This window comes from Streptomyces sp. NPDC046727, from assembly GCF_040645635.1.
GTDB lineage: Bacteria > Actinomycetota > Actinomycetes > Streptomycetales > Streptomycetaceae > Streptomyces.
Genome location: NZ_JBEYYR010000021.1, coordinates 56,139 through 111,848, shown reverse-complemented (window position 1 = coordinate 111,848; position 55,710 = coordinate 56,139). Strand labels below are relative to the sequence as shown.

Annotated in this window: 51 protein-coding genes and 2 pseudogenes (2 of these 53 running past the window's edge); 27 read left to right on the top strand and 26 right to left on the bottom strand. The window is 71.1% G+C overall.

Features of this window, described 5'->3' with window-relative positions:
• Window positions 1-256: the 3' end of a restriction endonuclease gene (locus tag ABZ937_RS25030; protein WP_361695445.1), read on the top strand. 266 nt of this gene lie to the left of the window's left edge; the window shows 256 of its 522 coding nt (coding positions 267-522); the start codon falls outside the window, past its left edge; it ends in the stop codon at window positions 254-256.
• On the opposite strand, the gene ABZ937_RS25025 is transcribed toward ABZ937_RS25030, so the two are convergent.
• From ABZ937_RS25025 to ABZ937_RS25015, 3 genes are read right to left on the bottom strand one after another with little or no spacing between them, the layout of a single operon-like run.
• Window positions 246-401, bottom strand: a complete 156-nt coding sequence (locus ABZ937_RS25025) for an Rmf/CrpP fold protein (RefSeq protein ID WP_361695443.1) — start codon at window positions 399-401, stop codon at window positions 246-248. The genes ABZ937_RS25030 and ABZ937_RS25025 overlap by 11 nt on opposite strands.
• A gap of 9 nt (window positions 402-410) precedes the next feature.
• Window positions 411-779, bottom strand: a complete 369-nt coding sequence (locus tag ABZ937_RS25020; protein WP_361695441.1) for a hypothetical protein — start codon at window positions 777-779, stop codon at window positions 411-413.
• Window positions 706-2,637, bottom strand: a complete 1,932-nt coding sequence (locus ABZ937_RS25015) for a phage minor capsid protein (protein WP_361695439.1) — start codon at window positions 2,635-2,637, stop codon at window positions 706-708. Before ABZ937_RS25015 ends, ABZ937_RS25020 begins: the two co-directional genes overlap by 74 nt.
• Window positions 2,638-2,714: 77 nt before the next feature.
• On the opposite strand from ABZ937_RS25015, the gene ABZ937_RS25010 reads away from it, so the two are divergent.
• The gene (locus tag ABZ937_RS25010; RefSeq protein ID WP_361695437.1) at window positions 2,715-3,524 is read left to right on the top strand and encodes a Shedu anti-phage system protein SduA domain-containing protein; all 810 of its coding nucleotides are present in this window, start codon (window positions 2,715-2,717) and stop codon (window positions 3,522-3,524) included.
• A gap of 5 nt (window positions 3,525-3,529) precedes the next feature.
• Here the strand turns inward: ABZ937_RS25010 and ABZ937_RS25005 are convergent, their stop codons facing one another.
• Complete coding sequence (locus tag ABZ937_RS25005) at window positions 3,530-3,778, bottom strand: hypothetical protein (protein WP_361695435.1); 249 nt, start codon at window positions 3,776-3,778, stop codon at window positions 3,530-3,532.
• Between the two features lie 263 nt (window positions 3,779-4,041).
• Window positions 4,042-4,413 carry an HNH endonuclease signature motif containing protein gene (locus tag ABZ937_RS25000; protein WP_361695433.1) on the bottom strand — a complete coding sequence of 124 codons (372 nt, stop codon included), beginning with the start codon at window positions 4,411-4,413 and terminating at the stop codon, window positions 4,042-4,044.
• A gap of 301 nt (window positions 4,414-4,714) precedes the next feature.
• Between ABZ937_RS25000 and ABZ937_RS24995 the strand changes: the two are divergent.
• Both ABZ937_RS24995 and ABZ937_RS24990 read left to right on the top strand, forming a co-directional pair.
• Window positions 4,715-5,104, top strand: a pseudogene (locus ABZ937_RS24995) (MFS transporter); the annotation flags it as partial.
• 57 nt (window positions 5,105-5,161) lie between these two features.
• Window positions 5,162-5,560 carry a hypothetical protein gene (locus ABZ937_RS24990; RefSeq protein WP_361695508.1) on the top strand — a complete coding sequence of 133 codons (399 nt, stop codon included), beginning with the start codon at window positions 5,162-5,164 and terminating at the stop codon, window positions 5,558-5,560.
• 18 nt (window positions 5,561-5,578) lie between these two features.
• Here ABZ937_RS24990 and ABZ937_RS24985 read toward each other — a convergent pair whose 3' ends face one another.
• From ABZ937_RS24985 to ABZ937_RS24975, 3 genes are all read right to left on the bottom strand, one after another.
• A complete protein-coding gene (locus tag ABZ937_RS24985; protein WP_361695431.1) occupies window positions 5,579-6,226 on the bottom strand; it encodes an SMI1/KNR4 family protein in 648 nt (215 codons plus the stop codon).
• Between the two features lie 144 nt (window positions 6,227-6,370).
• Entirely contained in the window at window positions 6,371-7,576 is a 1,206-nt protein-coding gene (locus ABZ937_RS24980) for a prolyl oligopeptidase family serine peptidase (RefSeq protein WP_361695429.1), read from the bottom strand.
• Complete coding sequence (locus tag ABZ937_RS24975) at window positions 7,477-8,265, bottom strand: hypothetical protein (protein WP_361695427.1); 789 nt, start codon at window positions 8,263-8,265, stop codon at window positions 7,477-7,479. The genes ABZ937_RS24980 and ABZ937_RS24975 overlap by 100 nt, the downstream gene beginning before the upstream one ends.
• Before the next feature lie 325 nt (window positions 8,266-8,590).
• Between ABZ937_RS24975 and ABZ937_RS24970 the strand changes: the two genes are divergently transcribed.
• From ABZ937_RS24970 to ABZ937_RS24955, 4 genes are all read left to right on the top strand, one after another.
• The gene (locus ABZ937_RS24970) at window positions 8,591-9,508 is read left to right on the top strand and encodes an NADP-dependent oxidoreductase (RefSeq protein WP_361695425.1); all 918 of its coding nucleotides are present in this window, start codon (window positions 8,591-8,593) and stop codon (window positions 9,506-9,508) included.
• Window positions 9,509-9,692: 184 nt separating this feature from the next.
• Complete coding sequence (locus ABZ937_RS24965) at window positions 9,693-10,808, top strand: Gfo/Idh/MocA family oxidoreductase (RefSeq protein ID WP_361695423.1); 1,116 nt, start codon at window positions 9,693-9,695, stop codon at window positions 10,806-10,808.
• Entirely contained in the window at window positions 10,805-11,734 is a 930-nt protein-coding gene (locus ABZ937_RS24960) for a PmoA family protein (RefSeq protein WP_361695421.1), read from the top strand. Before ABZ937_RS24965 ends, ABZ937_RS24960 begins: the two co-directional genes overlap by 4 nt.
• The gene (locus ABZ937_RS24955; protein ID WP_361695419.1) at window positions 11,728-12,489 is read left to right on the top strand and encodes a cupin; all 762 of its coding nucleotides are present in this window, start codon (window positions 11,728-11,730) and stop codon (window positions 12,487-12,489) included. The genes ABZ937_RS24960 and ABZ937_RS24955 overlap by 7 nt, the downstream gene beginning before the upstream one ends.
• A gap of 60 nt (window positions 12,490-12,549) precedes the next feature.
• Here the strand turns inward: ABZ937_RS24955 and ABZ937_RS24950 are convergent, their stop codons facing one another.
• The 3 genes from ABZ937_RS24950 to ABZ937_RS24940 all read right to left on the bottom strand — a co-directional run bounded on the left by ABZ937_RS24950 (window position 12,550) and on the right by ABZ937_RS24940 (window position 16,571).
• On the bottom strand, window positions 12,550-14,478 hold the full coding sequence (locus ABZ937_RS24950) for a cellulase family glycosylhydrolase (RefSeq protein WP_361695417.1): 1,929 nt from the start codon (window positions 14,476-14,478) through the stop codon (window positions 12,550-12,552).
• A 120-nt stretch (window positions 14,479-14,598) separates the two neighbouring features.
• Complete coding sequence (locus tag ABZ937_RS24945) at window positions 14,599-15,741, bottom strand: glycoside hydrolase family 19 protein (RefSeq protein WP_361695415.1); 1,143 nt, start codon at window positions 15,739-15,741, stop codon at window positions 14,599-14,601.
• 44 nt (window positions 15,742-15,785) lie between these two features.
• The gene (locus tag ABZ937_RS24940) at window positions 15,786-16,571 is read right to left on the bottom strand and encodes a lectin (RefSeq protein WP_361695506.1); all 786 of its coding nucleotides are present in this window, start codon (window positions 16,569-16,571) and stop codon (window positions 15,786-15,788) included.
• Window positions 16,572-16,985: 414 nt separating this feature from the next.
• Here ABZ937_RS24940 and ABZ937_RS24935 point away from each other — a divergent pair, with 414 nt between their 5' ends.
• Window positions 16,986-18,209, top strand: a complete 1,224-nt coding sequence (locus ABZ937_RS24935) for an alginate lyase family protein (RefSeq protein ID WP_361695413.1) — start codon at window positions 16,986-16,988, stop codon at window positions 18,207-18,209.
• A gap of 296 nt (window positions 18,210-18,505) precedes the next feature.
• On the opposite strand, the gene ABZ937_RS24930 is transcribed toward ABZ937_RS24935, so the two are convergent.
• The 3 genes from ABZ937_RS24930 to ABZ937_RS24920 form a co-directional block, all read right to left on the bottom strand.
• Window positions 18,506-19,012 carry an N-acetyltransferase gene (locus ABZ937_RS24930; RefSeq protein ID WP_361695411.1) on the bottom strand — a complete coding sequence of 169 codons (507 nt, stop codon included), beginning with the start codon at window positions 19,010-19,012 and terminating at the stop codon, window positions 18,506-18,508.
• A gap of 283 nt (window positions 19,013-19,295) precedes the next feature.
• Window positions 19,296-20,420, bottom strand: coding sequence for a DUF2235 domain-containing protein (locus ABZ937_RS24925; RefSeq protein WP_361695409.1), 1,125 nt, complete (start codon window positions 20,418-20,420; stop codon window positions 19,296-19,298).
• Window positions 20,421-20,429: 9 nt separating this feature from the next.
• Complete coding sequence (locus ABZ937_RS24920) at window positions 20,430-21,323, bottom strand: DUF6424 family protein (protein ID WP_361695407.1); 894 nt, start codon at window positions 21,321-21,323, stop codon at window positions 20,430-20,432.
• Between the two features lie 277 nt (window positions 21,324-21,600).
• Between ABZ937_RS24920 and htpG the strand changes: the two genes are divergently transcribed.
• From htpG to ABZ937_RS24900, 4 genes are all read left to right on the top strand, one after another.
• Window positions 21,601-23,511 carry a molecular chaperone HtpG gene (htpG, locus tag ABZ937_RS24915; protein WP_361695405.1) on the top strand — a complete coding sequence of 637 codons (1,911 nt, stop codon included), beginning with the start codon at window positions 21,601-21,603 and terminating at the stop codon, window positions 23,509-23,511.
• Between the two features lie 84 nt (window positions 23,512-23,595).
• Window positions 23,596-24,219: a TetR family transcriptional regulator C-terminal domain-containing protein gene (locus tag ABZ937_RS24910; RefSeq protein WP_361695403.1), complete on the top strand. Its 624-nt coding sequence runs from the start codon at window positions 23,596-23,598 to the stop codon at window positions 24,217-24,219.
• A gap of 240 nt (window positions 24,220-24,459) precedes the next feature.
• The gene (locus ABZ937_RS24905) at window positions 24,460-24,966 is read left to right on the top strand and encodes a hypothetical protein (RefSeq protein WP_361695401.1); all 507 of its coding nucleotides are present in this window, start codon (window positions 24,460-24,462) and stop codon (window positions 24,964-24,966) included.
• Between the two features lie 71 nt (window positions 24,967-25,037).
• Window positions 25,038-27,683 carry a glycosyl hydrolase family 28-related protein gene (locus tag ABZ937_RS24900; RefSeq protein WP_361695399.1) on the top strand — a complete coding sequence of 882 codons (2,646 nt, stop codon included), beginning with the start codon at window positions 25,038-25,040 and terminating at the stop codon, window positions 27,681-27,683.
• A gap of 31 nt (window positions 27,684-27,714) precedes the next feature.
• On the opposite strand, the gene ABZ937_RS24895 is transcribed toward ABZ937_RS24900, so the two are convergent.
• Complete coding sequence (locus ABZ937_RS24895; protein ID WP_361695397.1) at window positions 27,715-28,662, bottom strand: LysR family transcriptional regulator; 948 nt, start codon at window positions 28,660-28,662, stop codon at window positions 27,715-27,717.
• 71 nt (window positions 28,663-28,733) lie between these two features.
• On the opposite strand from ABZ937_RS24895, the gene ABZ937_RS24890 reads away from it, so the two are divergent.
• The 4 genes from ABZ937_RS24890 to ABZ937_RS24875 all read left to right on the top strand — a co-directional run bounded on the left by ABZ937_RS24890 (window position 28,734) and on the right by ABZ937_RS24875 (window position 34,080).
• A complete protein-coding gene (locus ABZ937_RS24890) occupies window positions 28,734-29,621 on the top strand; it encodes an SDR family NAD(P)-dependent oxidoreductase (protein ID WP_361695395.1) in 888 nt (295 codons plus the stop codon).
• 148 nt (window positions 29,622-29,769) lie between these two features.
• Complete coding sequence (locus ABZ937_RS24885; RefSeq protein WP_361695393.1) at window positions 29,770-30,957, top strand: S1 family peptidase; 1,188 nt, start codon at window positions 29,770-29,772, stop codon at window positions 30,955-30,957.
• A gap of 118 nt (window positions 30,958-31,075) precedes the next feature.
• Window positions 31,076-33,412, top strand: a complete 2,337-nt coding sequence (locus ABZ937_RS24880; RefSeq protein ID WP_361695391.1) for an AbfB domain-containing protein — start codon at window positions 31,076-31,078, stop codon at window positions 33,410-33,412.
• A gap of 164 nt (window positions 33,413-33,576) precedes the next feature.
• Window positions 33,577-34,080, top strand: coding sequence for a DUF2269 domain-containing protein (locus ABZ937_RS24875; RefSeq protein ID WP_361695389.1), 504 nt, complete (start codon window positions 33,577-33,579; stop codon window positions 34,078-34,080).
• 22 nt (window positions 34,081-34,102) lie between these two features.
• Here the strand turns inward: ABZ937_RS24875 and ABZ937_RS24870 are convergent, their stop codons facing one another.
• Both ABZ937_RS24870 and ABZ937_RS24865 read right to left on the bottom strand, forming a co-directional pair.
• Window positions 34,103-34,528 carry a pyridoxamine 5'-phosphate oxidase family protein gene (locus ABZ937_RS24870; RefSeq protein ID WP_361695387.1) on the bottom strand — a complete coding sequence of 142 codons (426 nt, stop codon included), beginning with the start codon at window positions 34,526-34,528 and terminating at the stop codon, window positions 34,103-34,105.
• 10 nt (window positions 34,529-34,538) lie between these two features.
• A complete protein-coding gene (locus ABZ937_RS24865) occupies window positions 34,539-34,754 on the bottom strand; it encodes a hypothetical protein (RefSeq protein ID WP_361695385.1) in 216 nt (71 codons plus the stop codon).
• A 281-nt stretch (window positions 34,755-35,035) separates the two neighbouring features.
• On the opposite strand from ABZ937_RS24865, the gene ABZ937_RS24860 reads away from it, so the two are divergent.
• On the top strand, window positions 35,036-36,196 hold the full coding sequence (locus ABZ937_RS24860) for a lactate 2-monooxygenase (RefSeq protein ID WP_361695383.1): 1,161 nt from the start codon (window positions 35,036-35,038) through the stop codon (window positions 36,194-36,196).
• Between the two features lie 51 nt (window positions 36,197-36,247).
• On the opposite strand, the gene ABZ937_RS24855 is transcribed toward ABZ937_RS24860, so the two are convergent.
• From ABZ937_RS24855 to ABZ937_RS24845, 3 genes are all read right to left on the bottom strand, one after another.
• The gene (locus tag ABZ937_RS24855) at window positions 36,248-37,768 is read right to left on the bottom strand and encodes an MFS transporter (protein WP_361695381.1); all 1,521 of its coding nucleotides are present in this window, start codon (window positions 37,766-37,768) and stop codon (window positions 36,248-36,250) included.
• A 272-nt stretch (window positions 37,769-38,040) separates the two neighbouring features.
• Entirely contained in the window at window positions 38,041-39,075 is a 1,035-nt protein-coding gene (locus ABZ937_RS24850) for a DUF6745 domain-containing protein (protein WP_361695379.1), read from the bottom strand.
• 17 nt (window positions 39,076-39,092) lie between these two features.
• Window positions 39,093-39,419: a hypothetical protein gene (locus ABZ937_RS24845; protein WP_361695377.1), complete on the bottom strand. Its 327-nt coding sequence runs from the start codon at window positions 39,417-39,419 to the stop codon at window positions 39,093-39,095.
• 167 nt (window positions 39,420-39,586) lie between these two features.
• Here ABZ937_RS24845 and ABZ937_RS24840 point away from each other — a divergent pair, with 167 nt between their 5' ends.
• The 5 genes from ABZ937_RS24840 to ABZ937_RS24820 are packed head-to-tail and all read left to right on the top strand — an operon-like array spanning window position 39,587 to window position 44,857.
• Window positions 39,587-40,543: an STM4015 family protein gene (locus ABZ937_RS24840; RefSeq protein ID WP_361695375.1), complete on the top strand. Its 957-nt coding sequence runs from the start codon at window positions 39,587-39,589 to the stop codon at window positions 40,541-40,543.
• Complete coding sequence (locus tag ABZ937_RS24835; protein ID WP_361695373.1) at window positions 40,544-41,719, top strand: STM4014 family protein; 1,176 nt, start codon at window positions 40,544-40,546, stop codon at window positions 41,717-41,719. It abuts the gene before it with no gap.
• A 46-nt stretch (window positions 41,720-41,765) separates the two neighbouring features.
• A complete protein-coding gene (locus ABZ937_RS24830; RefSeq protein ID WP_361695371.1) occupies window positions 41,766-42,623 on the top strand; it encodes an STM4013/SEN3800 family hydrolase in 858 nt (285 codons plus the stop codon).
• Window positions 42,620-43,972, top strand: coding sequence for an STM4012 family radical SAM protein (locus ABZ937_RS24825; RefSeq protein WP_361695369.1), 1,353 nt, complete (start codon window positions 42,620-42,622; stop codon window positions 43,970-43,972). The genes ABZ937_RS24830 and ABZ937_RS24825 overlap by 4 nt, the downstream gene beginning before the upstream one ends.
• Before the next feature lie 9 nt (window positions 43,973-43,981).
• Window positions 43,982-44,857: an STM4011 family radical SAM protein gene (locus ABZ937_RS24820; RefSeq protein ID WP_361695367.1), complete on the top strand. Its 876-nt coding sequence runs from the start codon at window positions 43,982-43,984 to the stop codon at window positions 44,855-44,857.
• Between the two features lie 115 nt (window positions 44,858-44,972).
• Here the strand turns inward: ABZ937_RS24820 and snpA are convergent, their stop codons facing one another.
• Entirely contained in the window at window positions 44,973-45,662 is a 690-nt protein-coding gene (snpA, locus tag ABZ937_RS24815) for a snapalysin (protein WP_361695365.1), read from the bottom strand.
• A gap of 181 nt (window positions 45,663-45,843) precedes the next feature.
• On the opposite strand from snpA, the gene ABZ937_RS24810 reads away from it, so the two are divergent.
• The gene (locus ABZ937_RS24810) at window positions 45,844-46,839 is read left to right on the top strand and encodes a LysR family transcriptional regulator (protein WP_361695363.1); all 996 of its coding nucleotides are present in this window, start codon (window positions 45,844-45,846) and stop codon (window positions 46,837-46,839) included.
• Here ABZ937_RS24810 and ABZ937_RS24805 read toward each other — a convergent pair.
• Window positions 46,802-47,413, bottom strand: coding sequence for a TetR/AcrR family transcriptional regulator (locus ABZ937_RS24805; RefSeq protein WP_361695361.1), 612 nt, complete (start codon window positions 47,411-47,413; stop codon window positions 46,802-46,804). The two genes, ABZ937_RS24810 and ABZ937_RS24805, sit on opposite strands and share 38 nt — an antisense overlap.
• A gap of 72 nt (window positions 47,414-47,485) precedes the next feature.
• Here ABZ937_RS24805 and ABZ937_RS24800 point away from each other — a divergent pair, with 72 nt between their 5' ends.
• Window positions 47,486-49,105 (top strand): FAD-binding oxidoreductase, encoded by a 1,620-nt coding sequence (locus tag ABZ937_RS24800; RefSeq protein WP_361695359.1) that lies wholly within the window; start codon window positions 47,486-47,488, stop codon window positions 49,103-49,105.
• A 69-nt stretch (window positions 49,106-49,174) separates the two neighbouring features.
• A complete protein-coding gene (locus tag ABZ937_RS24795; RefSeq protein ID WP_361695357.1) occupies window positions 49,175-50,953 on the top strand; it encodes a serine/threonine-protein kinase in 1,779 nt (592 codons plus the stop codon).
• 39 nt (window positions 50,954-50,992) lie between these two features.
• Here the strand turns inward: ABZ937_RS24795 and ABZ937_RS24790 are convergent, their stop codons facing one another.
• The 3 genes and pseudogenes from ABZ937_RS24790 to ABZ937_RS24780 all read right to left on the bottom strand — a co-directional run.
• Window positions 50,993-51,859 (bottom strand): AraC family transcriptional regulator, encoded by an 867-nt coding sequence (locus tag ABZ937_RS24790; protein WP_361695355.1) that lies wholly within the window; start codon window positions 51,857-51,859, stop codon window positions 50,993-50,995.
• A 125-nt stretch (window positions 51,860-51,984) separates the two neighbouring features.
• Window positions 51,985-52,947 carry an alpha/beta hydrolase gene (locus ABZ937_RS24785; protein WP_361695353.1) on the bottom strand — a complete coding sequence of 321 codons (963 nt, stop codon included), beginning with the start codon at window positions 52,945-52,947 and terminating at the stop codon, window positions 51,985-51,987.
• A 63-nt stretch (window positions 52,948-53,010) separates the two neighbouring features.
• Window positions 53,011-53,739: pseudogene (locus ABZ937_RS24780) on the bottom strand (reductase); the annotation flags it as partial.
• A 349-nt stretch (window positions 53,740-54,088) separates the two neighbouring features.
• Here ABZ937_RS24780 and rox point away from each other — a divergent pair.
• Complete coding sequence (gene rox, locus ABZ937_RS24775) at window positions 54,089-55,516, top strand: rifampin monooxygenase (RefSeq protein ID WP_361695351.1); 1,428 nt, start codon at window positions 54,089-54,091, stop codon at window positions 55,514-55,516.
• 16 nt (window positions 55,517-55,532) lie between these two features.
• On the opposite strand, the gene ABZ937_RS24770 is transcribed toward rox, so the two are convergent.
• Window positions 55,533-55,710 carry the 3' portion of a helix-turn-helix transcriptional regulator gene (locus ABZ937_RS24770; RefSeq protein ID WP_361695349.1) on the bottom strand. It continues 614 nt past the right edge of the window, so only the last 178 of its 792 coding nucleotides appear in the window; the start codon falls outside the window, past its right edge; the stop codon is at window positions 55,533-55,535.

The following is a 55,710-nucleotide window of genomic DNA, read 5'->3' as shown; positions in this document are numbered from 1 at the left end:
AGACGTTGGCGCCGACCGGGGTGTGCTGTTCGCGAACCGCATACCGACAGAGGCGGCCATGAGCAGGATGCGGAACGCGGTCCAACCGCGCCTGGATGGTTACGTCCTTGAACTCGAACCGCGCCTTTCATGGGACGAGGCGCAAGAGATTGTGGAACGGCATGACTTCTACCACTTCGACGATGACCCCATCGATCCACGGGTCGAGGCCCTAGTGAAGGAAGCCATGGAGCGGCTCCGTGAACCTAGGTGGTGAGCTGGCGCGCCCTTGCGTAGCCGCGCACCCATGCCGAGCGGCGCAGGTCGCCGCGGGGGTAGGGGCACGAGCTCACGGGGGAAGCGGCGCGGCCGGCGTCGATACCGGCGCGCAGTGCGCGAACGAGGTCGCCTCGATGTCCCACAGCCACCCCCTAGAGCCGGTTGTTCTGGGTGTTGCGGGAGGCGTGGGCGGTCTCGGCGGAGGCGCTGCGCTGTCCGGCGACCATCTCCTCGTACTCCACGAACGTCATGCGCGGGTTGTCGGCCCAATACCGCTTGAGCTCCTCCGAGGCACGGGCGTAGGCGACGTGCGCGGGACCGCTGAACAACGTTCCCGGGTCAACGCCGGCGGCTCGGGCCTCGCGGGAGAGTAGATAGCCGTTGGTCGCGTCCTCGGCGTCCATGTACTGCGCCCATGTGTGTTCGCGGTACATCTCGCGGAGCTGCTCACGGGTGTACGCGGTGCGCTGCTGCATGTCGGCGTACTCGGGCTCGGCGATCCATCGCTCGGTGCCGGACATGCCGGCGTACCAGTCGACGGAAAGGGCCGTTCCACGCGTCTGGCTCGGCGGCCGGTTCGAGGACCTCGTCGACCGCGGCACGGTCGGCGAGCTGCCCCTCGACGGTGTGCGCGCCGGCCGCTTCGGGGAGCGGGGCGGGCGGGTATCGGGCGTCGAGCTCGTCGGCGATGCGCGCCGCATCATCGGGGGAGGCATAACGCACGGCCCAACCGAACACGTCGTCGCCGACGTTGGACAGGTCGCGGGCGAGGCGCCGGTCGGGGAGCACCTCGGCGAGTAGGCGGCGGCGGTGTATCTCGGCGCCGATCGCCGGCCGGTCGCCCGCAACGTGCCGGGCGCGGGCGGCGAGGTCCTGCTCGGACATGCCGACGAGGTCGCGTCGGGCCCCGGGCAGGGCGGCGTCGACGTCGCGCCGGTCGGCCTCGGCCATGACGCGCAGCATGTCGTCGTCGCCGAGGTGGGTAGAGACGCGGGCGAGCGCTTCGTCGCTGAACTCGGCGAAGTTGTCGACGAGCCGACCGTGCGGTCGGATGCGGTCGAGTAGGGCCTGCTCGTCGCGCCGGTCGCCCTCGCCGCGGATGCGGTCGAGGTCGCGCTCGTCGAGCACTCCGGGTCGGATCGCGGCGCCGAGCTGCTCGTCGGTCATCTCGGGCAGCGTGCGCTCGTCGCCCGAGCGGACGCGCGCGGACTCGAACGGGTCCGACCCCGGACCGGACGGCGAACCGATGCGCCCGGCGGTGCCGCCGGACGGGGGGAGGTTACCGGCGCCGAGCTGCTCGCGTTCGCGCCGGCGGATGAGCTCGGGGTGTTGGTGTAGGTGCTCGCGCTGCTTGGCCTGCCACTGGCGCACCTTGGCCTCGGCGGACCGATTGGCCTCGGGGGTCACGGCCGAGGCGGTGCGGTTCTTCCACTTGCGTATGCCGCGCTCGATCGCGCGTTGCTTCTGTGTGGCCTCGTATCCGTCGGGGTCCTCGGACGCCTCGACCGGTGCGCGGGTCACCCCGGGCAGGTACGCCGACAGGCTGTGTCGGCAATTGGGGTGTTGGAAACCGTGCTGCCGCGCCTCGTCGACGCTGCCGTCGATGTGCACGCGCACGGTGCGCTCGTCCTCGGTGGCGTGCTCAGTCTCGATGGTGCGCGCGCCGCCCGGGCCGTCGAGCGAGAGCACCTTGCCCTCGTACGGGGCGCAGATGGGGCACTCGTGCGGGGCGTTGCTGACGATAACGAGGTCGAGGCCGGCGGCGCGCAGCTTGTCGCCGTGCGCCTCAACCGCGGCGCGGCCGGTCGCCGTCCGCACGGCCATCTCGGCATAGCTCGTCATCTGCCACGTGCGCCCGCTCTTGTCGACGAACGTGCGCAGCCCACGGTCGGAGAACCGTTCCATGGCGCTCTGTGTAGCCTGCCTGCGGGTGGCGATGCCGAGGAGCGGCGTTGCCGACACTTCGGCGATCACCTGCCGGTACCCGTCCTCAACTCCCCGGAGAATCCCGCGGTGCGTCTCGGTGACGAGGTAGACCGATTCCTGCGCGAGCCGATCCACAGCACGCGTCGCCGGCGTCGTCTTGGCGATCCGGCGTACCTCGTCGTCGCCGAGGGCGCCGAGCTCAGCGAGGCCGGCGCGTGCACCAACGTTGTACGCCTCGGCGATCACGTCCCACACCTCAAGGTCGACCGCGGTCGCGAGCGAGTCGACGACGTGCTGCGCGGCCCGCCGTAGAGGCTGGATGTCGGCGAGCTTGGCCACCGCCCACCCTGGAGCCTCGAACCCGTCGGCGAGCTGCCGCGCCACGATCCCCAGCAGCCGCGCCTCGGCGTCCGCGTAGAGATCACGCACATCAGTGGAGAGGTCCTCGACCATCCCAGGATGGATCGGCATAACTGCCCCCCTCGCCCAAAACGGACCACTGCTCCGCAGCCGCCGCTAAGGTTGGCGAGGTGACGGATCCCCAGGTCACGCCGCGCGGCGATGACGATCTCGAAGCAGAAGTACATCGAGCCATGGAGCGCTATGGAGAGCGAGCCGGTGAGTACCTCACAAGGCAGCGCGCTGCGTCGACCTTCTCCTCGCATAGTTCCTACGGGCAGTACGTCCAGCAAGTAACTAAGGAACTACTTCGGAGCGGGCACGCAAAAACTTGCCTTCATGTTTCCAGCCCGACGCTGGCCGATATTGAGGCATACGAAGAGAAACTAAGGACTGCCACCGATGAGCGGCCCTTGCAAGAGTTTCTTCAAGAACATCCGCAAGTCCTCGCCTCGGGGTTTTCAATTCAGTGCCGGTGGATTATTCCTCAAACCAGGCTCAGTATCCATTATGTGACCGACTTTCTCACGGCACGCCTCGACAGTACTGGCCTAAAGTGGACGTTCATTGAACTCCAAAGCCCCAGAGAGGCGCTCTTTACCCAGAAGGGGCGTCCCAGCGAACATCTGGATGAAGGGATTCGACAGATACTCGACTGGCGGACATGGGTGGATGACCAGGGGCCGCATGCGCGTGACCCAAAGACAAGAGGCGGTCTGGGATTGGTAGACATTAGCTCCTATTCGCGAGGACTGATCATCATGGGGCGTCGCGAGAATGTGACAGACCTTGATCGCAAGCGCTTGAAGCTGATCATGTGGAACCATCAAATTGATGTCCGCTCCTATGATTCCATTGCTGCTGATGCCCGCGCATCTCTAGCAATTCTGAACGAGTTTCCAGAATGCGAGGACGGGTGCTCAACTGAAACAGCAGTCTGACAGAATCAAATCAAGCTACCTGCTTGCATGGGGTCGGGGACGGATTGCCCGGTCTCGACGAGGACGCGGTCGACCTCGGCCTGCACGGCGGTGTCGTCCCAATCAGGGTGCAGCGCGCGCACCTTCGTGTCGGTGCTCACGGCCTGCGCCTGCTGGAGAAGCGACAGGGTTTGCGCGACCGCTTCCGGATCCTCGCTCACGCCGTCGCCGAATGCGACGCGCGGCCGGTCGACGACAAGGCCCGGGGTGAACATCGCCCGGTCGAATTGCAGAGAACAGGAGATCGGCGCTCGTGGTGGCGATGTCGCCGGCGAGGGGGATGTGTAGGCGGGTGTCGCGCTTGCCGGGCTGAGGGTGGCGGTGACGGGACCACAGCCGGCGCCGGCCGTCCTCGCGTCGCTGCTGGTGCTGGTAGACCTCGGCGAGCTTCTTTCGGTCGCCGGAGTACCAAGCGTCGTCGACGTGCAGCTCGCGGTACAGCGGGGCGAGCTGGGGCGGCGGCCACGGGGCGTTGTTGTCAGGCAGCGGCACCGGTCACCCCCTGTCGGCTGCGGGCGCGGCTGCGCGCGTTTGCTCGGCACCTTCGGATGCACGCGACCTGTCGAGCGCGAGCGGCGGCGTGCGATTCACCGCGCAGGACGTTGACGCGCTGCGTCACGGCGTCGAGGTGGGCGGGGTTCACGCATCCGTGGTTGCGGCACAGATGGTCGATGACGAGGCCGGCGGGGATGGGGGCGACGAACGCCTCGTACGCGACGCGGTGTGCGTACTGCCGCTCGCCGTCAACGCTGATGCGGGCGTATCCGTTCGGCATGAGATAGCCGGTCCATTGCCAGCAACCGCCCGGGCCGGCCTCGGTGCTCGCGAGGAATCTGTCGGACCAGTGCACGGGCGCCCCCTCACATGGCAAGGCCCCGTCGCCAACAGGCGCACAGGGCGGGAGTTCGCTGCTCGCGCACCGAGAAGCCTCGGCGCGCGCTCTTGCCGCGGTACGCGCTCTTACGCGCGTACCTGCCGCCGCGCAAACCGGTGAGCGGGCGAGGACCCTCGCCCGGTCACCAGTAAGGACAAGAGAGCGAGGAACCTCGCTCTGAGCTGCGACAACGGTAGTCGTCATGTAGCCCCCTCGTGATCAAGACTATGTCTCGCGAGGGGCCTCGGCCATCGATTACCGGTACGTACTCGGCACTACGCTGCAGGTTCCGGTCGCCGTCCTGATGTCCCGCTACTCCCGGCGGACCGTGCTGGCTCTCGCCGGCGTGGTACTCAGCGCGTCCTACCTCGGCTTCCTCGCGGCCACCTCACTGGGGCACGGCTGGGGCGCCCCGGTCGTCGCCGCGGTGTCCGTGGTCTGCACCATCGGCGAGATCATCTACGCCGGCAGTGCCACCGCACTCGTCACCGTCCTCGCCCCGGCTCATGCCCTGGGGCGCACCCTCGCCCGCTTCGAGCTGTCCACCGGCTTCGGCCTCGCCGTCTCCCCGGCGGTCATCACCGCTCTCGCCCCCCACGGCCCGGCCGCCCTCTGGGGCAGCCTCGCCGCTGCGACCCTCCTGTCCGCCTCCGCCGTCACCCACTGACCGGGAAGCTGTTCGTCTGCCGATGAACCCTGTCTGCGCCGGTGGAAGTGCGGCATGATGATCGGGGTGAGCACCGAGACACTGGTCGACGTCTGGCAACGGCTTCTTGCCGACCCCCGCAAGTCGTGGGTGTTGTTCGAGCACGGCACCTGTGTCGTGCTGACCGCCCCCGAGGGAGACCTCGCGGAGCAGGCCACCGAGATCCTCAGGAAGTTCGGTCCTGCGCATGCGGGGTCATCAGCGGGAGACTTCGGAGTGATCGACGTCGACGCGGCCGACGGCTGGGTGGTCACCGGACACCACCAGGACGTCCTTACGTACGTCGCACCCGATGAGCCCCGTGATCACTCGGATCTCATGGTAGGGCTGTACGGACGCTCCAAGCGCCACCGGGACGGCAGCGAACTGCGCGTCGTCCACATCGAGGACAGGCGCGGTTCGGCAGATCCTGCCTGATTGACCGTCTCAGAGCGGTCACAGGACTTCATCCCAGACGTCGCCGCCGTCAGCCCAGGTCGCCAGCCACTTTCGTAGGGAGGCCGTCGCATGGCACAGGCCGTCGTGAGGACCTTCACCAAAGGTGCAGCCGTCGGCGTCGTAGAGAAGCACCGGGTTGTCGACCGCGGTCAATGAGACATGCCACTGCATCGTGCAGCCGCCGTAGGTGAGGAAGAGCCATGACGGCGGCATGCCTTCCGACAGGTTGCGTTCGTGGACGCTGACCGCGCACGGCCAGTCGCGCACATGTCTCGGCGCCCGGTTGCCGTCGGTCAGGGAGGCCAGCCCGCTATCGGGTCCGAATCCTCCGTCGGCGACCTCGGTGTAGACACGCCGGAGCAGTCCGGGAAGACGGCGCCCGATTCTGCGCTCTGCCGTCTCGACCTCAGACAGGGAGACCGGGGGAAACATCGGCCCGCGAGGAGCGTCGGCGTAGTAGGCAGTGACTTCCTCGGCCCCGGCCTTGAGCTCGACCGTCCCGTCACTGCCGTACGACACTATGTCGTCTCGAATCTGCTCCAACCGGGGCTTGCCATAACGCTCGACGATCCAGGCAACAGGGACGTCCGCGCGGTCGAATCGCAGGCCCGGATCCCATGCCCGAGCCTGCAGCGCTTCGATCAACGCGTCGTCGTCCGCCTCCTGCCCGGCCTCCGGGCTGGGCTCATGGTGGAGTGGCGCAGGTATGCCGTGAGGGGAAGAGATCACACGCCAGGAGCCTACAGCTGCCCTTCGGCTGCTCTCCGAAGCTGTTTCGAGAGGGATCAGTCAAAGCATCGCGAGCCGCCGCCACTCCTGCCCGAGAAGATGGTGGTCGAGGAAGTCCAGCACCGTCTCGTACATGATCCGGATATGGTTCGGCGCTCCGATGGTGTGACCCTCTGTCGGGAAGTGCAGGAACTTGACCGGCACGCCGAGCCGCCGCAGATCGCTGTGCAGACTCAGTGCCTGGCCCATCGGCACGCGGTAGTCCCTCCCGCCATGCACGATCAGCATCGGCGTCTTCATCCTCACCCAGTCGAAGTGCTGTGAGCCGGCCTCGTACCGCTCGCGCTGTGTCCGCGGGTCACCGAAGATCTTGCGGAAGTAGGCATGCATGTCCGTGTCGGTCTGCAACGCCTCCAGGTTCCACATTCCGGCGGCCGAGACGATCGCCTTGAAGCGATCGGTGAGGGTGGCGGCCCGGTTGGCCAGGTAGCCGCCGTAGGGCCAGCCGGCGAACGCCGTCCGGGTGGCGTCGAGGTCGGCGCGGGCCAGTGCCGCATCGGTCAGCGCGATGACGTCCCGGTAGGGCTGACCGCCGTACTGGCCGCGGCCGCGTTCCTGCATCCGCCGCCCGTAGCCGGTGGACAGGGCCGGGTCCGGCAGGAGCACCGCATAGCCGCGTGCCGCGAACGGCCAGGGGTTCCACGACCACGTCCAGGCGCTCCAGGATGCCTGCGGTCCACCGTGCGGGACGACGAGCAGGGGTGCTGGACGCTCGGGCGAGACCCCTTCGGGCAGGACGAGCCAGCCGCGGAGCGGGAAGCCGTCGTCGGCTCGGGCGTGCACCTCGGTCAGGGTGCCGGGAAGCGAGCGGAGGTCGCCGGGGGCGTTGAGGAAGACAGGGTCCTGATCGGGCCTGACGGCATCGAGGCGGACCACGCGGGGTGGGCTGTCGATCGCGCTGCGCAGCGCGTACGGGGTGGTCCCGTCGGGTGTCACGCAGAGCGAGGTGTAGGCGCCGGAGGCGGTCAGGCGTGTGACCGTGCCGTCGGCGTCGCGGCGGAAGACCGGGCAGTGCCCCCGCTCGTCCCCTGTGAACCACAACGTCGGATCCCCGGGGATCGGCGACAGGACCGCCCGTCCCGGCCACGGCCAGTTGTCGAACTCCGCTAGAAGGTCGGTCTCTTCGCCGGAGTCCAGGTCGAACGCGACGAGCGTGACGTGCCATTCGCTGTCGTATGTCTCCTCGCGCTGGCGCTGGCAGACCAAGGTCGAGCCGTCGGCCGTGAACGCCAGGCGTAGTACTGATGGCCGGGGCGGGAGAAGGTGCGACGGTGCATGCCGGTTGCCGCGTCGGCGACGACCACGGTGTTCGTGTCCGGGGCACGGCCGGTCGCGGCCCGCGTGCAGGCCACCAGCGACCCGTCCGGAGAAAGTGCGACGTCGGCGGTGCCTGCCGGGCCCTGGCTCCCGGCAATCACTGCGGGCCGGTCGGAACGCAGGACGAACGTGTGCGGTTCGTCGGGTCCAAGAGCCGCACTCCAGGCAGACGTCGCAGTTTCCTCGTACAACGCCGCGGTCACCATGGCATCCTCGCGCTCACGGCGAGCTGCGGCGTACGTCTCGGTGTCCGCCGCGCCAGGGAGCAGATCAGCGGTGTAGGCGACCGCGTCGGCATGCGCCGCGGAGGTGAAGGCGAATACTCCCCCCGGGTGATGGGCAATCCGCCTGGCCGCACCACGCTCGGACAATGCCCACAGCGACACACCCTTACCGTCAGCGTTCTCGCGGGCGGAGAGGAACAACAGCGTCCCATCGGCGGCGAACGCGGGATCGGAGTCACCCTCCACGGAGCCGGCCACGAGACGGCTGTCACCCTTGCCGGAGGGATCGACCTCCCACAACCTCGCAACGTGCTCGGTTCCCTCTTCTTTGATCGACTGCGCCGACGCGATCAAGCGGCTCCTGTCGGGGGCCAGAACCAGGGAAGTCAGGCGAGTGCGCCGCCAACAGGTCATGGAACGCGGCGGCGTCATGCGGGTTGCGGGTCATGGTGATCATCCTGCCCGGCGTGGCCGGTCTGCGGCAGGGGCTGACGAGCCGAAAGATCGCGCACCGCCCGGGCACCGTCGCCCGAGACCGGTCGGCCAGGCAGCACGGATCTCATTCCGGGAAGACCGCGCCACTGCTGGACCGTTGAACGCGACGGCACGGTCAACGCGTGGCAGGTCCGCGCGGGGTCGTCCAAGACATGTCCGAACGAGGAAGTGTGGTGATCACGCGATGAAGGCGGTGCGGTTCCACGAGTACGGCGGGATCGACGTGCTGCGGGTGGAGGAGGTGGGGCGGCCGTCGCCCGGCCCCGGGCAGGTGCTGGTCGAGGTCCGCGCGGCGGGGATCCAGCCCGGCGAGGTGATGATCCGCATGGGCGCGCGGCACGATCGCTGGCCGGCGACGTTTCCCTCCGGGCAGGGCAGCGATCTGGCCGGCGTCGTGGTGGAGGCGGGCCCGCAGGTGCGCGGCTTCGCGGTGGGCGACGAGGTCCTGGGCTTCACCCACAACCGGGCGAGCCACGCGGAGTTCGTCGTGGTCGACGACGTGAATCTGGTCTCCCGCCCGGAGGGGCTGCCCTGGGACGTGGCCGGGTCGCTGTACGTCGCCGGTACGACCGCGTACGCCACGGTCTTCGCGGTGGACCCCGGACCGGGCGACACGGTCGTGGTGTCCGGCGCGGCGGGCGGCGTCGGCTCCCTCGCGGTGCAGCTGGCGCGGCGGCGCGGTGCCACGGTGATCGGGCTGGCGAGCGAGCGGAACCATGCCTGGTTGAAGGATCGCGGTGTCGTCCCGATCGCGTACGGGGACGGCGTGGCCGAGCGGATCCGGCAGGCTTCCCACGGGAACGTCGACGCGTTCATCGACACGTTCGGTGACGGCTACGTGGAGCTGGCGGTGGAGCTGGGCGTCCGACCCGAGCGGATCAACACGATCCGCGACTGGCAGGCCGCGGCCAAGGTCGGTGCGCGAACCCACGGAGAAGGCTCGGCGGCGTGCGCGGTCGTCGTCGGCGAGCTGGCCCGGCTTGCCGCGCGTGGGGAGCTGGAGGTCCCGATCGCCGGCACCTACCCGCTGGAGCGGGTGCAAGACGCGTTCCGCGAGCTGGAGCGACGGCACACCCACGGCAAGATCGTGCTCCGGCCGTAGCAACCGTCGCACCAGCCGACTTCCGCGCACAGGGGTTGTCCTGACAATCCCTCGCCCCTAGGGTCGTCCGCGTACGGAGCAAGCGCTTTCCATAGCCATAGCCATAGCCATAGCCATAGCCATCGCCATAGCCATCGTCTTCGCCTTCGCCGTCTCCGCCCCGTCGATCTCCGAGGAGCGTTGCATGACCCCGCCCGCACCCCGCCGCCGCGTCGCCGTGATCGGCACCGGTGCCATCGTCACCGGCAGTCATCTGCCCGCGCTCGGAGCCCATGCCGAGCGGGCCGAACTGGTCGCCGCCGTCGACGTGGACGAGGGGAGGCTGGACGGTTTCCGGCAGCTCACGGGCGCGCAGGTCGCCGGGTTCACCTCGACGGACGCCATGCTGGACGCCGTACGACCGGACCTGGTGCTGATCGGCACCCCGCCGGCGCTGCACCGGGAGCAGACCGTGGCCGCGCTCAAGGCGGGCGCCTGGGTGCTCTGCGAGAAGCCGCTGTGCCTGTCGCCGGCCGAACTGGACGACATCACCGCCGCCGAGGAGGCGACCGGCGCCTACGCCTCGGTCGTCTTCCAGCACCGCTACGGCTCGGGTGCCGTACACGCCCGCGAACTGATCACGCGCGGCGAGCTGGGCGCCCCCTTGGTGGCGCACTGTCAGACGACCTGGCACCGGGACGCCGCGTACTACTCCCTGCCCTGGCGCGGCCGGTGGGCCACAGAGGGCGGCGGGCCCACCATGGGGCACGGCATCCACCAGTACGACCTGCTGCTGCACCTGCTCGGCGACTGGGAGGAGATACGGGCCATGGCGGCCCGGCTGGTCCACGACATCGAGAGCGAGGACGTCTCCACCGCCCTGGTCCGCTTCCGCAGCGGCGCGCTCGCCACCGTCGTCAACAGCGTGCTCTCCCCGGACGAGGTGAGCCGCATCCGCATCGACTGCGCGGATGCCACGGTGGAGCTGACCCATCTGTACGGACACGGCAACGACGACTGGGTCTACACCCCGGCCCCGCACGTCGCCCCCGAGCGGGCCGCCGCCTGGCGCACCCCCGCGCAGGACGTGCCCAGCTCGCACGTCGCGCAGCTCGGCGCCCTCCTCGACGCCTACGACCGTGGCGTACGGCCTCCCGGCAGCGGCCACGACGCCCGCGTCGCCCTGGAGTTCGCCGCCGCCCTGTACAAGGCGGCGTTCACCGGGCAGCCGGTGCGGGCGGGCGAGATCGGTCCCGGCGACCCCTACTACTCGGCCATGCACGGCGGCCACCCCGAATGGGCCCCGAAGGAGCGCGCATGAGCATCCGCGTCAGCCACGTCCACGGCGAGCACCTCGCGGTGGAGGCGCCGAACGGCACCGAGATCCTCCGCTACGTCTACCGCCCCGACCCGGACGCCTTCGAGTCCCGCAAGCCCTATGCCCACCCCGTCCGCACGCTTGCCGGCCGCACGGTCACCGGATACCGGCCGAACGACCACCGCTGGCACAAGGGCCTGCAGATGACGGCCAGCCACCTGTCCGGGCAGAACTTCTGGGGCGGCAACTGCTATGTCCACGGCCAGGGCTACCTGGCGCTGCCGGACCGTGTCGGCTCGATGCGCCACGACGGCTTCACCGCGCTCACGGCCGAGGACGACCGGCTCGCGTTCACCGAGGAGCTGACCTGGGTCGAGAACGGCGGGCAGGAGTGGGCCCGGGAGGTGCGCGGGATCCAGGTGCACTCGGTCGACGCCGAGGCCGGCGCCTGGGCGCTGGACTGGTCGATCCGGCTCACCAACGTCCGCGCCGAGCCACTGGTGTTCGGATCCCCGACCACCGCGGGACGCGAGATGGCCGGGTACACCGGCCTGCAGTGGCGCGGTGCGCGTGACTTCACCGGCGGCCGTGTCCTCGCCCCGGACGCCGAGGAGGCCGACGCCGCGAAGCTGATGGGCAGCCAGGGGCCGTGGCTGGCCTTCACCACCGAGCACGACGAGGTCGACGCGCACTCCACGCTGGTCTTCGCGCACGCGCCGGAGAACCTGGACGAGGCGTCCACGATCCACGAGTCCCACTGGTTCGTGCGCGCCGAGCCCATCCCGACGGTCGCCGTCTCCTGGGCGTTCTTCGAGGAGTTCACCCTGGAGCCGGGGGAGTCCTTCGGCTACCGCTACCGGGTGGTGATCGCCGACGGGGCCTGGGACCGCGAGCGGGTCGCCGCCCACCTGGCGGGCCTGCCGTGGTGACGGAACCGAAGGACACGCTGCCCCGCCCGCTGCCCGGGGCCGTCGGCCTCTCCCACCTCAGTGCCTACGACTGGGAGGCCGCCGACGGAGTGTGCGGCGGCAGCCCGCATCTGCACCTGGTGTGCACCGAGGCGTATGTCGTCACCGGCGGCCGGGGCGCGGTGCAGACCCTCAGCCCCGGCGGCTACCGGGACGTCCCGCTCCGGCCCGGCACGGTCGCCTGGTTCACCCCGGGCACCGTGCACCGCATGGTGCAGGGCGGCGACCTGCGCATCACCGTGCTGATGCAGAACAGCGGCCTGCCCGAGGCCGGGGACGCCGTGTTCACCTTCCCGCCGGAGGTGCTCGCCGATCCGGAGCGGTACGCGGCGGCGGCCACGCTTCTGCCGGGCACCGGCCCGGAGACGGAAGCGGCGGCCCGACGCCGCAGGGACCTCGCCGTCGAGGGCTACCTCGTGCTGCGCGAGGCCCTCGCCGCCGGGGACGACGGCCCGTACCGGGACTTCCAGCGCGCCGCCGCCCGCCTGGTCCGCGCCAAGGTGCCCGGCTGGCGCGAGCTGTGGCGGGCGGGCGCCCTCGCCACCGCCGAGCGCACCGGCGCCCAGCTCGACGCGCTGGAGACCGGGCAGCCCGACTACCTCGCGGACGCGACCGCGTACGAGACCGGGCCGACCCGGCTCGGCGGCTTCGGGATGTGCGGGCGCCGGGACGAGTACGCGCTGCCGGGCACGACCCTGCCGTACCACGGCGAGTGACCGGCCGGTACGACGTGGCCGCGGGCTGAGCGGTGAGCGGTCTGTCCGGCCGCTCCCTCGTCAGGGCAGGGTGCGGCACAGCAGGGCCGCGGGGCCGGGGCGGCTGCCCACCCGGGTGGTGAAGGCGATCCCGGTGGCGTACTCGCTCGCCGCGCACTGCCCCTTGTAGTCGCCGTAGGCGAAGTCTCCGCCGGCCGCGTCGGCGGGACGGTTGTCGGAGCGGTCGAACCACACCGTCCGACCGGCCCCCGACAGCGCTGCCCGTGCCGGGACGCACAACGCCGCCGACACGCGTGCGCCGCGCAGGCTGTAGCCGATGAGGAACTCCCCTGCGGGGCACTGGTACTTGGTGTAGCCCGACGCCCAGTCGCCGCCGGCCGGGACATGGCGCTCGTCGGTGACGACCGTCTGGCGGGTGCCGGCGGCACGCAGATCTCCCGTGCCGGTGTCGGTGCACAGGCCATGCCCGCCGGTGTGGCTGAGCCCGAGCAGTCTCGAACCGTCGGGGCAGACCGCCTTGTACGCTCCGGGATCCCAGTCTCCCGTGGTCCGCACCCGCAGCGACTCCACCGCGTCACCGTGATCGGTGCTGAGCATGCGCCACACGGGAACGGAGGCCACGGGTCCGGACTTGCCCGGCGCGGTGACCAGGTGCTGCCATGCGGCGGCACGCCAGTCGCCGGGGTCGAGGATGCCGGAGCGGTGCCCCGCGCCGTCGTAGCGCAGCAGCGCCCAGTCGTCGTGGCCCTCGAAGCCGACCAGCGGCCAGAACGCGAAGTCCGCGTCGTGGTCCGCGAAGTAGTCGGTGACATTGCCGAACCAGGTACGGGCCGCCGCGTTCGTCTCGCTCGAACCGATGCCGAACTCACTCACCCAGACGGGCGCGGTGTAGTGCCGGCCTGTCTCCTCCACGAAGAACGCCTCGTCGTCGAGGGCCGCGGCCAGCTCCGTGCGGGACAGGTCCTGGTAGCGGGCGTCATGGGTCTCGCCGATGCCGGTGGCGCCGCTGTGGTGCGGGCCGGTGTAGCCGTAGAAGTGGGCGGAGTAGACCAGCTTGTGGGAGTCCACGAGGGTGTGCGAGAGGGTACGGGCCGGGGTGAGCACGGGCCGGCCGTGCGGGAGTCCGTCCACGGGTACGCCGGTCCAGTTGATCCCCTCGATCACGATGAGGAGGCGCGGATCGGCCTCGGTGAGGATGCGGTCGGCGGCCAGCTGGGCCGCGCCGTACCAGTCGTGGCTGTCTCCCAGGCCCCAGTTGGGGTCGTCCAGCACGTCCCGCCGGACCTCGTTGTACAGGTCGGCGCCGACCACGCGCGGGACGGAGGCGTAGCGGCGGGCCATGAACACCCAGTCGTCCGCCCACTGGGTGGTGGACTGGCCGCTGTTCCAGCGTTCGTTGCCGTCGACGCCGCAGCACCATCGGGACGTATTGGTGTGGTTGTTGAGGATGACGGCGAAGCCGCTCCGGCTGAGCGCGTCGACCACGGCGTCGTAGATCTCCAGCGGTGTTCTGCCGCGGAGTTGGGGGTTGGCCGTCACGGCGCTGTCGGGCACGGGCGTCGTGCTGTGGATCATTTCGTTGGAGAAGGGGAGGCGGATGGTGTTGATGCCCAACTGGTGGTAGTCCGCGAGTAGTTGGGGCAGCGGCGCGCGGTCCAGGCCGAGGGGTATGCCGTGGGAGTCCTGCCCGGCGTGGTGGTTGGCGGGGTCGGCGGCGCTGCCGCCGCCGGTCCACGAGCCCTGCGCGCCGTCCCAGTTGGCGGCCTTCAGCCGGAAGCGATGGCCGTGGGCGTCGACGACGTAGCGGCCCTGGGTTGACAGGGGCGCGTCCCAGGTCGCCTGGTCCGTCGCGTCGGCGGCGATCCGGGCCGGGGCGGAGCGCGGCGGCACGGCGGCGAAGGCCGTGCCGGCCGTGGTGGCCGCGGCGGTCGTGAGCAGGAATCCCGCGGCGGTGGCGGCGAGCCGTAGCACGGCTGGTGACATCGGCATGAGGGCAGCCTTGAGGTCGGAGGCGGGGGATCCGGGCGGGCCGGTCGACGGCACCGCCCGGCAGGGCGGAGTGTCCACCACCGTGCGCCGTGCGGGGAAGGGGCGCGCTGGGAGAGGAGGTCAGCAGTACAGGTTGCTGCCGGGGCTGACCCCGAGGATCTGGGTGAAGCGCTGGTAGGCGTCGACGCGGCTCTGGACCTGCGCGGGGTTCTTGCCGTCGCACTCCAGGGAGCCGTTGATGGAGCGGATGGTCTGGCCGAAGCCGGCGCCGTTGACCATGGCGTTGTGCGGGGTCATGGTGCCGGGCCCGGACTGAGTGTTCCAGTACCACAGGCCGGTCTTCCAGGCGACGGACGCGTTGTTCTGCACCAGGTCGGGGTTGTGGAGCAGGTCGATGCCGAGCGCGTCGCCGGCGGCCTTGTAGTTGAAGTTCCAGGAGAGCTGGATGGGTCCGCGCCCGTAGTAGGCGGCCTGGCCCGCCGGGCAGCCGTACGACTGGCTCCAGTCGCAGTAGTGCGGGTAGTTGGCGGTGTTCTGCTCGACCACGTGGACGAGCCCGCCGGTCTCGTGGCTGACGTTGGCGAGGAAGGCGGCGGCCTCCTGCTTCTTCACGGTGTCGCTGCCGGAGTTCGCGAAGGCGGGGTAGGCGCCGAGGGCGGCGGTCAGGCCGCTGTAGGTGTAGAAGGAGTTCCGGTTCGGGAACATCTGGTTGAACTGGGCCTCCGAGACGACGAACCCGGACGGTGTGCTGCCGCCGCCGCTCGCCGGCGCGTTCCACTTCTGGTTCGCTCCGCCGGAGCAGCTCCAGATCTGCAGCCGCGTGCCGTTGGCGGAGTTGTTGTCGCGCACGTCCAGGCACTTGTTCGCGGCCGGGTTGACGATGTCGTGAGCGGCGGTGACCACCCACTGCTGGTTCGCCCCGCCGGAGCAGTCCCACAGCTGCACGGCGGCACCGTCGGCCGTGCCCGCGTCGACGACGTCCAGGCACTTGCCGAGCGCCCGCAGGGTGCCGTCGCCCGGGTTGGACCACTGCTGGGCACCGGTGCCGTTGCAGTCGTAGAGCTGTACGGCGGTGCCGTTGGCGCTGTTGGCGCCTGCCACGTCGGCACACTTGCCGGCGAGGCCGGTGATCTGTCCGGTGGCTGCCTGCGCCGGTGTGACGATGCACAGCACGGCGAAGGACGCGGCGATGACGGCGGCGAGGATCCGGCCGAGGTGCGGGCGGCGTCGGAGTGCGATCCGTCTGAAGTACGGGTTGGCCATGAAGAACCGGCTCCAATTCACGGGGCGGATCGGTGTGGAAGGCGTCAGTTGAGGACGGTCTGCGTGACGACGATGTGTCCGTCGTCGGGGTTCAGGCTGCCGCCGAGCCGGCCGAAAGCGCCGTCGGTCAGATCGAGGCACTTGGGCTCCTGCGGAGTCTGCGCGAACGTGCCCCGGTCGTTGACGCGGACCACCAGCGACCGGCCGTTGACAACGTTGGTCACCTGTACCCGGGTCCCGAAGGGCAGTTGCGGCTGCCGGGTGAGCGAGGTCGCCGCAGTGTCGGCGTTGTTGTCGAAGACCTCACCGCTGGCCGTCAGGGCACCGGGCGGCTGGGGTCCGTAGTGCGTGGCCCAGCACTGCTCGCCGGCCTGCGTGGCGGGGGCGTTCCACTTCTGGTTGGCGGCCCCGGTGCAGCTCCAGATCTGGGCGCGGGTGCCGTTGGCGGGGGAGTTCCCGGTGACGTCCAGGCACTTGTCGGCCTGCGGGTTGACGATGTCGTGGGCGGCGGTGACGGTCCACTTCTGGTTGGCGCCGCCGGTGCAGGTCCACAGCTGTACCTTCGCGCCGTCGGCGGTCGAATTTCCGGTGGCGTCCAGGCACTTGCCGAGGGCGCGGACGGTGCCGTCGCCGCCGACCGTCCACTGCTGGGCGGACGTGCCGTTGCAGTCGTAGAGCTGGACGGCCGTGCCGTCGGCGGAGGCGGCCCCGGCGACGTCGAGGCACTTGCCGGCGAGACCGGTGATGGTGCCGGTCGCCGCCTGAGCGGGCGCCGCTGCCAGCAGACCGGCCGAAACGGCGACGGCGGCGCCGAGTGCGGTACGGAGCAGAGCTGAGGGAGTGGGGGGTCGTGCGGCCACGGGAGGAGATCACAGCCTTTCGCGGTCGATGAAGGACGGGGAAGGCCTCACCGAGCCGAGCGCTGCGTGTGGAGGCCTCACCCGGCACCGGGAAAGTAAGTGGTCTGAACCAGTACCGTCAAGACCCGAACGAGGCGCCCTGTCAGGGGAGTTGGCCGACACGCGACCTTGAATTCAGGTCAGCGTGCCGGTGCAGATGCATGGCGCACTGCGTTCGACTGTTGATGTCGGTGATGGGGGAGTGCCGCACCGGAACTCGGCCCGCCGTCCCGCGAACGCGCCTTCAGTCGTCCCCACTTGACGGCCCCATGGTCCGTACCTATGGTCCTCGTCATCCCGAACGTTCAAGAAGCCGCATAGCGTTCACATACGAGGACGGTTCAGATGCAGGACAAGGACACCCCCGCTCGGCGCCGCCGTAAGTCCCCGCGTTCCGCTCTCGCCCTCGCGGCGGCGGGCACCCTGCTCGCCACCGGGCTCCTCTCCTGGCCGGGCACTCCGCGGGCAGAGGCCGCTCCCACCACGTTCGCGCACCCCGGCGTCACCGTCTCCCGGGCCCAGCTCGACTTCGCCCGCGGCAAGGTTCTCGCCGGTGCTCAGCCCTGGAAGGGCGCGTACGACCAGATGATGGCGAGCAAGTACGCGAGCCTCAGCCGCACACCCCTGCCCCGCGCCGTCGTGGAGTGCGGTTCGTACTCCAACCCCAACTACGGCTGCACGGACGAACGTGAGGACGCGATCGCGGCCTACACCGACGCGCTCGCCTGGTACATCACCCGCGACGAGCGCTACGCCAAGAAGGCGATCGAGCTGATGGACGCCTGGTCCGCGGTGCTGAAGGACCACACCAACAGCAACGCCCCGCTGCAGACCGGCTGGGCCGGCTCCTCCTGGCCGAAGGCCGCCGAGATCATCAAGTACACGTACACCGGTACGTGGGCCAACTCCGGCCGGTTCGCGACCATGCTCCGCACCGTCTATCTGCCCGAGATCATCAACGGCTCGAACTCCAACGGCAACTGGGAGCTGTCGATGATGGAGGCGGCCGTCGGCATCTCCGTCTTCCTTGAGGACAAGGCGTCGTACGACACCGCCATGGCCAAGTTCCGCACCCGCACCGCCGCCTATGTGTACCTCGCGTCCGACGGCGACCTGCCGAAGACCGTACCGAGCCAGAACCTGAACACCCGCGACAAGATCGTCTCCTACTGGCAGGGCCAGTCCACCTTCGTCACCGGACTCACCCAGGAGACCTGCCGCGACTTCACGCACACCGGATACGGCATCTCCGCGATCTCGCACGTCGCCGAGACCAGCCGGATCCAGGGCCAGGACCTGTACGGCACCGACGTCGGCGAACGGCTGCGGCAGGCGCTCGGCTTCCAGGCCAAGTACGAACTGGGCACCGCCGTCCCGAGCTGGCTGTGCGGCGGGACCGTCAAGCGGGGGCTGGGCCCGATCACCGAGGTCGGCTACAACGCCCTGCACAACCGGCTGGGCATCGCCATGACCAACACCCAGACCCTGACCGGACAGAACCGTCCGGCGGGCAGCAACAACCTCTTCGTGGCGTGGGAGACCCTCACACACGGGGACAACCCGAACTGACCGACCCCTGGCCACTGATCGGCTCCGGGATCGGCTCCGGTTCCTGAGCGCGGTTCAGTCGTTGTGCAGCGCGTGGAACGCGAACAGATGCCCAAGCGACGCCGGTTGGGACGTGGTGCGCCGCACCTTCAGGATCAGCTGCCCGAGGAACCCGCGGGGCGGAGGTTGTCGTTGCGGGAGCGCGCGCGTCGGCTGGAGGATCCGGCATGGGGTTCGCCGAGAGCGCGACGCCGCGAAGTGACGGATGCTGCGAAGGCCGGGCGGGGCGCCGAAGGGCGCCGCCGCCCGGCGGTGGGTCAGATGCCGAACGGCGCCGCGTAGCGGACGGTCCCGCTGGGCAGCGGGTGACCGGCGTCGAGGGTGAGGGCCATCAGGGCCTCGTCCGGGACGTCGATGGTCAGGCCGATGCCGTGGGCGGATGCCCGCGTGAAGCCGAACCGGGGGTAGTACGGCGGGTGCCCCAGCACGACGACGTAGCGCTCACCCATGTCCTCGGCCGCCGCCAGGGCGGCGCGGACGGCCGCGGATCCGGCGCCGGTGCGCTGGTGCTCGGGCAGTACGGCGACCGGAGCCAGGCACAGCGCCGGGGTGTCGGCGATGTGGCAGCGGGTCAGCAGGGCATGGCCGACGGGAGTTCCTCCGTCGTCCGTGGAGACGAGGGACAGGCCCTCGATCCAGGAGGAGTCGGCGCGCAGCGCGTCGACGAGGTCGGCCTCCAGGGAGGTCTCGAACGCGGCGAGGTCGATGTCGCGGATGGCCGGGATGTCGGCGCTGGTCTCAGCGCGCGTGATCCAGTTGCGCATGATGGATGAAGATCCGTTCAGAGGTGTGTTCGTGCGAGTCCCGCGAGCTCACGCTCTCAGCGAGGACGGACGAGGATGAGGTCAGGCCACGGCCCGGGACGTGAGGGAGACCCGGACGCTGCACACGGTGGCCTTGAGCGCGGTCATCAACCTCACCTCCCTGATCTCTCTGATCTCTCTGCTCCTCATCAGCACGTACGGACACGATGGTACAGGACGCGTCCCGGCCTCTGCGGCGGGCAGGCCGCGCTCCGGACCGCCGCGGTTCGGTCCCCGTGGCCTGTCAGCCGCTCCTCGGCGGCGCGGGCTTGGTCCAGTCCGGGTCGGCCCAGCGGGCCGATTCGGCGGGGTCGGGAAGGTTCCGGCCGTAATGGGGGTCGCGCTCACGGCGGAGCCGGACGCTGGTGTGCAGTACGGCGTCCGAGGGTATGCGGCGCGAGCGCCGGCCGACCAGGATCCACAGCGGGCCGTTGGGGTGGATGGCGGCGTCCGCGAAGTCCTCGGTCACCGCGCACGCCTCCGCGTACGCGCCGGGGCGGAACAGCAGGTCCTGGGCGACGCCATCGGTGATCCACTTGAGCGTGATGGTCGAGAGCAGCGGGGCGCCCTGAGCGTGCGGAAAGGTGCCGCCGATATCGGAGTGCACGCCGGCGAACCACATTTCCTGCGCCGTCTCGCTGAGCGGCTCCGGGCGGCGTGTCACCAGGAACTCGCGGTACGGGCGCCGCATCTCGTCGAGGGAGACGGCGTGCCGGATGCGCGCCGCGTTGGGGAGCTGGTGCGTGTACGGCCAGTGCAGCGTGCCCAGGCGCAGGATGCCGGCGGCCTTGACCGTGTCCCAGACGCCGAGATAGGCGATGGGCAGCGCGTGGTGGGAGACCTGCCGCGGATCGTTGCGTTTGACATCCGCCCACAGCGGCTCGTGCTCGGTCCGCCGGCAGAACGCGTGCGAGAAGCGCGCCACTTCCCGCTCACTTCTGTCGATGTCGTGATTGAAGGCGTACTTGGCCACCGCGTAGGGAACGAGGTTCTCCGAGCCGGGCCGCATCAGCCCCGGCTTGTTGAGCATTCCGACCAGCGCGCGGGCGGTGTAGGCGCCACGGCTGAAGCCGAAGACGTACACGAGGTCGCCCGGCTCCCAGTGCTGCATCAGGTAGGTGTACGCCTCGGCGAGGTTGGCCTTCAGCCCGGTGCCGAAGGCGAGGCCGGAGAGGCGGGACAGCTTGCGGCCGACCGGACCGTGCACCGTGGCCGACGACATGGTGCCGACGCCGGGGTCGTAGTACAGGAGCTGGCGTGCGGGGTCGTCGGCCTCCAGCATCTCGAACAGCCGGACGACGTTGGTCGGATACCGAGCGCCCACCTGGTTGCTCGTCCCGTCGAGGCAGACGACGATCCTTCGTGGCATGGGAACCCCTCAACCGCCCCCGGAACCATGGCCGTCACCGGGCGCGCGATGTGCTGACAATGGTCCGGACGCGGAGCGCTGCCCTGGCTCGATCTGCCCGGCGAACGCCTGGAGCGCGGGCGAGCTGTTCGGCGGCAGGACCGCCATCAGCCCCTGTTCCTGCGCCTCGGCCAGCGTGTCCGCGGCCTGGCTGCCCTCCGAGGCGAGCACCAGACGCACGTGCCCGTCACCGGACCCCCGCCGATCGACGGGCGTCACGGCCCCGTGCGTCCCGTCGGGCAGCGTCACCCACAGCTGGAAGTCGTCGTACCGGAAGAAGTCCGCGCCCTTCACCGGCCACGGATAGTGGTGCTCACCGGGCACCTTCGGCAGGATCCCCTGGTGGTTCCCATGGCTCATCGGCACACACGCGTTGAAGAGCGAGTCGGTCCACGCCTCGACGCCGTCGGCGTCCTCGATCGGGGTGCGCAGCAGTTCCTCGGCCTCCTCGTAGCCGAGTTCCGCCAGGGCGGGCAGTGTCTCCGGGAAGCCCGCCACGAGTTCGGCCGCGTCCTGGCGCAGCCGGTCGACCCTCGACGGCTCGGCGCAGAACTGCATGCTCCACTCGATGCCCACGCGGGCCCGGTACATCCGCCAGCCGCCCCGCGTCATCACCCACAGGCTGCCCCCGTGGTGCATCTCCCAGTGATCCGGCTCGACCGGCCGGGGCCCGTACGGCAGGTCCGCGTCGTCCATCTGGTCGAGAATCCTGTGCGCCGTGCGTTTCGCGGCCTTGAAGAACGACGACTCGAAGCGCTTCGGGTGTTCGACCAGCCGGATCCTCCAGGGATGGTTCTCCGACTCGACGCCGCCAGGCTTGATCGTGTCGGGCATCTGGGACCGGGCCGTACCGGCGCGGGTCATGATGGCCTCCTCGTGCCGCCCGCGGGCCCCGGGTACGGTCCGCGGTGCCGAGTGCCCCCTGTGATTATCGTGCTCCTTGGGGCGGGAGTGCGCGAGCCGGGGGCGAGCCGTTGTCGTACCCCACTACGGCCTGGACGGTCGTCGCTCACCGCCACAAACGCCCGGGACACCGTGCGGATCCAGCCACCGACCCCGGATTCCGGCCACTGCCCTGACGTGGTGTTTTACAGTGGCTGGCACCAGTTCCGGCGATAGGACCTATGAGGTATTCGCGAACATGTCGACTGAGACGTTTGAGTTTCAGGTAGAGGCCCGTCAGCTGTTGCAGCTGATGATCCACTCGGTCTACTCGAACAAGGATGTCTTCCTACGGGAACTCGTCTCCAACGCCTCCGACGCGCTGGACAAGCTGCGCCTGGAGAAGCTGTGGGACGACTCGCTCGACGCCGAGGTGTCCGACCTGCACATCGAGATCGACATCGACAAGGACGCCCGGACCCTCACCGTTCGGGACAACGGCATCGGGATGTCGTACGACGAGGTCGGGCAGCTCATCGGCACGATCGCGAACTCGGGCACCGCGAAGTTCCTTCAGGAGCTGCGGGAGGCCAAGGACGCGGCCGGCGAGGAAGGGCTCATCGGCCAGTTCGGCGTCGGGTTCTACTCCGGCTTCATGGTGGCGGACGAGGTCACCCTGCTGACCCGGCGCGCCGGCGAGAGCCAGGGCACCCGCTGGACATCGCGCGGTGAGGGCACGTACACGCTGGAGACGGTCGACGACGCGCCGCAGGGCACCTCGGTCGTGCTGCACCTCAAGCCGGCCGACCCGGAGAACCAGCTCCACGACTACGCCTCCCCGTGGAAGATCAGGGAGATCATCAAGCGGTACTCGGACTTCATCACCTGGCCCATCCGGATGGTGCCGGAGGCATCCACCGCGGCCGACGCGGCCGACGAGACGCCGGAGCCCGAGACGCTCAACTCGATGAAGGCGCTGTGGGCGCGCCCGCGCGACGAGGTGTCCGACGACGAGTACCACGAGCTGTACAAGCACATCGGCCACGACTGGCGCGACCCGCTGGAGACGATCCGGCTCCAGGCGGAGGGCACCTTCGAGTACCAGGCCCTCCTCTTCCTCCCCGCGCACGCACCCCACGACCTGTTCACGCGTGACTTCAAGCGCGGCGTGCAGCTCTACGTCAAGCGCGTGTTCATCATGGACGACTGCGAGGCGCTGCTTCCGCCGTACCTCCGCTTCGTCAAAGGCGTCGTCGACGCGGCGGACCTCTCGCTCAACGTGTCCCGCGAGATCCTCCAGCAGGACCGCCACATCGAGATGATGCGGCGACGGCTGACGAAGAAGGTCCTGTCCACGGTCAAGGAGATGATGGCCAAGGACCAGGAGCGGTACGCCACGTTCTGGCGGGAGTTCGGCACGGTCCTGAAGGAGGGGCTGATCACCGACTCGGAGAACCGCGACGCCATCCTCGCCGTCGCGTCGTTCGCGAGCACGCACGACGACTCCGAGCCGACCACGCTCAAGCAGTACGTGGAGCGGATGAAGGACGGTCAGGAGGACATCTACTACCTGACCGGTGAGTCCCGGCAGAGCATCGAGAACTCCCCGCACATGGAGGCGTTCCGGGAGCGGGGCATCGAGGTGCTCCTGCTCACCGACGCCGTCGACGAGGTCTGGGCCGACGCCGTCGGCGAGTACGAGGGCAAGAAGCTGCTGTCCGTCGCCAAGGGCCAGATCGACCTCGACGCCAAGGACGAGGACGCCTCGGACGGTGAGCGGGAGAAGCAGACCGAGGAGTTCGCCGGTCTGCTCGGCTGGATGAAGGAGCAGCTGGACGAGGACATCAAGGAGGTGCGCCTGTCCTCGCGCCTCACCGTCTCCCCGGCCTGCGTCGTCTCCGACGCGCACGACCTGACCCCGGCGCTGGAGAACATGTACCGCGCGATGGGCCAGGAGGTGCCCAGCGCCAAGCGGATCCTGGAACTCAACCCGGGTCACCAGCTGGTGAAGGGCCTCAACGCGGCGTACAAGGAGCGCGAGGACCACACGGAGCTGGCCGAGACCGCCGAACTCCTGCACGGCCTGGCGGTGCTCGCCGAGGGCGGCCAGCCGAAGGAGCCGGCCCGGTTCGTCAAGCTGATGGCGGACCGTCTGGAACGCGCGCTGTAGCTCTCGGCTCAGTCCCTTGCCCCGGACACGTACCGTACGACCGTCTGCTAAAATGGCAGACGGTCGATCGGTAAGGTGTGGTGCATGAGGAAATCCGCCGAGGAGGCCCGTCGTACCCGTGACCGCATCGTCGACGTCGCGGTCACGGAGGCGTCCAGCGTGGGACTGTCCGGACTGACCATCGGATCACTCGCGGAGACGCTCGACATGAGCAAGGCCGGGGTCGTCGGCCCCTTCGGTTCCCGTGCCGACCTCCAGCTCGCCGTCCTGACGCGGGCAACGGACATGTTCATGGAGGCGGTGGTGGAGCCCGGCCGCACCGCCGGTCCGGGTCTGCCGTGCCTGCACGCCGTGATCGACGCATGGTGCGACTACCTGGCCCACAGCCCGTTCCCCAACGGCTGCTTCGTGACGGCGGCCTCCTGCGAACTGGACGGACAGCCGGGCGAGCTGCGCGCCCACCTCCATGACGTGGTGGCCCGCTGGCGGCACTTCCTCGGCGAGCAGATCAGGGCCGCACAGACGGCCGGCGACCTCGCGGCGGACCTCGACGCCGACGATCTGGTGTCCACCCTGACGGGGGTCGCCATGGCCGCCAACCAGGAGATCCAGCTCCTCGGCGACGAGACCGCGGCGCCGCGCGCTCGACGCCTGATGCGCGCGGCGGTCGCGTCGTACCGCTCCGGGAGCACTTCGCCCGCCGGGTGAGATGCTGTTGGGTATGCAGGTGTTCGCGGGGGCATCGCGGCCGAGAGGGATGCGTAGCGTCCGCCGGACACCGCGGAGAGCCCTGCTACAGGTGCGACTCCAGGGCTGCGTAGACCTCCGCCAGGCGTCCGCACCGGCCTGCGGGTCGTAGTCGTCCGGACGGTCTGCGCAGGCGAAGCCGTGCCGGGCGCGCCCTAACGCCGTGCGCCTCACCGCAGGACGGTCACAAGGAGGGGCGGGATGGCGAATGATCTGCAGTTCAGCTGGGAACTGAGCGGAAGCGGTTGGGCAATCTGCCGCATCAAAGACGACTCTGCGGAGCGGAAGGACGTCGTCAGCTACTGCACGGACGCCCTTTCCGACCTGCTGCACGGCGTGGCCGGTCTCTACGGCCCCATTCCCGTCCAGCGCTTCTCCTTCGATCTTGAGCCAGCCGAAGTGAGGTGGGTGCTGCGAAGCAGGGGCACGGACGTCGACATGGCGATCCACCGCTTTCCCGATATGGCCACGAGCTTCGATGCGCCCGACCGAGCGGGGACACGCGTTTGGGGTTCCACGCAACCCCGGACCATGCTCGGTCACGCCGTACTGGAGACTGCTCAATCAGTACTGCGGCTCCACGGTGAGGACGGTTATCGGGCGAAGTGGGCCCAGCACCCCTTTCCCGTCGCCGCACTTCAGGACCTGCGCCGACTGCACCTCCAGCACGACGGGTGTGAACGCCCGCACGATGCGGCTCTCGCGTAGAGGCTCGGGGACAACCTCTGGTTCGGCGGAACGGCCCCGCCGATATGCGCCTTCTGTGTAACCTCGGTCACATGGTGGAAGCGCAAGTCCATCCGGTGCGAGTCAATGTGCAGGACTTCGGGGCCGTACCCGACGGCGTGACCGATTGTTCGGAGGCGTTCCAGCGGGCAGTCGACGCCCTCGATCCCAATCCGTTCCTGGGCGGCGGGACCGTCTACATTCCGGCGGCGGAGAACTTCTACGTCCTGTCCCGCTCGGTCATCGTCGACCACCCTCGCGTCCGCGTCGTCGGCGAGTCCCGCGAGCGCTCGGTCGTGGAGACGACGTCCTACAGCCCCGCATTCATCTTCGGTCTGCCACGCGGCAGCAAGCAGCATCCGCTCAGCCGCGATCACTGGGTGGACCTGCACGGGATCCTCGACGACTCGGCGTTCGCGGGCGGGGTCGGCCGTTGGGGATACCGCACCAAGGCCGACGAGGTCTGCACCGTCTCGTTCCCCGCCTCGCCGTTCGCGTTCGGTCCGTCCGGAGGGAAGTACTGGCACAGCGTGCGGCAGTTCACCCTCGACTTCGTGGTGCGGAACAACGCCGGGCCCTGGGCGGACCACCAGCAGTTGTTCGGCCTGGTCGACGCCGTGGGCGAGCCCGGGCCGTGGTTCGCGCAGGTGAGGGTGCTGCCCACGGGCGCGGTCATGCGGTTCTGCTTCCGCACCGACGACGGGCTGCGCCGCGAGATCAGGGTGCCGATCCAGGCGGACCAGGCCGTGCTGCGCTGCTCGCTGCAGCTCGATCTCGGCACCGGCGCCGTGGCGGCCTGGGTCGACCACGGTCAGGTCGCCCCGGACCTGGACCGGATCAACGAGGGCTGGCCGACCCCTCAGCGGCCCAGCGGCACGCTCGCGTTCGTCCCGAACTGGTACTCGCCGTTCAACCTCGCCACGCTCACCCCGAATTCGAACGGCGTGCGGGGGACCGGGCGGATCGAGGTCGACCCGAACATCGACCTGACCTTCGGCGCTCTGCGCTTCTCGAACGTTTTGCAGTACGCGGATGCGATGGGCCGGCCGCAGCGCACGACGTCGGGCACCGCGGTCACCGACTCGATGTGGCTGAACGCCTCGGCCGGCGAGTTCGCCCGGCTGCCGATGAACGAGGACGTCCGGCTGGGCGGTGCCGGCCTACCGGACTTCCAGGTGCCGTGGGCCGCGAAGGACGGCGGCAACGGCTTCGGCGTGATGGTCTCGTCCAGCCTGGCCGACCCGGACACGTTGGGCACGCACTCCGTGACGAACCTGACGATCAACTGTGGTCGCCGGTTCGGCAACCAGTACGGCCAGGGCATCGCCGTGGGCCAGGTCTACTACTTCGCGGTCGAGAACGTCACCCTGGCCTTCGGCGCACAGGGCTTGGGTTCCTACAACTTCGGTGTCAGCTATCCGGTCGATCTGCGCATGTGCGACTTCCAGTTCCACAGCGACGCGGGCATCTACAGCTGGCGCCACATCCTGCACGGCAGCAGCCTGAGCTTCGGCGGGTACGGCCGTTCCGCCGTGAAGGCCTACCTCGGCAACGTCACTCTGCGGGACGTCTTCTGCGCGGGATCCAGCGACTGCGTGTCTCCTGTGAGGCTGTACGAAACGGTCGGTCAGTTCGACAACTGGCAGTTCGACTTCGAGGGCGACGGCGTCCAGGACAGCTACTTCTGGGCGACGATCGCCGACGCCATCGGCGGTCCGACCCAACTGGCGATCCGCGACTGCCAGGGCGTCAACGGCGACCCGACCGCGGTGGCCGTACGCCTCGTGGCGGCCGACCGCAACGGAGGGATCGCCACCTCTTTGCGCCGGGCCGGATGGTGCACCATCGAGCGGTCGTTCAACAACTACCTGTCGCCGACGATGCGGGCGGTGGTCGCGGTCGACGGACCGCTGTGGAGCGGCGTCTACACCGGGCTGCCGCCCGCCCGGCCACAACTGGTCGTCACCACGGCCGAACCCGGTGCCTCCGCACGCATCGGCGTGGGCGTGGTGCCGCCCGCCCAGACGGTGCCCGCCGTCGCGTCCGACCCGATCCCCACGCTGCCCGGCCTGCTCGGCTACTACCGGGCCGAGGGCCTGACCGTGCCGGGCACGGACGGCAGGCCGCGCCTCGCGGCCGACGGCGATCAGATCCCGCAGCTGACCGACCTCGGGCCGGGCGGCAACCACGGCACCGCCATGCGATCACCGGCGGTGTTCGAGCCGGGCGCGGTCAACGGCCTGGCCGCGTTGCGCTTCACGGGCGGCTGGTACAAGTTCCCCGGCCACACCGGAACCGATGGCACGGCCACGGTCTTCCTGGTCACCAAGGGCGCCGCGCTCGTCGAGACCGGCACCCTGCGGCTGTGGGTGTCGCAGTGGCAGCAGTACAGCCCCGCGGCCACCGCGGCCGTCTATCCGCACACGTCCGACGTCGACTGGGTGGTGCAGGCGGTACGGTTCAGCACCTCGGGCGGCCGGATCCTGCGGTGCTGGACGAACGGGCACGTCGCCGACACCCAGCGGCTGGACACCGTGGGAGACGCACAGTGGACGGCGCCGACACTGGGCACGATCCTGGGCACAGACGTCTACCGAGGACTCTTCTCGACCCTGGTGCACTGCGCCTCCGCGCTCAGTGACGACCAGGTCGAGCTGGTGAACAGGTACCTGCTGCACCGGCACGCGATCGCGGTCTGAGGAGGGCGGCCCGGGTGGCCTGACAACGAGATCACTCAGGGCGGTCACGAGCCTGCGCCCCAGCCGAGTCGGTGTCCAGGGCCGTCGCGCGGAGGGCGGCTGCCACGCGGGTGACCTGTTCGGTCGGCGGGTGGGGGAGACGGGCCAGGAGCACGCGCCGCACCTCCTGGGGGCCGCCTCGGACCGGGAGGAAGCGGACGCCCGGCGGCGCGGCAGCGGCGAGGGTGGCGGGCGCGGTGGTCAGGCCGCAGCCCGCGGCCACCAGATGGAGCTTGGCGAGCCAGTCGCGGGCCGTGTGGGCGATCTCGGGTCGCTCGTCCAGGCCCGGCCATACGCCCATCAGCCGGTCCTCGCCCGAGGAGGAACCCGCGATCCAGCGCTGCCCGCGCAGGTCGGCGACATCCACGAAGTCGCCGCGAGCCAGCGGATGGGTGGCGGGCACGGCCAGACACAGGGCGCGTTCGGCGAGTGTCTGCAGCGCGAGCGGGGGTGACTCGGTGTCCGGGGGACGGAACGGCGGTGCCGACGCGAGCAGGGCCAGGTCGAGACTGCCGGCCCGCAGGGCGCGCACCAGCGCCGGGGTGCTGCCTTCGCGGCCGACGACCCGCAGGCCGGGGTCTGTGTGGCGGAGTGCGGCCAGGGTGCGGGGCAGCAGGACCGCGCCGGCGCTGGGGAACCATCCCAGGCGGACCGTCCCGGCCTGCCCCGGGAGTCCGGACAGCTCTCTCGCGGTCGCTTCGATCTCGGCGAGCACGACGCCGGCGCGGCGCATCACGACGCGGCCGGCTGCCGTGAGCCGTACTCCGTCGCGCCGCCGTTCCAGCAACTCAGCGCCTGCGACCCGCTCGATGGCGGCGATCTGCCGGGACACCGCCGACTGGGTATAGCCCAGTGAGGCGGCGGCAGCGGTGAACGTTCCCTGCTCGGCCACGGCGCGGAAGACGCGCAACGCGGTCAGTGACACATCAGTGAAGTCCATGACGATCGCGCATACTAGCCTTGCCGAACTTTCGTTGGACGCATGGTCGCAGCGTTTCTAGCGTTGCGGGCATGAACAGTTCACGCATCGCCCTCGTCACGGGCGCCAACCAAGGACTCGGCCGCGCACTCGTCGAGGGGCTGGCCGCCCGTATGGATCCCGACGACCTGGTCCTGCTCACCGGCCGTGACCACCAGCGCGTGACGGACGCGGCCCGCGAGGTCGCACAGCTGCCCGGTACCCGCGCCCGTGTCCAGGGCCGGGTGCTGGACGTCACCGACACCGACGCCATCTCCCGGCTCGCCGAGGACCTCCGGGCCCGGTACGGCGGAGTCGACGTCGTCGTCTCCAACGCGGTCGCCCGCGTGCTGCCCGAGGAGTCGCAGGCCGAGCGTGCCGACGAGTTCATCGACGTCTCCAACACCGCCACGCACGCCATCCTGCGCTCGTTCGGCCCCGTCCTGCGCCCGGGTGGCCGGCTGATCGTCGTGGCCAGCAGCCTCGGCACCCTCGGTCACCTCGACCCACGGCTGCACCACCTGTTCGACAGCGCGAGCCTCGACCAGGTCGAGTACGCCGTCGAGTCCTGGCGCGGCGCCGTCCACAACAGGACCGCACGGGAGGCGGGCTGGCCGATCTGGCTGAACGTGCCGTCGAAGGTGGCGCAGGTCGCCGCCGTTCGCGCGGTCGCCGCCGAACGCCGCGCACACGATCTCGCCACCGGCACCCTGATCGCGGCCGTGTGCCCCGGCATGGTCGACACCGCGACCTCCCGCCCCTGGTTCAGCGACTACAGCCAGGCCCAGTCGCCCGCCCGGGCCGCCGGAGCCGTACTCGACCTGATCCTCGCCGAACCCGTCGACCCCGCCCTCTACGGCGAACTGGTCCGCTTCGGCAAGGCCTTGCCCTGGCACGACGGCACGCCTCTGGTGGAGCAGGACCGCCTGGTCACCCCCTGAGCACGCGGCACGCACGGTTCCGTACACAGCAGTGCATTGGCATGGACCTGACTCGACGTAACGGCTAGGCTCTGCCCCGCCACACATGAGAGCGCTCTCAGAAATCGGCTGTTCCACCCCACCCCTGGAACGACGAAGGGCAAGTCCCATGAGACGCAGAAGAGTTACGCATGCCGCACTGGCCACGCTCCTGGTCCTCGGCGGACTGAGTGCGGCAGGCACGATCCCCGCGGCGGCGACCGGCTCCACCGCCCGGCACGCCGGATCGTCCGGAACCGCCGTGTCCGCCAAGCCCGCCGCCGACGGAGTCGTGACCGCCATGCAGCGCGATCTCGGCCTCACCCGGAAGCAGGCCGAAGCGCGGATCGCGGCCGAGCGGACCGCCGCGACGCTCGCTCCGAAGGTGCGCCGCGCGGCCGGCGATGCCTACGCCGGCTCCTGGTTCGACCCCGCGAAGGGGCGCCTGACGGTGGCGCTCACGCCGGCGGCCCCGACAGCCGCACGCGAGACGATCGAGGCGGCCGGGGCCGGCGTCCGTACGGTCGCGCACAGCGCCCGGCAACTCGACACCGCCAAGGCGCGCATCGACCGGCTGTCCGCCCCCTCGGGGGTGAGCAGTTGGCACGTCGACCCGATGGCCAGCACGGTCGTCGTCGACGTACGCGACGACCGTGCTGACAACGATGTCCGCCGGTTCGTGTCCCAGGCCCGCAAGGCGGGCCCCGTCACCGTCAGGACCGTCTCCGCCGCCCCGCGGACCTTCGCCGCCGGAACGGTCGGCGGCGACCCCTACTACACCGGCAACGTCCGCTGCTCCATCGGCTTTTCGGTGTACGGCGGCTTCGTCACCGCCGGGCACTGCGGGCAGCCCGGTGCCGGCGTCAGCGGCTGGGACGGCTCCTACATCGGCACCTTCCAGGGCTCCTCGTTCCCGGACAACGACTACGCCTGGGTGAGCGTCGGCAGCGGCTGGTGGACGGTCCCGGTTGTGCTGGGCTGGGGCACCGTGTCCGACCAGCTCGTGCGCGGCTCGGCCGCGGCGCCCGTCGGCTCCTCCGTCTGCCGCTCGGGATCGACCTCGCACTGGCACTGCGGGACGGTGCTGGCGACCAACGAGACCGTCAACTACAGCCAGGGCGCGGTGCACCAGCTGACGAAGACGAGCGCCTGCGCCGAGCCCGGCGACTCCGGCGGCTCCTTCATCACCGGCGACCAGGCGCAGGGCGTCACCTCCGGCGGCTGGGGCAACTGCGCCGGCGGCGGCGAGACCTGGTTCCAGCCGGTCAACGAGATCCTCAACCGGTACGGCCTGACCCTGCACACGTACACCGGCTGACCCCGTAGGCGCACCACCCGAGCCGCACCCGTACCGACCGCACGCGGTCCCACCGGGGGTTCCGTGCGCACAGCGGCGGAACCCCCGCCCGTGGCGCCGCATCGACCAGGGAGCAGACATGGTGCTGAGACAGGCCCTACGCCACCTCGTGACCGCCCTCGTGGTCACGACGCTCGCCGTCACCACCCTCCTCACGGCGGGGGCGACTCCCTCCCGGGCCGCCGCAGTGACCTGGACGCCCAAACCCGCCCCGATGACCACGCCCTGGACCGACCAGGTCTCCGTGGACCACCCCCTGCCCGAATACCCCCGACCGCAGCTCACCCGGCCCGACTGGGCCAACCTCAACGGCATCTGGGACTTCGCCGTCACCGACCGCGACGCCCCGCAGCCCACGACGTTCGGCGAGCGGATCCGCGTACCGTTCGCCCCCGAGTCCGCGCTCTCCGGCATCCAGCGCAAGATCACCGGGGAGGACAGGCTCTGGTACAAGCGCACCTTCACCGTGCCCGCCGGCTGGAGCGGCCGACGCGTCCAGCTCGACTTCGGCGCCTCCGACTGGGAGACGACCGTCTGGATCAACGGCCGGCAGGCAGGCGCCGTGCACCGCGGCGGCTACGACGCCTTCTCGTACGACATCACGCCCCTGCTGAACGCCGGCACCAACACCGTCGTCGTCTCCGCGTACGACCCGACGGAGACCGGCGGCCAGGCCATCGGCAAACAGCGCATCCAGGACGTCACCCCGCACGCCGGCCGGAGCATCGTCTACACCGCCTCCTCCGGCATCTGGCAGACCGTCTGGCTTGAGCCGACCGCGGCGGCGCACATCACCCGGCTCGACCTGGTCCCGCACCTGGAGGACGGCACGCTGCACGTGACCGTGCGCGGCAGCGGAGCCGGTGGCGCGGCCGTGAAGGTCACCGTCTCCAGCGGCGGCACGCCGGTCGGCAGCGCCGACGGAACGGTCGGCACCGAATTCGCCGTACCGGTGCCGAACACCCACCTGTGGTCACCCGACGACCCCTTCCTGTACGACGTCACGGCCCAGCTGACCGGCAGCCCGGGCCGCGACAGGGTCGGCGGCTACGCCGGTATGCGCTCGATCGCCGTGAAGGACGTGAACGGCGTCCGCAGGCCGGTCCTCAACGGCCGGTTCGTCTTCCAGACCGGCACCCTCGACCAAGGGTTCTGGCCGGACGGCGTCTACACCGCCCCCACCGACGCGGCCCTCAAGTCCGACCTGCAGAAACACAAGGACCTGGGCTTCAACATGGTCCGCAAGCACATCAAGGTCGAACCGCAGCGCTGGTTCTACTGGGCGGACCGGCTCGGTCTGCTGGTGTGGCAGGACATGCCGTCCATGGACAGCGGCAGGACACCGGACAGCGCGGCCCGCACCCAGTGGGAGAGCGAGTACAAGACCATCATCGACCAGCACCGCAGCTCGCCCGCTCTCGTGCAGTGGGTCGACCAGAACGAGGGCTGGGGCCAGTACGACCAGGCACGCATCGCGGACATGGTCAAGGCGTACGACCCCTCGCGCCTGGTCGACAACATGAGCGGCGTCAACTGCTGCGGCGCCCAGGACGGCGGCAACGGCGACGTCGTCGACAACCACAACTACGTCGGACCGGGCAACACGCCGGCCGAGTCGGTGCGCGCCTCGGTGCTGGGGGAGTACGGCGGCCTCGGCTACCGGGTCGCCGGGCACGAGTGGTATCCGGGCGGCGGTTTCAGCTACGAGGACCAGCCGAGCCTGTCCGCGCTCGACAACCGGCTCGTCGGGCTGCTCGACGGCATCCGGGAGAACGCCATGCCCGCCGGGGGTCTCTCCGCCTCCGTCTACACGCAGATCACCGACGTCGAGAACGAGGCCAACGGGCTGATGACCTACGACCGCCAGGTCCTCAAGGTCGACGCGGCCCGCGTCCGCGCGGCCAACCAGGCGCTCATCGCCGCCTCCCGCACCATCGGCCCGCCGGTGAAGCTGCCGCTGGAGCAGTACGTGTCGATCCGCGTCACGACACCCGGCTACACCGACCGCTACATCCGGCACTACGACGGGCTCGGCTACACCGAGGTGGTCGGCTCCGGCAGCAGCGACCTGCTGAAGCAGGACGCCACCTGGAAGGTCAAGCCGGGCCTGGCGAACAAGCTCTGCTACTCCTTCGAGTCGCGCAACTATCCGGGTGAGTACCTGCGCCACCGCGACTTCCGCGTGCGCCGCGAGGCGGGCGACGGCTCCGCGCTGTACAAGGCCGACGCGACCTGGTGCCCGGTCCAGGGCAATGGCGGCATCAGGCTCTCCGCGGCCGGCTTCCCCGGCCAGTACCTGCGGCACATCGACGCCGAACTCTGGCTGGCCCAACGGGACGGCACGCACGCCTGGGACAACCCGAGCACCTTCACGGAGGACACCACCTGGGCCGTCGAAGCCCCCTGGGCGCCCTGACGGCTCGATACGCCGCGACGCGGGTCCGCGCGCCCGAGGGTTCCTCCCTCGGGCGCACCCCCGTCTCGTCAGGAGCGACACGGGGCGCGTACGCCCCGGCGAGTACACCGGGTTACTCCCCGTGCCAGACGTCACCGCCGAGCTGCTGCGGCACCGTGTCACCCATGAAGCTGACCCGACCCGCGCGCCGGGCATCCCTCGTCGTCCACGTGGTCGCCTCCGCGAGCTGGCTGGGGCTCACGCTCGGTCTGCTCGCCCTGGCCGTCACCGCCACCATGACCGGATCGGCGGTGCCCGCCGAGGCGTCCGTCCGAGCCATGAAGCTCTTCGCGGACTGGCTGCTGCTCCCCGTCGCGTTCCTGACCTTCGGCAGCGGCGTCCTGCTGTCCGTGGGCACCCAGTGGGGACTGGCCCGGCACCGATGGGTCCACACGAAGTTCTGGCTGACCCTCGCCACCATCGCCGCCACGGCGTTCGCGCTGCGCCCGGGCGTGAACTCCGCGATCGCCGACATGGCGGCGGGCGGACCACCGGCCGGACCCCGCGATCTCCTGCCCGGCCCGATCGTGTCGCTGAGCGCCTACGTCTTCATGACGGCGATCTCGGTCCTCAAGCCCTGGGGACTCACTCGGCGCGGCAGAAACCACCGGGGCCTGCGTCCCGCATGACCAGGCACGGGCCGGATCGGGGTCAGAAGGTTCCCAGGTCGGCGGACAGCCAGTGCTCGGGCCGCATGTAGATGATGAAGTGCTCGGCGAGCTGGTTCCGGTCGAACTCCACGTACGCGGCGACCTTCTCCTCCGGGATGTACCGCGCGGCCATCTCCCAGGTGTGTTCGTCGCTGTCGGGGGCCGTTCTGGTGACCGGCCCCTCCACCCACACGTAGCGCGTGGTGGGTTGCGTACGCTGCACCATCAGGCTGAAGCGTCCCGCGGAGCGGATCGCCCGCGCCTTTCTGGAATCGGGTCCCGTACGGACCCACAGTTCGCCACCCGGCGTGTACTGGTACCAGATGGGCACGGTCAGCGGGGCGCGGCCCGGTCGGTCGACCACGGACAGTGCCCCGATATGAGGCTCCGCCAGAAACTGCTCTCGCTCTTGTGGGGAGAGTGTCATGGGGCCGACCCTAGTCGGCTCCGCGCTCCATGACGCGTCGGGCCGCCTCGGCCTCCGCCGCCGGTGGGGACAACTCGTCGAGCGTGTCCAGCTCGTCGTCCGCTTCCAGTTCCCGCTCCCACGCCGCCGCGAGCTGCTCCTGCTCCTCGCGTGGCTTCGCGCCGACGGCCTCCCGGTGCTCGGGGTCCAGCGCGGCCAGGAATCGTTCGACCGAGTCCTTCGGCATGCAGTGCTCCTTGTCGCCGCTGACGGTGCCGCTCCGGCCCAGCATGGCCAACCAGGAACGTACCGGCGGCCCGACACGGCCCGGGACCACCCTGATGGCTCCGAAGGGGGAGGGGGCGAAGAGCCAAAAGGCGCGATCACCCGTGTGGAGGTCTCGCGTGTTCGTGCGTTTCCTTCGGCCTTGTGGCGAGAATCCCGCGTCTTCGCTGTTCCTGGTGGCTAGTCTCGCCCCGTAGGAGGCCCAGCAGCTCGCACATCGGGGCCCGAGCCGAGGACTGGATCATGACATTCGCCGACTACCAGAGCGAGATCTACTTCAACGGACTGTTCGGTGTGGCCCCGCGGCTGCCGATGAGCTACGCCGAGCTGGAGCCGCCGGCCCAGGCCGCGATGCCCCCCTCGATCCGGTCCTACGTAGCCGGCGGCGCCGGGGACGAGCACACCCAGCGGGCCAACGTCACCGCCTTCCAGCAGTGGGGCCTCGTCCCGCGCATGCTGGTCGGCGCGGCCGAGCGGGACCTGTCGATCGACCTGTTTGGCATGCACCTGCCGTCACCGGTGTTCATGGCCCCGATCGGCGTGATCGGGCTGTGCGCGCAGGACGGCCACGGCGACCTCGCCACCGCCCGCGCCGCCGCCCGGACCGGCGTGCCGATGGTCGCCTCCACCCTGACCGTCGACCCGATGGAGGAGGTGGCCGCCGAGTTCGGCGACACCCCCGGCTTCTTCCAGCTGTACACCCCCACCGACCGGGAACTGGCCGAGAGCCTGGTCCACCGCGCCGAGAAGGCCGGGTTCAAGGGCATCGTGGTCACTCTCGACACCTGGATCACCGGCTGGCGCCCCCGCGACCTGGGCGTCAGCAACTTTCCCCAGCTACGCGGCCACTGTCTGGCCAACTACACCAGCGATCCGGTCTTCCGCTCGCGCCTCGCCAAGTCCCCCGAGGATGATCAGGCAGCCGCGGTGATGCACTGGGCGAAGACCTTCGGCAACCCCCTGACCTGGGACGACCTGCCCTGGCTGCGGTCGATCACCGACCTTCCGCTGATCCTCAAGGGCATCTGCCACCCCGACGACGCCCGCCGCGCCAAGGACGCGGGCGTGGACGGCATCTACTGCTCCAACCACGGCGGCCGGCAGGCCAACGGCGGACTGCCCGCGCTGCACTGCCTGCCCGGCGTGGTCGAGGCCGCCGGGGACCTGCCCGTCCTGTTCGACTCCGGCGTCCGCTCCGGCACCGACATCGTCAAGGCCCTCGCCCTGGGCGCGACCGCCGTCGGCGTCGGCCGCCCCTACGCCTACGGCCTCGCCCTGGACGGCACCGACGGCATCGTCCACGTCCTGCGCTCCCTGCTCGCCGAAGCCGACCTCCTCATGGCCGTCGACGGCTACCCCACGCTGGCCGACCTCACGCCGGACACCCTCCAGCGCATCGGCTGACACGAGAAGATCCGTACCCCACAGCTCGTCGCCCCGCGGCGGCCGGACCGGTCAGGTCTGCCGGGCGTGGACGGGGTCGTTGGCGACCTCCTCCGGGCACTTGCGGTGCGGCCGGCTCGAACGCCGGTCACGCCGCCAGTCGAATATCGCGAGAGCCAGGGACGTCGCCATGCCCACGAGGGCGGCGCACAGCGCGGTGACGAGCGCGCCGCGGAAGTCGTGGCTCCTGTCGAGCACCAGGTAGAACAGGCCGGGCAGAGCGGCCGTACCCAGCGCGGCGCCCAGCCGCTGCCCGGTCTGCAGGGCGCCGCCCGCCGCGCCCGCCATGCGCACGGGCACGTCCCGCAGGGTCATGGTGATGTTGGGGGAGACCACGAAGCCACTGCCGACGCCGCCGAGGAACAGCACCGGGGCGGCGACCCAGGGGGCGGTGTGGAGCGGCGCGAAGCGGAGCAGCAGCGCGGCGCCGCCCAGGCCGACGATCACGCCCGTGAGGCCGCACACGGTGAGCACACGGCCGTACCTGTCCACCAGCCGGCCGGCGACCACGGCCGCGCTCGCCGAACCGAGGGCGAACGGGGTCACGGCGAGCCCGGACCGCAGCGGAGAGAAGTCGAGTCCGCGCTGGTAGAAGAGGGCGAAGACCAGCCAGACGCCGCTGAAGCCGACGAAGTACAGCGTGCCGATGCCGGCCCCGATGGCGTAGCCGCGCACGGTGGTGAACAGACGCGGGTCGAGCAGCGGCTGACCGCCCCGGGCGACGAGGCGGCGCTGCCACCGCGTGAACACGGTCAGGACCACGGCACCGACGAGGAACAGCCACCACACCCGGCCGATGCCGCCGGAGTCCGCCAGGACCAGCGGATACATGAGCGCGAGGACACCGAGGCCGAGCAGCAGGACCCCGGGGACGTCCACGTGGCCGCCCCGCCCGGAACGCTCGGTGCGGGGCAGCAGGCGGCGGCCGAGGAGCACGGCGAGGATGCCGATGGGCACGTTGACGTAGAAGATCCACCGCCAGCCCTGCGCGCCGGAGGCGAGGGCGAGGATGACGCCGCCGGTGATGGGGCCGGTGGCGGAGGAGATGCCGACGGTGGCGCCGAAGAAGCCGAAGGCTCGGCCGCGCTCGGCGCCCCGGAACATCTGCTGGATGAGCGCCGAGTTCTGCGGAGCCATGAAACCGGCCGCCAGGCCCTGGGCCAGGCGGGCCACCACCAGCAGCGTGATGTCCGGCGCCGCCCCGCAGGCCGCGCTGAACATCACGAAGCCGCTGAGGGCCAGCAGGAAGATGCGGCGCCGGTCCAGGGCGTCGCCGAGGCGGCCGGCGGTGACGAGGGCGAGAGCGAAGGCCAGGGCGTATCCGGAGACCACCCACTGCACCTGCGCGGGAGAGGCGTGCAGGTCACGCTGGATGGTGGGCAGGGCGACCGCCACGATCGTGACGTCGAGCAGGCTCATGAATCCGGCCACCAGAGTGACCCACAGGGCACGCCATCTGTTCGGATCCGGCTCGTACCCGTCCTCCTGAGCGCCCCGGTCCCGACCGCCTGACGCTGACGTCGACACTGTCACCTGGGACTCCTCTCACCAGGGCCGCACGCAGGCGAACCAGGTTCCCCCGCCGGGTACGGACACACATACCCCAGCCTGCTACGGAACCCGCCCGGACCGCTGCCCGAGCCGCTGATCGACAAGGCGCAGCCGGCCGGCGCCGGCGCCGCCCTCCCCCCGGCGCGTCGGCGGGATGCGGGGCGCCGCAACCGGGCGACGACGGACCTCGTGCCGTCGGGCGAGCGCGGGCGTCGGCGCCCTGTCGCGAGACCGCCGCACCGGCGTGGTCCGGCTCAGGTCTCACGCAGCGGCGCGTACACCGACGGGTCCAGCCCGAACGTCCAGGCGACCCCCTGCCGCGCCGTCCGGGTCGTCGGCGGCACCCGCAGCCAGTAGGTGCGGTGGGAACCGTCCGGCTCCGGTGTGGAGTTGAGCACCTCCACCATCACCACCGGCTCGTCCCCGTCGAGGTCGATCCGCCACAGGGTGCCGGTCTCGTCCGTGTGCACCGGGCGAGCGCCCGAGTCGGCCAGGTAACGGTCGTAGCCGTAGAACTCCAGCATCACCCGGCGCAGTTCGGCGTTCTCCTCGGACCGGATGCGCTCCGGCGTGAGCGTGCGCAGCTCCTCGACGAAGGACGCCTGGACCGGCATGCCCCGCCACGCGTGCAGGGCGAACCCGTCGGGGAACGCGAGCGCCGGGCCGTCGCCGCGGTCGAGCCGGCCCGCCTCGTCCCGGTGCAGCGCCGAGGGCCGCTCGCAGACGACGGCCACCTTCTCGAACGGCCACCACCAGCCCGCGCTGCGGCACACCTCGGCGAGCCCGTCGAGGGGACCCTCCTGGCCGGCGAACGCCGCGAGCCACGGCGCGTCGTGCTGCCCCAGGACCGCGTCCAGCAGCGCGAGCCGGACCTCCGCGTCCCCGCCCAGCTCGTCCAGCACACCCGCCCGGATCCGGTCGACCAGCGCCTGGGTGAGATCCCACAGCCGCCCGCCGGTGGCCGACCAGTGCGCCGCCCATCCGGCGGCGCCCAACTCCTCGTGCAGCCGCCGCCGTTCGTCCGCCCACGGCGCGTTGCGCACCGCCTCGCGCACACTCGGCCCCTTGTCCGGCAAGGCCCGCACCAGGGTGACTCCCTCGCACGGCGAGCCCGCCCACACCACGCGCTCCGGCTCGGGCAGCCCCGCCTGCCGGTAGGCCGAACGGATTCCCGCCTCCGCCCTCTTCCGGTCGGCCGGCGCCGTCGAGGCGGCCCACGCGCGCCACCGCGCGACCCCGTCCCGCCCGGTCCCGGCCTCAGCCACCGCCGGCGCTTCCACCTGCGTCATCGTCCGCTCCCCGTCTCTCAGTCCGCCACGATCCGCACGGAACCGGGCACGTACTCCCGCTGCCGCACCACCCGGTACCACCCCGCCGGCAGGGCTATCGGCGCGTGCTCCTCGTGCACGACCCGCCCGCCCTTGGGCAGATGCAGCAGCATCGGACCGAACGGCCCCGGCTCGCGCACCAGATCACCCGGTCCCACGACGGCATGCGCGTGCCCCGTGACCTCGCCCAGGGCCAGGACCAGCCGGCCCCGCCCGTCCCTCCGCTCCCGCGGCGCGCCCGCGACATGAGCCGGAACCGCCTCGTCGGCCACGGGCACGAGCAGGACGTCTCCCTGCCGGTACATGAATGCTCCCCTCGCCGCGGTGCACACCGCACCGCTTCCGTGACAGCGACAGTAGGGGCCGCCACTGACAACGCCCCGAAGGTGCCCCCGCCGCCCCTCGTTGTCAGTGGCTGTTGGTAGAACTGCGGACATCAGCCCGCTTTCACTCCAGTTCCGGGAGCAGCAGCATGACCCTTGGTGACGACCCGCAGGCCTTCCACGGGCTGCCCGTGTTCACGTTCCCCGGCCCGGACTCGAAGAAGGACCTGCCCGAACCGGAGGCGGTCGCCTGGCGCGTCGCCACCGTCGTCTACGAACCCGACGAGGAATGGGAGGCCGTGTTCGCCCGCTTCCTGGACACGGTCGACACCACCCGCGTCCGCGCGCTGATCGTCGGCGCCTGGCAGGACGCGTACGACAGCGACCCGTCCACCGTCATCGAGGCGCTGCTGGCCGCCCGGGACCGCCTTCCCGCCCTGCGCGCGATATTCCTGGGCGACATGGAGTCCGAGGAGTGTGAGATCTCCTGGATCAACCAGACGGATGTCACGCCGCTCCTGACCGGCTTCCCCGACCTGGTGGAGTTCGGCGTCCGCGGCGGATCGGGCCTGGAGTTCCCCGCCCTGCGCCACACCGCGCTGCGCAAACTGACGATGGAGACCGGCGGGCTGCCCGTGCAGGTCGTGCGCGGAGTCGGCGCCAGCGACCTGCCCGCCCTGGAGCACCTCGACCTGTGGCTCGGCACGCCCGACTACGGCGGCGACAGCGAGGCCGCCGACCTGGAGCCCCTCCTGTCCGGGGCCCGCCTGCCCCGCCTCAGGCATCTCGCGCTGCGCAACAGCGAGATGCAGGACGCCGTCGCCGCGGCCGTCGCGTCCGCGCCGGTGGTGGCCCGCCTGGAGACGCTGGACCTCTCCATGGGCATCCTGACCGACGAGGGCGCGGCAGCCCTCCTCGGCGGCCAGCCCCTGACCCACCTGAAGAAGCTCGACCTGCACTACCACTACGTCAGCGACCCCCTGCTGGACCGCATCCGGCAGACCCTGGAGCCCGCGGGCGTCGAGGTGAACCTCGACCGCGACGACGCCGACTGGGACGAGGACGAGGACGGCACGGTGTGGCGCTACGTGTCCGTGGGTGAGTGAGTGACCCCGCAAGACCGAGGCGCCCACGCGCGACCGGCCGGCGCCGTGCGGTTCGCGGTGGTCGGCAATCCCGAGAACCGTCGCGTCGCGCTCTTCGACCAGGCGGTGCGCGCGGCCGGCCTGCCCGCCCCGCGCGTCGTCGACTGGGCGCACGTGCTGCGCACCGGCGGAGCCGACTTCGCCGCCGACGAACTCGTCCGGCTCGACTCGCCGGGCGAGAACGCGGACGTCGACCGGCTGCTGCGCGGTGCCGAGGACCCCACCCGGGTGGAGGGCTCGGCCCGCTGGTACGCCACGTTGATGTCCGCGCAGCGCGGCCTGCGCGGCGGCATCCGCCTGGACGACCCGGACGAGCTCGCCGTCCTGTTCGACAAGCGCCGCTGCCACGCCGTGCTGGCCGGCGCGGGCGTGCCCGTTCCGCACTCACCCACCTCCGGCGCGGAGGCACCGCCCGTGCGCGGCTGGGACGACGTACGCGCCCGGATGGCGGAGCACCGGATGCCGCGGCTGTTCGTGAAGCTCGCGCACGGATCGTCCGCCTCCGGTGTGCTCGCGATCGAGTCGGCCGGCGGCGGCCGGATCCGGGCCACCACCTCCGTCGAACTCGCCCCGGACGGGCGGCTGTTCAACTCACTGCGGGTCCGGCGCTACGACGACGAGCGGCAGATCGCCGCCATCGTCGACACGCTCGCCCCCGACGGCCTCCACCTGGAGCGCTGGCTGCCCAAGGCCTCCCAGCAGGGGCGCGCCGCCGACCTGAGGATCGTCGTGGTGGCCGGGAAGGCCACCCACGCCGTCGTACGCACCAGCAGCTCCCCGCTGACCAACCTCCACCTCGGCGGCCGGCGAGGAGACCTCGACGCCGTCCGCGCCGCAGTGGAGACGGCAGGTGGCCGCTGGGCCGATGTCCTCGGCGTGTGCGAACAGGCCGCGGCCTGCTTCCCGCGCACCTTGTGCGTCGGAGTGGACCTGCTGCCCGCGACCGGCTGGCGCCGCATGGCCGTCGGCGAGGTCAACGCCTTCGGCGACCTGCTGCCCCGGCTCACCGGACTGCCCGGCAGCGGCGCCGAGGGCCTCGACACCTACGCGGCCCAGGTCGCCGCCGCCCTCGCCCGGCACACGCCCCCACCCCACCCCCACCAGAACGAAACGGGAACCGCTCATGCCATCGCCTGACCCGACGCCTCCGCACCTGCCTCCGGGCCGGGCCGGGCAACCGGACATGACCCGGATCGTCGGCAGCCACGACCTCCTGCTCGTCACCCTCGACACCCTGCGCCACGACGTGGCGGCCGAGCTGGCGGCGGCGGGCCGCATCCCGAACCTGGCCCGCCACCTCCCTGGCGGCCACTGGGAGGAGCGGCACGCCCCCGGCAGCTTCACCTACGCCTCCCACCAGGCCATCTTCGCCGGATTCCTGCCGACACCGGCGGCACCCGGCCCGCACCCGCGCCTGTTCGCCGCGCGCTTCGCGGGCAGCGAGACCACCGCCGACGGCACCTTCGTGTACGACACGCCGGACCTCGTCTCCGGTCTCGCCGGGGCCGGCTACCACACGGTGTGCATCGGGGGAGTGGGCTTCTTCAACAAGCAGGGCCCGCTGGGCTCGGTCCTGCCCGGGCTCTTCCACGAGTCCCACTGGGAAACGGAGTTCGGCGTCACGTCCCCCACGTCCTTCGAGGCGCAGGTGACACGTGCCGAGCAGGTCGTCCGCCGACTCCCCGCCGACCAGCGGCTGTTCCTCTTCGTCAACGTGTCCGCCCTGCACCAGCCGAACTGGTTCCACCTGCCCGGCGCCACCCGGGAGGCCGGCGACACCCGCGCGACGCACGCCGCCGCGCTGGAGTACGTGGACCGGCACATAGGCCGCCTGTTCGCCGCGGCGAGCAGCCGCCGCCGCTGCTTCGCCATCGTCTGCTCCGACCACGGCACCGCCTACGGGGACGGCGGCTACACCGGACACCGCCTCGGTCATGAATCCGTGTGGACGGTGCCCTACACGCACTTCTTCCTCGACCACGGTCAGGACCGGAAGCCCGGCCAGGACCAGGAACTCACGCCCGCCGAGGCCACCCGATGACGCTCGCCACCCAGCCCACCGCCGTCAGCCCGTACCAGAGCTACGTCTACGCCTACCCCCACAAGACCGCCTACCGTCGTCTGCCCGACCGCCCCGCGCTCACCACCCTGTGGGAGCGGGAGCCCAAGGACGCGCTCTCCCTCTACCTGCACGTGCCGTTCTGCGAGGTCCGCTGCGGCTTCTGCAACCTGTTCACCCGGATCGGTGCCCCCGACGGCCTCACCACCGCCTACCTCGACGCCCTGGAACGGCAGGCGACGACGGTCCACGCGGCCCTCGGCGACACGGCCGGCGACGTCCGCTTCGTGACGGCCGCGTTCGGCGGCGGTACCCCCACCTTCCTCACCGCCACCGAACTTGAGCGCCTGTGCGACATAGCCGAGCACCGGATGGGCGCCGACCTGAGCGCCGTCCCGCTCTCCGTCGAGGCGTCACCCGCGACGGCCACCGCCGACCGTCTGACGGTCCTGGCCGACCGGGGCACCACCCGGCTCAGCCTCGGCGTCCAGAGCTTCGTCGACACCGAGGCCCGCGCGGCGGTACGCCCGCAACGCCGTAGCGACGTGGAAGCCGCCCTCGGCCGGGTCCGAGACGCGGACATCCCGGTCCTCAACATCGACCTCATCTACGGCATCGACGGCCAGACCGACGCCACCTGGCTCCACTCCCTGAACGCCGCCCTCGCCTGGCACCCGGAGGAGCTGTACCTCTACCCCCTCTACGTCCGCCCCCTCACCGGCCTCGACCGCCGTCACCCCGGCCCGGACCCGGCCTGGGACGAGCAACGGCTGCGCCTGTACCGCCTCGGGCGCGACCACCTCCTCGCACACGGCTACGTCCAGCACTCGATGCGCATGTTCCGCCGTGCGGACGCCCCGCCGCAGGGCGCGGACGACTACGCCTGCCAGACCGACGGCATGATCGGCCTCGGCTGCGGCGCCCGCTCGTACACGGCCGATCTGCACTACTCCTTCGACTACGCCGTCGACATGCACGAGATCCGCGCCATCATCGACGACTACGTGTCCCGCCCCGCCGCCGACTTCGCCCACGCGGAGTACGGCCGCCGTATGACACCCGACGAGGCACGCCGGCGCCACCTCCTGCAGTCCCTGCTCCAGACGGAGGGCCTGACCGTCGCCGACTACCGGTCACGCTTCGGCAGCGACCCCGCCGACGACTTCGGCCCCGAGCTGAGCCGCTTCGCCGACCGCGGCTGGCTCGCGGAGGACGGCGATCCGCAGCTGCTGCGCCTGACGGCGGAGGGCGTGGCACACTCCGACGCGATAGGCCCGGAGCTGTTCTCCCCGGCCGTACGGGCCGCGATGGCCGCGTACGAGCGCAAGTAGGCCGCCCGCATGGACCTGACGATCCTCTACCGCGGCCCACTCGCCTCCTGCGACTACGACTGCCCGTACTGCCCGTTCGCGAAGCGGCGCGACAGCACGGACCAGCTGCGCGCCGACCGGGCGGCCCTGGACCGCTTCACCGCGTGGGCCACCGCCCAGACCGGCGACCGCCTCTCGGTCCTCTTCACCCCGTGGGGCGAGGGCCTGGTCCGCTCCTGGTACCGGCGGGCCCTGGTGGACCTGTCCCGGCTGCCGCACGTACGGCGCGTCGCCATCCAGACCAACCTCAGCTGCCGCACGGACTGGCTGGGCGACGCCGACCCCGACACCGTGGCTCTGTGGTGCACGTACCATCCCGGTCAGACCCCGTACGACCGCTTCCTGGCGAAGTGCCGCGATCTCGCGGAGCGAGGCATCCGCCACAGCGTCGGCATCGTGGGCCTGCCCGACCACCTGCAGCACGCCCGCCGGCTGCGCGCCGACCTGCCCGACCACGTCTACCTCTGGGTGAACGCCGCCGAGGGCCACACCTACACCGACGCGGAGGCCGCCGCGTGGACAAACCTGGACCCGCTGTTCCCCTACAGCCGCCACCCGCACGCCAGCGCCGGACTGCCCTGCCGCACCGGCGAGTCGGTCGTCTCGGTCGACGGCGAGGGCACCGTCCGCCGCTGCCACTTCGTCCGCACCGAACTCGGCAACCTCTACGATGGCTCCTACCGGGCAGCCCTCCGCCCGCGCCCCTGCCCGCTGGCCGTGTGCGACTGCCACATCGGCTACGTCCACCTCGAAACGCTCCCGCTGTACGACGTGTTCGCAGGCGGCGTCCTGGAGCGCATACCGGCGGCGGGGCACGGGGGACCGGCGCGCCGCGCCGCCGGGTAGGTGCCCGTGCCCGGGGCGGACGGCAGCGGTGCGGACCGCGGGTCGGCGCCGCGGCCCGCACCGCAGGGACGGGCTGGACCGTGCGAGAGGCGTCAGCCGGGCTCGCTCACCGGGCTCAGTCCGTCTGGCCGATCCGGGCGAGGGCCTTGGCGAGGCCGTTGGCCCACAGCTGGTTGACCCGGGCGCGCTCGGTGGCGTTCGGGTACCGGTTGGTGCAGGACGTGCCGGGGCCGCCGCCGGACATCAGCTCGCTGCACGGGCCGCTGTAGTGGTCGGGCAGGCCCAGCACATGGCCGGTCTCGTGCGCGGCGACGCGGATCGAGTCGTACTGCCGGTTCTGCGCGTAGTCCAGGAAGATGTAGCCGCGGCCGTGGCCGTCGGTGGACGCGTACGACCCGCGCGGGTCGTTGCCCTCGTAGTAGGCGAAGTCGCCCGAGCCCGAGGTGGCCTGGAGCTTCACGTTCGACACGGAGCTGTTCCAGATGGAGGCGGCGCTCGATATCTGGGAGCGGAAGCTCGGGGCCTGCCCGGCGTTGTAGTAGACGGTCACCACCTTCAGGGAGGGCTGGGCGGCCTGCCGCTTCGCGACCGACTTCAGCACGGCGTCGTAGAACGCCTTGTTGCCGGCACTCTCGGCCGAGCCCGTGTAGCCGACGCTGGGGGCGTGGGCGGGGGCTTGTGCGGTGTCCTGGGCGCTCGCCGGGCTCACGGTGCCGAGCGCGGCGGAGGCCAGACCGAGACCGAGTGCGAGGGCCACGAGTCTCCTGGAGTTCTTCGAACCGGTGCTCTGGCGGAACGACGCCATGGGGGGCTCCTACTCGTTCTGTGGGGTGGAACGATCGGTTGCCAGTGAGTCTCGGACAGGCCAACGGGTCGGCGGATGATGGCAATCGGGGATAGCACGGGGCTATCGGTGGCCAACTCGTCCGCTTTCGTTGGAACTTGAACATCTGGTGTCGTGCACCTGTCCGCCCTACGCTCCCCCCATGGAGCTGGAGGTGAGGCACCTGCGCGTTCTCTGTGCCATCGCCGACACCGGCAGTCTGCACAAAGCGGCCCGGCAACTCGGCATGGCGCAGCCCTCGTTGAGCACCCAGCTGCGGCGCATCGAGAACGCACTCGGCGCCCAGCTCTTCGTGCGCACCCGGACCGGCTGCCGGCCCACACCGCTGGGGCTGGCGGTGCTGAGCCGGGCCAGGCCGCTGGTGGCGGAGTTCGCGGCGATCGTGACCGAGACCAGGGCGGCCGCTGCCCGTGCCGCCGGCGGTTTCCAGCTGCGCATCGGCGCCACCGCGAGTCGCGCCATCCCGGGCTGGCTACGCCTGCTGAGGGCGCGAGTCCCGCGGATCGAACCGACGTTGCAGATGAACGTGTCCGCCAACGCCCTGCTGGGCATGGTCGCCACGGGCCGGCTCGACATGGCCTTCGTGCACGAGGTCGAGGGCAGTCCGCTGCGCATCCCGCCGGGGCTGAGCCTGCGGGTGCTCGTCGAGCGCGAACCGCAGTTCGTCACGCTCGCCGCGGACCATCCGGCGGCCGCACGGCGGCAGGTGAGCCTTGCCGACCTGGCCGGCGACCGCTGGATGGTCGACTCCACGGTGGACGGCGAATGGGACGCCCTCTCCCGGGTGCTGCGCGCGGCCGGCCTGGACTCCGACATACTGCACGGCGACTACCTCACCGCGTACTCGCTGGCCGCCATCGGCGAGGTGGTCACCGTCAGCCAGCCGACCGCCCTGCCCCGCCCCGACTGCGCGATCCGCCCCCTGGAGGGCGACCCGATCGGCGTACGCCTGCTCCTGGCGGCCCGTACAGAGGCCGAACTGGACGATGCCTACCCGGAGTTGGAGGAGGCCTACTGGACGGTCGCGCGTGACGCCCCGGCCTACCGCGACTGGCTGGCGCGGGCGCGCCGGCCCACCGGCCCACGCCCTGAAGCGTTGTTCACACCGCTGAGGGTGGCCGGCCGCCGAGTGCGGTGAGGAGGCGCGCGCAGCGGGCCGTCATCTCGGTCGCGGTCTGCTCCGGATGGTCCGACCACCAGCGCATGACGGCCGTCACGGCGTACTGCCAGACGTCGTTGAGGAGTTCGTGGTCGAGCGGGTCGTCGTGTCCCGCGCGAGTGAGGAGCTGGGCGGCACCCGCGGCGCCCATGGCGGCGAGGCGTCCGCGGTAGAGGCGCACTGCGTCGCGCAGTTCGCCGATCGGGGGCAGGGCCGGGTCGTAGAGGACGGACCAGGCGTGCCGGCGCCGCTCGACCGCGGTGAAGAGCGCGCCGAGGGTGTCCAGCGCGTGATCGGTGGAGCCGCTGCGGGACCGGGCGGCGGCCACGGCGTCCACCAGCAGGCCGCCGACCTCGTGGACGCAGGCGAGGTACAGGCCGTCCTTGGAGTCGAAGTAGCTGTAGACCAGCGGTTTGGAGATTCCCGCGCGCTGCGCGACGGCGGCGACGGACACGCCCGCGTAGCCGTGCGCGCCGAACTCCTCCACGGCTACGTCGATGATCTGCCGCTCCCGGTCCGCGCGGGAGACACCTTTGGTACCGGCCTTGCCCATGCGGTCCACTGTAGCCCACCATATGACCCCTCGGTAATTTACCCATCGGTCAATTCAGGGGAGTGCGGCGTCATGACACGGTCGTGGTGGGGCTGGGGAAACGTCGAGGACGCGGTGCGCGGAGCCGAACTCACCGCGCTGCTGGCCCGCGTACAGGCGCTGACGCCGGGCGATCTGACGGACCACCAGCCGCCGGCCATCGCCTCGCTCGGCCTGCCCGCACCCCGGGTGACCCCACCCGCCTCCCTCGCCGGCCTGTGCTCCGCCGACCCGGCCGACCGCGCCGCGCACGCACACGGCAAGGCGTTCAGGGACGTCGTACGCAATCTGCACGGCGAGCTGCGCCACGTACCGGACCTCGTGGCGCGGCCCCGCGACGAGCGTGAGGTGACCGACCTCCTCGACTGGTGCACCCGGGAGGGCATCGCCGTGGTCCCGTTCGGCGGCGGCACCTCCGTGGTCGGCGGCGTCGAGCCGCGGTGCGACGGCCACCCCGCCGTGGTCACTGTGGACCTGGGCCGCATGGACCGGGTCCTGGAGATCGACCGGACGAGCCGCGCCGCGCGGATCCAGACCGGCGTGCTCGGCCCGCATCTGGAGAGTCAGCTCAGCCCGCACGGGCTGACGCTGCGTCACTTCCCGCAGTCCTTCGAGTTCTCCACGCTCGGCGGCTGGCTCGCGACACGCGCCGGCGGCCACTACGCGACGCTGTTCACGCACATCGACGACCTGGTCGAGTCGCTGCGGGTGATCACCCCGAGCGGGGTCAGCGCGTCGCGACGGTTGCCGGGCTCCGGCGCGGGGCCGTCGCCGGACCGGCTCTTCCTGGGCAGCGAGGGAACACTGGGCGTCATCACCGAGGCATGGATGCGCCTGCGGGAAAGGCCCCGCTGGCGCGCCAGGGCGTCGGTACGCTTCGGCGACCACGCGGCGGCGGTGGCAGCCACCCGCGCGATCGCGCAGAGCGGGCTGAACCCGGCCAACTGCCGCCTGCTGGACGCGGCCGAATCGTTGATCAACGCGGGCGTGAGCGTGGGCGGCGGGGTACTCGTCCTCGCCTTCGAGTCCGCCGACCATCCGGTGCGCCACAGCCTGGAGCGGGCCCTGGAACTGTGCCGCGACCACGGCGGAGAACCGTCCGCCGCCACCCGGGGCGAGTCCGGCCGGGACTCCGACCAGGAGCCGGGCGAGGCCACGGCCGGTGGATCCGTCACGGAGGCGTGGCGCTCGTCGTTCCTGCGGATGCCCTACCAGCGCGACGCCCTGGCCCGGCACGCGATGATCGCCGAGACGTTCGAGACGGCGTGCACCTGGGACACCTTCGACGCGCTCCACCGGGCCGTCACCGAGGCGGCACGGCAGGCCATCCGCGAGGCCACCGGAACGGACGGTGTCGTCACCTGCCGCTTCACCCACGTCTACCCGGACGGACCCGCGCCGTACTTCGGCGTCTACGCGGCCGGCCGCTGGGGCAGCACAGTGGCCCAGTGGGATCACATCAAGGCCGCGGTGTCCGAGGCGATCGAGAGGTCCGGCGGCACGATCACCCACCACCACGCGGTCGGGCGCGACCACCGCCCCTGGTACGACCGCCAGCGCCCCGACCCCTTCGCCGCCGCCCTGTCCGCGGCCAAGGCCGCCCTGGACCCGGCCGGCGTCCTCAACCCTGGAGTGCTCCTCCCGGCGCCGTAGCCGTACAGGGGGCGGCGCCATGGCTGCCCCCATCCCTGGCTGTCGGCGGCGGCAACTAAGCTCCCGCGCATGAGCGAAGCGGGCAGCGACAACAGCGGCAGACGGGTTGTCGACGGGCGGTTCGAGCTGGAGAGACGGCTCGGCGGTGGCGGTATGGGCATGGTCTGGTCGGCACGGGACCTGGTGCTGCACCGGAGCGTGGCCGTCAAGGAGGTCCGCCCGCCCGATCCGGACCTCGCCGAGTACGACCCGGAAGCCGCGCGGATGCTGCGGGAACGGGTCCTGCGGGAGGCCCGTGCCCTGGCCAGGGTCGACCACCCCAACGTGGTGACGATCCACCACATCGTGGACGGCGGCCCGGGAACCTACCCCTGGATCGTCATGGAGCTCGTCACCGGCGGCTCCCTGGCCGACCGGCTCGCCCGTGGCCCGATGGATCCGCGAGAGGCGGCGCTGCTCGGACGGGAGGTGCTGGCGGCGCTGCGCGCGGCGCACGAGGCCGGCATCCAGCACCGTGACGTGAAACCGGCCAACGTCCTGCTGCGACCCGACGGACGCCCGGTGCTCACCGACTTCGGCATCGCGGCGATCCGCGAGTCGACCGCCCTCACCGCCACCGGATCGGTCATCGGCACGCCCGACTACATGGCTCCGGAACGCGTCGCGGGCCATGACGGCGGCCCCGCCTCGGACCTCTGGTCGCTGGGGATGATGCTGTACACGGCGGTGGAAGGCCATCATCCGCTGCGCCGGGGCACGACACTGGCGACGCTCGCCGCGGTCCTCAGCGAGGAGATCCCGCCACCGGTCCGGGCCGGCGCGCTGCGCGAGGTCCTGGTCCGGCTCCTCGTCCGCGAGCCCGCGGCCCGGCCCGGTGCCCCGGAGCTGGAGCGAATGCTGGACACCGCTGCCCGCGCGGCGGAACCACCCACCTCCTATCCACTGCAGCCCCCGCCCGCCGCACCGGCTCCCGGCATGGCGACAGCGCCGCCGGCCGCGCCGCCCTCCGTCCCTTCGACGCCCCCGCCCGCAGCTCAAGCACCGGCGACACACGCGGGGCCGTTCTCCGGGCCGGCGTCCGGTCCGTACGACGCCCGCCCCGCGCACACGGTGTCACCGGGGCCAGAGGACGCGCGTCCCCGGTCCATGACGGTGCCCGTGCGGCCCGGCCGCCGTCGGCGCTGGACGTCGGTGGGTCTGCCCGTCGCCGGAGTGGCGCTGGCCGGCGCCCTCGCATGGACGCTGTGGCCGGACGAGGGCACCCAGGGCTCCCGCGCGACCGGGACCACTGGCTCCGCCGATCCCACCATCAGCGCACCGGCGGACGGCAAACCGGCGGACGGCGGACCGGCCCACTCCGCCTCGCCCGCGGAGCAGGACCGGACCGGCAGGACGGACCTGCTGACCCCGGCCGGCATCCGCACCGCCGTCGACGCCATCGAGAAGCAGACCGGCCGGGACCGGTTCGGCGGCCTCACGGTGTACCCGGGGTACGTCTCGGCCGAGGTGATGGTGCCGGGCAGCGACACCAGGTACGACACGTACACCTATCGGCCCGGGCAGGGTGTGGAGAAGGGCATCATCAGCGCTTCGCTGTCGAGCGACAGCACCCCCGTCACCCTGGACGGATTCGACTGGGACGCGGTGCCGGCGCTGCTCCGCGAAGGTGAGAGGAAGCTGAAGGTCGACGACGTGACCTCCCGCTACCTGGTGATGAACCTGCAGGACAAGGCATTCGGCACACCCGCCGGGATGTCCGTGTACCTCAGCAACGCCTACAACCAGACGGGCTACCTCCAGGCGGACCGCAAGGGAAAGGTGCTGAAGGTCATGCCCAACGACGACTGAGGAACGCCCCGCGGCTTCCGGCCGGTCAGGAGGCCTCGTTCAGCCCTGCTCCCGCTCCACCGGAAGCCACAGCTCGGCGTCGGCCTCGGTCCCGTCCGGGGACAGGCTGGTGCGCAGGACCTCGGGGCCGGGGCGGCTGCGGTAGGGGTTGGACGGGAACCACTGGGTGAACACGTCCCGCCACAGCTCCTGGATGGCCTGCGGCGCAGGACCGGAGGTGGTGAAGACCGCCCAGGTGCCGGCCGGGACGGCGAGGGCGACCGTGCCCTCGGGGGCGGCAGCGGACGTGATCACCCCTTGGTAGTAGTCGAGTTCGGTGCCTTCGGCGCGGCTCGGGTCCAGGTCGTCGCAGACCGCGACGATGCCCTGCGGCTCCTGGTCCGACAGCTTCGCCAGGCGCTCCATGACCTGCGGGTCGATCCCGCGGACGAAGTCGATGATCGCCTGGTTCGGTCCCACGTGCACCAGTGGCACCCGGGCCTTGACGCCGACGACGCTGAAGTCCGGCCTGTCCACTATGCGATAGCGCATGCTGCTGCTCCCTTCGACGGTGAGGCGGAAGGTCAACCGGGGCTGGGAGACGAGCGCGGCTCCGTTGCGCCGTGCCTCACCGGGCCCGACCCCGTGCAGGGCACGGAACGCCCGGGCGAACGCCTCGCCCGAGCCGTAGCCGTAGCGCACCGCGACCTCCAGCAGAGACTCGTCCCCCGCGAGCACCTCGGCACCTGCCACGGTCAGCCGACGGCGCCGGATGTACTCCGACAGCGGCATGCCCGCGAGCGCGGAGAACATCCGGCGCAGGTGGTACTCCGAAGTGGCCGCGATGCGCGCCAGCTCGGCCCCGTCGATGGACTGGTCGAGGCGGCGCTCGATGTGATCCAGGGTCTGGTTGAGCCGCTCCAGCACGCCCGGTCTCCTTCCTCTTTCGTGATCACCACGCTAGGCGGCGGGCACCCTGCCGGACCCGACATCCTGTGCCCGATCCGGTCGGGTGGGCAGCAGGGCCCGGGACACGCGCCGGCAGGCCGGGATCAGTCGCAGGCCCGGAGGAATTCGATCAGTGCCGCGTTCACCTCGTCCGGGCGTTCCTGCTGGGTCCAGTGTCCGCAGCCCGCCAGCTTGACGGGCGCCCGCACCAGGTTGGGCATCAGGGCGGGGAGTCGCTCGATGAGTTCGGGTGTCCCCGGGAACGCGGGGACGACGTCGTGGTCGCCGTAGATGTACAGGGCGGGCCGGGAGACCACGGCGCCGTGCCACGGAGCGGTCAGCTCCCAGTTGCGGTCGAGGTTGCGATACCAGTTGAGCGCCCCGGTGAAGCCCCGGGAGAAGCTCTCGGTGAGCGCGTCGAGATCGTCCTCGGTGAACCACCCCGGCAGCACCTCGGGGTCCGGGAGGGCCGCGAGCCAGCCCCGCTCGGGATCGACCAGCGGCTGCTTGCCCTCGCCGGCGCCGGGAGCGTCTCCGGAGGCCATGGAGAAGAACTTCCGCAAAGCGGTGCGGGTGTCCGCGGCGAACTCGGCGTCGGCGACACCGGGACGGTTGAAGTAGTTCCAGTAGAAGCGGCCCTGGAACATCCTGTCCATGGCGGGCAGCGGAGGCTCGGTCCCCCGGAACGGCGGTGGCACGCTCAGGCCGGCCACCCCGCGCACCATGTCCGGCCGGAACAGCGCGGTGTGCCAGGCGACCGGCGCGCCCCAGTCGTGCCCGACGACGTACGCCGTCTCCTCGCCCAGGGCGTGGATCAGTCCGACGACATCGCCGACCAGGTGGAAGATGGTGTACGACTCGACATCCTCGGGATGGTCGCTGCGCCCGTATCCGCGCTGGTCGGGAGCGACGACACGGTAGCCCGCGCCGGCCAGCGGGCCGAACTGGTGGTGCCAGGAGTGCCACGACTCGGGGAAGCCGTGCAGGAGCACCACCAGGGGGCCTTCGCCCTGTTCGGCGATGTGCAGCCGCATCCCGTTCACGTCGACCATGCGATGCTCAACCATGGTCATGAGGGTACGTGCCGTGATCATCGGGCCGGTGGCGACACGGGTCGGCAGCGGGCGCCGTCAGTAGACGTCACGCACGTAGCGCCTGTCCGTGGAGAGGCGCCTGACGTAGGCGGCGGCTTCGTCGGAGTCCAGGCCGCCGTGGGTGGCGACGACGTCCTTGAGCGCCTGGTCGACGTCTGTGGCCATGCGTCCCGCGTCGCCGCAGACGTAGAAGTGGGCGCCGTCCTGGAGCCACTGCCACAGGCGGGCGCCGTTCTCCCGCATCCGGTCCTGGACGTAGATCTTGTTGCGCTGGTCGCGGGAGAAGGCGAGGTCGAGTCGGTCGAGGTGGCCGGATGCCCGGTACGCCTCCAGGTCCTCGCGGTGGTATAAGTCGGTGGCCTGGCGCTGTTCGCCCAAGAAGAGCCAGTTGGGGCCGGTGTGGCCGCGGGCCTGGCGTTCTTCGAGGAAGCCGACGAAGGGTGCCACGCCGGTGCCGGGCCCGACCATGATCATGGGGGTGGCGGGGTCGGCGGGCGGACGGAAGTGCGGTGAGCGCTGCACGAAGACCTGGACCGGGCCGTCGTCGGCGCAGTCGGCCAGGTAGGTGGAGCACACGCCCTTGCGGTCGCGGCCGAGGTCGTTGGCGTAGCGGACGACCGAGACGGTGAGGCGGACCTCGCTGGGGTGGGCGAGCGGGCTGGAGGAGATGGAGTACAGCCGGGGCTGGAGCCGCCTGAGCACGGCGGTCCATTCCGCGGCGGACGCGCGGAGCGGGAACGCCGCGACGACGTCGGCGGCCTGGCGGTCCCGCCTCGGTGCGCAGGGATCCCTCGGGTATGTCCCACAGCTTCTCGACGAAGGCGCGCTCGGCAGCGTCGAGCACGGACCGCTGACCGGGCAGCGTCGGGCGCGTGAGGGGTTACGCCGCACGCACACGGCACGGCGGCGCGGTGTGAGGCGAGGACGTCCGCGGGGACAGCGGACCGCAAAAGGAAGGGCAAGGAGATCAGCCGCTCCTTGCCACTCTCAACGTATAGCGCACCAGGGGCCTTGCGGCAAGACCCCCGTCGTGCCGCAGAATTTCCGGCCGTGGCCTCGGCGGGCGGAGCAGCCCGCCGACATACGGCCGTGTCGAGTTGTGTGGGGGGATTTGATGATCGACGTGATCGTGGTCGGCGGCGGACCGACCGGCCTGATGCTGGCCGGCGAGTTGCGGCTGCACGGCGTACACGTGGTCGTGCTGGAGAAGCTGACCGAGCCGACCGAGCAGTCTCGCGGGCAGGGCCTGCACGCGCGCAGCGTGGAGATCATGGACCAGCGCGGCCTGCTGGACCGGTTCCTCGCGATCAGTGAGAAGTTCCAGGTCGGCGGTCTCTTCGGTGGCATCGCCAAGCCGTGGCCGGAACGGCTGGAGACGGCACACCCGTACGGCGTCGCCACTCCGCAGCCGGTCACCGAGCGGCTGCTCGACGAGCGTGCCCGCGAACTCGGCACCGAGATCCGGCGCGGCTGCGAAGTGGTCGGGCTGAGCCAGGACGAGGAAGGGGTGACCGTTCAGCTGGCGGACGGCACGCACCTGCGCTCGCGCTATCTGGTCGGGTGCGACGGCGGCCGGAGCCTGGTGCGCAAGCGGCTCGGCGTCGGTTTCCCCGGCGAGCCCGCCAAGGTGGAGACGCTGCTGGGGGTGATGGGGATGACCGAGGACTCGGCGACGATCGCCGCCGTGGGCGCGGAGGTCCGCAAGACCCAGCCGCGGTTCGGCGCCACCCCTCTCGGGGACGGGACGTACCGCGTCGTCGTGCCCGCCGACGGCGTGGCCGAGGACCGTACGACCCCGCCGACCCTTGAGGAGTTCAGGCGGCAGCTGCGGGCGTACGCGGGTACGGACTTCGGGGCGCACTCGCCGCGCTGGCTGTCCCGCTTCGGCGACGCCACCCGGCAGGCCGAGCGCTACCGGGTCGGCCGGGTGCTGCTGGCCGGCGACGCCGCGCACATCCACCCGCCGACCGGCGGACAGGGCCTCAACCTGGGCGTCCAGGACGCGTTCAACCTCGGCTGGAAACTGGCCGCCGAAGTCAACGGCTGGGCACCGCAGGGGCTGCTGGACACCTACCACAGCGAGCGGCACCCGGTGGGCGCCGCCGTGCTGGACAACACCCGCGCGCAGATCACGCTGATGGGGACCGATCCGGGCGCGACCGCGCTGCGGGAGCTGTTCTCGAAGCTGATGGACTTCGAGGAGGTGAACCAGTACGTGACCGGGATGATCACCGCGGTCGGGGTCCAGTACGACTTCGGCGAGGGACACGAACTGCTCGGCCGCCGGCTCCGGGACGTGAAGCTCAAGCAGGGGCGCCTGTACGAGCTGATGCACCGAGGCCGCGGACTGCTGCTCGACCAGACCGGCCGGCTCTCGGCGGCGGGCTGGGCGGACCGGGTCGACCACGTCGTCGACGTCAGCGAGGAACTGGACGTGCCCGCGGTCCTGCTGCGGCCGGACGGTCATGTGGCGTGGGCCGGTGCGGACCAGGGCGACCTGGCCGGCGGGCTGGCGAAGTGGTTCGGGGCTGCCGTCGGCTGAGCGCGGAGCACGCGACTCAAGGGGCACGGGACCGGACGTCGGCGGCGGGGCTTCTGTACGCCGTCGGTGGCCGGCCGAGGAGCCTCTTGAACGCGGCCGTGTACGCGGCGGGGTTGTCGTAGCCCAGCGTGACCGCAATGCGCGTGACCGGTACGCCCGCGGTGAGGTGCGGCAGGGACTGCAGGATGCAGGCC

What these genes read in the sequence shown, in the direction of transcription:
- ABZ937_RS25020 (WP_361695441.1), bottom strand. Translation starts at nt 779, where the DNA reads ATGTCCGGCACCGAGCGATGGATCGCCGAGCCCGAGTACGCCGACATG.
- ABZ937_RS25015 (WP_361695439.1), bottom strand. Translation starts at nt 2,637, where the DNA reads ATGGTCGAGGACCTCTCCACTGATGTGCGTGATCTCTACGCGGACGCC.
- ABZ937_RS25005 (WP_361695435.1), bottom strand. Translation starts at nt 3,778, where the DNA reads ATGTTCACCCCGGGCCTTGTCGTCGACCGGCCGCGCGTCGCATTCGGC.
- ABZ937_RS24990 (WP_361695508.1), top strand. Translation starts at nt 5,162, where the DNA reads ATGATCGGGGTGAGCACCGAGACACTGGTCGACGTCTGGCAACGGCTT.
- ABZ937_RS24970 (WP_361695425.1), top strand. Translation starts at nt 8,591, where the DNA reads ATGAAGGCGGTGCGGTTCCACGAGTACGGCGGGATCGACGTGCTGCGG.
- ABZ937_RS24965 (WP_361695423.1), top strand. Translation starts at nt 9,693, where the DNA reads ATGACCCCGCCCGCACCCCGCCGCCGCGTCGCCGTGATCGGCACCGGT.
- ABZ937_RS24960 (WP_361695421.1), top strand. Translation starts at nt 10,805, where the DNA reads ATGAGCATCCGCGTCAGCCACGTCCACGGCGAGCACCTCGCGGTGGAG.
- ABZ937_RS24950 (WP_361695417.1), bottom strand. Translation starts at nt 14,478, where the DNA reads ATGCCGATGTCACCAGCCGTGCTACGGCTCGCCGCCACCGCCGCGGGA.
- ABZ937_RS24945 (WP_361695415.1), bottom strand. Translation starts at nt 15,741, where the DNA reads ATGGCCAACCCGTACTTCAGACGGATCGCACTCCGACGCCGCCCGCAC.
- ABZ937_RS24935 (WP_361695413.1), top strand. Translation starts at nt 16,986, where the DNA reads ATGCAGGACAAGGACACCCCCGCTCGGCGCCGCCGTAAGTCCCCGCGT.
- ABZ937_RS24930 (WP_361695411.1), bottom strand. Translation starts at nt 19,012, where the DNA reads ATGCGCAACTGGATCACGCGCGCTGAGACCAGCGCCGACATCCCGGCC.
- ABZ937_RS24925 (WP_361695409.1), bottom strand. Translation starts at nt 20,420, where the DNA reads ATGCCACGAAGGATCGTCGTCTGCCTCGACGGGACGAGCAACCAGGTG.
- ABZ937_RS24920 (WP_361695407.1), bottom strand. Translation starts at nt 21,323, where the DNA reads ATGACCCGCGCCGGTACGGCCCGGTCCCAGATGCCCGACACGATCAAG.
- htpG (WP_361695405.1), top strand. Translation starts at nt 21,601, where the DNA reads ATGTCGACTGAGACGTTTGAGTTTCAGGTAGAGGCCCGTCAGCTGTTG.
- ABZ937_RS24910 (WP_361695403.1), top strand. Translation starts at nt 23,596, where the DNA reads ATGAGGAAATCCGCCGAGGAGGCCCGTCGTACCCGTGACCGCATCGTC.
- ABZ937_RS24905 (WP_361695401.1), top strand. Translation starts at nt 24,460, where the DNA reads ATGGCGAATGATCTGCAGTTCAGCTGGGAACTGAGCGGAAGCGGTTGG.
- ABZ937_RS24900 (WP_361695399.1), top strand. Translation starts at nt 25,038, where the DNA reads ATGGTGGAAGCGCAAGTCCATCCGGTGCGAGTCAATGTGCAGGACTTC.
- ABZ937_RS24895 (WP_361695397.1), bottom strand. Translation starts at nt 28,662, where the DNA reads ATGGACTTCACTGATGTGTCACTGACCGCGTTGCGCGTCTTCCGCGCC.
- ABZ937_RS24890 (WP_361695395.1), top strand. Translation starts at nt 28,734, where the DNA reads ATGAACAGTTCACGCATCGCCCTCGTCACGGGCGCCAACCAAGGACTC.
- ABZ937_RS24885 (WP_361695393.1), top strand. Translation starts at nt 29,770, where the DNA reads ATGAGACGCAGAAGAGTTACGCATGCCGCACTGGCCACGCTCCTGGTC.
- ABZ937_RS24880 (WP_361695391.1), top strand. Translation starts at nt 31,076, where the DNA reads ATGGTGCTGAGACAGGCCCTACGCCACCTCGTGACCGCCCTCGTGGTC.
- ABZ937_RS24875 (WP_361695389.1), top strand. Translation starts at nt 33,577, where the DNA reads ATGAAGCTGACCCGACCCGCGCGCCGGGCATCCCTCGTCGTCCACGTG.
- ABZ937_RS24870 (WP_361695387.1), bottom strand. Translation starts at nt 34,528, where the DNA reads ATGACACTCTCCCCACAAGAGCGAGAGCAGTTTCTGGCGGAGCCTCAT.
- ABZ937_RS24865 (WP_361695385.1), bottom strand. Translation starts at nt 34,754, where the DNA reads ATGCCGAAGGACTCGGTCGAACGATTCCTGGCCGCGCTGGACCCCGAG.
- ABZ937_RS24860 (WP_361695383.1), top strand. Translation starts at nt 35,036, where the DNA reads ATGACATTCGCCGACTACCAGAGCGAGATCTACTTCAACGGACTGTTC.
- ABZ937_RS24850 (WP_361695379.1), bottom strand. Translation starts at nt 39,075, where the DNA reads ATGACGCAGGTGGAAGCGCCGGCGGTGGCTGAGGCCGGGACCGGGCGG.
- ABZ937_RS24845 (WP_361695377.1), bottom strand. Translation starts at nt 39,419, where the DNA reads ATGTACCGGCAGGGAGACGTCCTGCTCGTGCCCGTGGCCGACGAGGCG.
- ABZ937_RS24840 (WP_361695375.1), top strand. Translation starts at nt 39,587, where the DNA reads ATGACCCTTGGTGACGACCCGCAGGCCTTCCACGGGCTGCCCGTGTTC.
- ABZ937_RS24830 (WP_361695371.1), top strand. Translation starts at nt 41,766, where the DNA reads ATGACCCGGATCGTCGGCAGCCACGACCTCCTGCTCGTCACCCTCGAC.
- ABZ937_RS24825 (WP_361695369.1), top strand. Translation starts at nt 42,620, where the DNA reads ATGACGCTCGCCACCCAGCCCACCGCCGTCAGCCCGTACCAGAGCTAC.
- ABZ937_RS24820 (WP_361695367.1), top strand. Translation starts at nt 43,982, where the DNA reads ATGGACCTGACGATCCTCTACCGCGGCCCACTCGCCTCCTGCGACTAC.
- snpA (WP_361695365.1), bottom strand. Translation starts at nt 45,662, where the DNA reads ATGGCGTCGTTCCGCCAGAGCACCGGTTCGAAGAACTCCAGGAGACTC.
- ABZ937_RS24810 (WP_361695363.1), top strand. Translation starts at nt 45,844, where the DNA reads ATGGAGCTGGAGGTGAGGCACCTGCGCGTTCTCTGTGCCATCGCCGAC.
- ABZ937_RS24805 (WP_361695361.1), bottom strand. Translation starts at nt 47,413, where the DNA reads ATGGGCAAGGCCGGTACCAAAGGTGTCTCCCGCGCGGACCGGGAGCGG.
- ABZ937_RS24800 (WP_361695359.1), top strand. Translation starts at nt 47,486, where the DNA reads ATGACACGGTCGTGGTGGGGCTGGGGAAACGTCGAGGACGCGGTGCGC.
- ABZ937_RS24795 (WP_361695357.1), top strand. Translation starts at nt 49,175, where the DNA reads ATGAGCGAAGCGGGCAGCGACAACAGCGGCAGACGGGTTGTCGACGGG.
- ABZ937_RS24785 (WP_361695353.1), bottom strand. Translation starts at nt 52,947, where the DNA reads ATGGTTGAGCATCGCATGGTCGACGTGAACGGGATGCGGCTGCACATC.
- rox (WP_361695351.1), top strand. Translation starts at nt 54,089, where the DNA reads ATGATCGACGTGATCGTGGTCGGCGGCGGACCGACCGGCCTGATGCTG.